Origin of the sequence: Salipiger bermudensis, from assembly GCF_017309175.1 — a bacterium.
In the GTDB taxonomy this organism is placed as follows: domain Bacteria; phylum Pseudomonadota; class Alphaproteobacteria; order Rhodobacterales; family Rhodobacteraceae; genus Salipiger; species Salipiger bermudensis.
Window position 1 is genome coordinate 1 of the sequence record NZ_JAEKJV010000013.1, and the last position, 55,249, is coordinate 55,249.

Annotated in this window: 54 protein-coding genes; 25 read left to right on the forward strand and 29 right to left on the reverse strand. The window is 66.8% G+C overall.

What is annotated here, in order from left to right:
• Positions 1-194: 194 nt before the first annotated feature.
• The gene (locus tag JF542_RS16710) at positions 195-536 is read right to left on the reverse strand and encodes a DUF2853 family protein (RefSeq protein ID WP_007795823.1); all 342 of its coding nucleotides are present in this window, start codon (positions 534-536) and stop codon (positions 195-197) included.
• A gap of 277 nt (positions 537-813) precedes the next feature.
• On the opposite strand from JF542_RS16710, the gene JF542_RS16715 reads away from it, so the two are divergent.
• The gene (locus JF542_RS16715; RefSeq protein ID WP_207076674.1) at positions 814-1,251 is read left to right on the forward strand and encodes a universal stress protein; all 438 of its coding nucleotides are present in this window, start codon (positions 814-816) and stop codon (positions 1,249-1,251) included.
• An 18-nt stretch (positions 1,252-1,269) separates the two neighbouring features.
• Positions 1,270-2,811: an alanine/glycine:cation symporter family protein gene (locus tag JF542_RS16720; protein WP_207076675.1), complete on the forward strand. Its 1,542-nt coding sequence runs from the start codon at positions 1,270-1,272 to the stop codon at positions 2,809-2,811.
• 172 nt (positions 2,812-2,983) lie between these two features.
• On the opposite strand, the gene JF542_RS16725 is transcribed toward JF542_RS16720, so the two are convergent.
• The 4 genes from JF542_RS16725 to ahcY form a co-directional block, all read right to left on the reverse strand.
• Positions 2,984-4,984 carry a TonB-dependent receptor domain-containing protein gene (locus tag JF542_RS16725; protein ID WP_207076676.1) on the reverse strand — a complete coding sequence of 667 codons (2,001 nt, stop codon included), beginning with the start codon at positions 4,982-4,984 and terminating at the stop codon, positions 2,984-2,986.
• A 354-nt stretch (positions 4,985-5,338) separates the two neighbouring features.
• Positions 5,339-6,688 carry an esterase-like activity of phytase family protein gene (locus JF542_RS16730; protein ID WP_207076677.1) on the reverse strand — a complete coding sequence of 450 codons (1,350 nt, stop codon included), beginning with the start codon at positions 6,686-6,688 and terminating at the stop codon, positions 5,339-5,341.
• A gap of 159 nt (positions 6,689-6,847) precedes the next feature.
• Positions 6,848-7,816 (reverse strand): ketopantoate reductase family protein, encoded by a 969-nt coding sequence (locus JF542_RS16735; protein ID WP_207076678.1) that lies wholly within the window; start codon positions 7,814-7,816, stop codon positions 6,848-6,850.
• A 150-nt stretch (positions 7,817-7,966) separates the two neighbouring features.
• Positions 7,967-9,352, reverse strand: a complete 1,386-nt coding sequence (gene ahcY / locus JF542_RS16740; RefSeq protein ID WP_207076679.1) for an adenosylhomocysteinase — start codon at positions 9,350-9,352, stop codon at positions 7,967-7,969.
• 142 nt (positions 9,353-9,494) lie between these two features.
• Here ahcY and JF542_RS16745 point away from each other — a divergent pair, with 142 nt between their 5' ends.
• The 3 genes from JF542_RS16745 to JF542_RS16755 are packed head-to-tail and all read left to right on the forward strand — an operon-like array spanning position 9,495 to position 11,266.
• Positions 9,495-10,184 (forward strand): FkbM family methyltransferase, encoded by a 690-nt coding sequence (locus JF542_RS16745; RefSeq protein ID WP_207076680.1) that lies wholly within the window; start codon positions 9,495-9,497, stop codon positions 10,182-10,184.
• Between the two features lie 3 nt (positions 10,185-10,187).
• A complete protein-coding gene (locus JF542_RS16750) occupies positions 10,188-10,784 on the forward strand; it encodes an HD domain-containing protein (protein WP_207076681.1) in 597 nt (198 codons plus the stop codon).
• Positions 10,781-11,266 (forward strand): GNAT family N-acetyltransferase, encoded by a 486-nt coding sequence (locus tag JF542_RS16755; RefSeq protein WP_207076682.1) that lies wholly within the window; start codon positions 10,781-10,783, stop codon positions 11,264-11,266. Before JF542_RS16750 ends, JF542_RS16755 begins: the two co-directional genes overlap by 4 nt.
• A gap of 42 nt (positions 11,267-11,308) precedes the next feature.
• Here the strand turns inward: JF542_RS16755 and JF542_RS16760 are convergent, their stop codons facing one another.
• Positions 11,309-11,863 (reverse strand): ActR/PrrA/RegA family redox response regulator transcription factor, encoded by a 555-nt coding sequence (locus tag JF542_RS16760; RefSeq protein WP_007795793.1) that lies wholly within the window; start codon positions 11,861-11,863, stop codon positions 11,309-11,311.
• 81 nt (positions 11,864-11,944) lie between these two features.
• Positions 11,945-12,565 carry an SCO family protein gene (locus tag JF542_RS16765; protein ID WP_207076683.1) on the reverse strand — a complete coding sequence of 207 codons (621 nt, stop codon included), beginning with the start codon at positions 12,563-12,565 and terminating at the stop codon, positions 11,945-11,947.
• Positions 12,566-12,649: 84 nt separating this feature from the next.
• Between JF542_RS16765 and regB the strand changes: the two genes are divergently transcribed.
• The 8 genes from regB to trxA all read left to right on the forward strand — a co-directional run bounded on the left by regB (position 12,650) and on the right by trxA (position 24,484).
• A complete protein-coding gene (gene regB / locus JF542_RS16770) occupies positions 12,650-14,041 on the forward strand; it encodes a sensor histidine kinase RegB (protein WP_207076684.1) in 1,392 nt (463 codons plus the stop codon).
• A gap of 96 nt (positions 14,042-14,137) precedes the next feature.
• Positions 14,138-15,631: a PAS-domain containing protein gene (locus JF542_RS16775; RefSeq protein ID WP_207076685.1), complete on the forward strand. Its 1,494-nt coding sequence runs from the start codon at positions 14,138-14,140 to the stop codon at positions 15,629-15,631.
• Between the two features lie 56 nt (positions 15,632-15,687).
• Positions 15,688-16,161: a tRNA (adenosine(37)-N6)-threonylcarbamoyltransferase complex ATPase subunit type 1 TsaE gene (gene tsaE / locus JF542_RS16780; protein ID WP_207076686.1), complete on the forward strand. Its 474-nt coding sequence runs from the start codon at positions 15,688-15,690 to the stop codon at positions 16,159-16,161.
• A complete protein-coding gene (locus tag JF542_RS16785; protein WP_207076687.1) occupies positions 16,158-17,132 on the forward strand; it encodes an aminoglycoside phosphotransferase family protein in 975 nt (324 codons plus the stop codon). The genes tsaE and JF542_RS16785 overlap by 4 nt, the downstream gene beginning before the upstream one ends.
• Entirely contained in the window at positions 17,117-17,797 is a 681-nt protein-coding gene (locus JF542_RS16790) for a nucleotidyltransferase family protein (RefSeq protein WP_207076688.1), read from the forward strand. Before JF542_RS16785 ends, JF542_RS16790 begins: the two co-directional genes overlap by 16 nt.
• Positions 17,790-20,720, forward strand: coding sequence for a double-strand break repair protein AddB (gene addB, locus JF542_RS16795; RefSeq protein WP_207076689.1), 2,931 nt, complete (start codon positions 17,790-17,792; stop codon positions 20,718-20,720). The genes JF542_RS16790 and addB overlap by 8 nt, the downstream gene beginning before the upstream one ends.
• Positions 20,717-24,094 carry a double-strand break repair helicase AddA gene (addA, locus tag JF542_RS16800; protein ID WP_207076690.1) on the forward strand — a complete coding sequence of 1,126 codons (3,378 nt, stop codon included), beginning with the start codon at positions 20,717-20,719 and terminating at the stop codon, positions 24,092-24,094. The genes addB and addA overlap by 4 nt, the downstream gene beginning before the upstream one ends.
• Positions 24,095-24,163: 69 nt before the next feature.
• On the forward strand, positions 24,164-24,484 hold the full coding sequence (trxA, locus tag JF542_RS16805) for a thioredoxin (protein WP_007795770.1): 321 nt from the start codon (positions 24,164-24,166) through the stop codon (positions 24,482-24,484).
• 95 nt (positions 24,485-24,579) lie between these two features.
• Here trxA and JF542_RS16810 read toward each other — a convergent pair whose 3' ends face one another.
• A complete protein-coding gene (locus tag JF542_RS16810; protein ID WP_207076691.1) occupies positions 24,580-25,551 on the reverse strand; it encodes a phosphotransferase in 972 nt (323 codons plus the stop codon).
• A 96-nt stretch (positions 25,552-25,647) separates the two neighbouring features.
• On the opposite strand from JF542_RS16810, the gene hslV reads away from it, so the two are divergent.
• The 3 genes from hslV (at position 25,648) to JF542_RS16825 (ending at position 28,556) form a co-directional block, all read left to right on the forward strand.
• Complete coding sequence (hslV, locus tag JF542_RS16815; RefSeq protein WP_007795765.1) at positions 25,648-26,205, forward strand: ATP-dependent protease subunit HslV; 558 nt, start codon at positions 25,648-25,650, stop codon at positions 26,203-26,205.
• 20 nt (positions 26,206-26,225) lie between these two features.
• Positions 26,226-27,536, forward strand: a complete 1,311-nt coding sequence (gene hslU / locus JF542_RS16820) for an ATP-dependent protease ATPase subunit HslU (protein ID WP_007795762.1) — start codon at positions 26,226-26,228, stop codon at positions 27,534-27,536.
• 342 nt (positions 27,537-27,878) lie between these two features.
• A complete protein-coding gene (locus tag JF542_RS16825; RefSeq protein WP_207076692.1) occupies positions 27,879-28,556 on the forward strand; it encodes a D-lyxose/D-mannose family sugar isomerase in 678 nt (225 codons plus the stop codon).
• 16 nt (positions 28,557-28,572) lie between these two features.
• Here JF542_RS16825 and JF542_RS16830 read toward each other — a convergent pair whose 3' ends face one another.
• Positions 28,573-30,120 carry an ABC transporter substrate-binding protein gene (locus tag JF542_RS16830; RefSeq protein ID WP_207076693.1) on the reverse strand — a complete coding sequence of 516 codons (1,548 nt, stop codon included), beginning with the start codon at positions 30,118-30,120 and terminating at the stop codon, positions 28,573-28,575.
• A gap of 66 nt (positions 30,121-30,186) precedes the next feature.
• Entirely contained in the window at positions 30,187-31,185 is a 999-nt protein-coding gene (pip, locus tag JF542_RS16835; RefSeq protein WP_207076694.1) for a prolyl aminopeptidase, read from the reverse strand.
• A gap of 52 nt (positions 31,186-31,237) precedes the next feature.
• Between pip and ubiG the strand changes: the two genes are divergently transcribed.
• Together ubiG and JF542_RS16845 are read left to right on the forward strand one after the other, a co-directional pair.
• On the forward strand, positions 31,238-31,990 hold the full coding sequence (ubiG, locus tag JF542_RS16840; RefSeq protein WP_007795751.1) for a bifunctional 2-polyprenyl-6-hydroxyphenol methylase/3-demethylubiquinol 3-O-methyltransferase UbiG: 753 nt from the start codon (positions 31,238-31,240) through the stop codon (positions 31,988-31,990).
• A complete protein-coding gene (locus JF542_RS16845; RefSeq protein ID WP_007795748.1) occupies positions 31,981-32,283 on the forward strand; it encodes a YciI family protein in 303 nt (100 codons plus the stop codon). Before ubiG ends, JF542_RS16845 begins: the two co-directional genes overlap by 10 nt.
• 12 nt (positions 32,284-32,295) lie before the next feature.
• Here the strand turns inward: JF542_RS16845 and JF542_RS16850 are convergent, their stop codons facing one another.
• The 3 genes from JF542_RS16850 to JF542_RS16860 form a co-directional block, all read right to left on the reverse strand.
• A complete protein-coding gene (locus JF542_RS16850) occupies positions 32,296-32,736 on the reverse strand; it encodes a MarR family winged helix-turn-helix transcriptional regulator (protein ID WP_007795745.1) in 441 nt (146 codons plus the stop codon).
• Between the two features lie 104 nt (positions 32,737-32,840).
• Positions 32,841-33,098, reverse strand: coding sequence for a glutaredoxin 3 (gene grxC, locus JF542_RS16855; RefSeq protein ID WP_207076695.1), 258 nt, complete (start codon positions 33,096-33,098; stop codon positions 32,841-32,843).
• A 38-nt stretch (positions 33,099-33,136) separates the two neighbouring features.
• Positions 33,137-33,850, reverse strand: coding sequence for a ComF family protein (locus tag JF542_RS16860; protein WP_242533805.1), 714 nt, complete (start codon positions 33,848-33,850; stop codon positions 33,137-33,139).
• Positions 33,851-33,880: 30 nt separating this feature from the next.
• Here JF542_RS16860 and JF542_RS16865 point away from each other — a divergent pair, with 30 nt between their 5' ends.
• Both JF542_RS16865 and hemH read left to right on the forward strand, forming a co-directional pair.
• The gene (locus JF542_RS16865; protein WP_207076697.1) at positions 33,881-34,702 is read left to right on the forward strand and encodes a methyltransferase domain-containing protein; all 822 of its coding nucleotides are present in this window, start codon (positions 33,881-33,883) and stop codon (positions 34,700-34,702) included.
• Positions 34,703-34,761: 59 nt separating this feature from the next.
• Complete coding sequence (hemH, locus tag JF542_RS16870) at positions 34,762-35,823, forward strand: ferrochelatase (RefSeq protein ID WP_207076698.1); 1,062 nt, start codon at positions 34,762-34,764, stop codon at positions 35,821-35,823.
• Between the two features lie 91 nt (positions 35,824-35,914).
• On the opposite strand, the gene JF542_RS16875 is transcribed toward hemH, so the two are convergent.
• Together JF542_RS16875 and JF542_RS16880 are read right to left on the reverse strand one after the other, a co-directional pair.
• Positions 35,915-36,109 carry a hypothetical protein gene (locus JF542_RS16875; protein WP_040545198.1) on the reverse strand — a complete coding sequence of 65 codons (195 nt, stop codon included), beginning with the start codon at positions 36,107-36,109 and terminating at the stop codon, positions 35,915-35,917.
• 143 nt (positions 36,110-36,252) lie between these two features.
• Positions 36,253-36,840, reverse strand: a complete 588-nt coding sequence (locus JF542_RS16880; protein ID WP_007795726.1) for a L,D-transpeptidase — start codon at positions 36,838-36,840, stop codon at positions 36,253-36,255.
• A 204-nt stretch (positions 36,841-37,044) separates the two neighbouring features.
• On the opposite strand from JF542_RS16880, the gene dalA reads away from it, so the two are divergent.
• Positions 37,045-37,611: a divisome-associated lipoprotein DalA gene (dalA, locus tag JF542_RS16885; protein WP_040544463.1), complete on the forward strand. Its 567-nt coding sequence runs from the start codon at positions 37,045-37,047 to the stop codon at positions 37,609-37,611.
• Positions 37,612-37,632: 21 nt separating this feature from the next.
• Here the strand turns inward: dalA and JF542_RS16890 are convergent, their stop codons facing one another.
• The 8 genes from JF542_RS16890 to hslO all read right to left on the reverse strand — a co-directional run bounded on the left by JF542_RS16890 (position 37,633) and on the right by hslO (position 46,597).
• Positions 37,633-38,163, reverse strand: coding sequence for a L,D-transpeptidase family protein (locus JF542_RS16890; protein ID WP_040544460.1), 531 nt, complete (start codon positions 38,161-38,163; stop codon positions 37,633-37,635).
• 113 nt (positions 38,164-38,276) lie between these two features.
• Positions 38,277-39,500: a class I SAM-dependent RNA methyltransferase gene (locus tag JF542_RS16895; RefSeq protein WP_207076699.1), complete on the reverse strand. Its 1,224-nt coding sequence runs from the start codon at positions 39,498-39,500 to the stop codon at positions 38,277-38,279.
• Positions 39,501-39,540: 40 nt separating this feature from the next.
• Complete coding sequence (locus JF542_RS16900; protein WP_207076700.1) at positions 39,541-41,388, reverse strand: ABC transporter ATP-binding protein; 1,848 nt, start codon at positions 41,386-41,388, stop codon at positions 39,541-39,543.
• Positions 41,385-43,229: an ABC transporter ATP-binding protein gene (locus JF542_RS16905; protein ID WP_207076701.1), complete on the reverse strand. Its 1,845-nt coding sequence runs from the start codon at positions 43,227-43,229 to the stop codon at positions 41,385-41,387. The genes JF542_RS16900 and JF542_RS16905 overlap by 4 nt, the downstream gene beginning before the upstream one ends.
• Before the next feature lie 42 nt (positions 43,230-43,271).
• Positions 43,272-43,856: a LysE family translocator gene (locus JF542_RS16910; RefSeq protein WP_207076702.1), complete on the reverse strand. Its 585-nt coding sequence runs from the start codon at positions 43,854-43,856 to the stop codon at positions 43,272-43,274.
• Positions 43,857-43,866: 10 nt separating this feature from the next.
• Positions 43,867-44,958 (reverse strand): CCA tRNA nucleotidyltransferase, encoded by a 1,092-nt coding sequence (locus tag JF542_RS16915; protein ID WP_207076703.1) that lies wholly within the window; start codon positions 44,956-44,958, stop codon positions 43,867-43,869.
• Positions 44,959-45,011: 53 nt separating this feature from the next.
• Positions 45,012-45,617, reverse strand: a complete 606-nt coding sequence (locus JF542_RS16920; protein WP_050768408.1) for a CoA pyrophosphatase — start codon at positions 45,615-45,617, stop codon at positions 45,012-45,014.
• Positions 45,614-46,597 carry an Hsp33 family molecular chaperone HslO gene (gene hslO / locus JF542_RS16925; RefSeq protein WP_007795698.1) on the reverse strand — a complete coding sequence of 328 codons (984 nt, stop codon included), beginning with the start codon at positions 46,595-46,597 and terminating at the stop codon, positions 45,614-45,616. Before hslO ends, JF542_RS16920 begins: the two co-directional genes overlap by 4 nt.
• Before the next feature lie 77 nt (positions 46,598-46,674).
• Here hslO and JF542_RS16930 point away from each other — a divergent pair, with 77 nt between their 5' ends.
• On the forward strand, positions 46,675-47,112 hold the full coding sequence (locus JF542_RS16930; RefSeq protein ID WP_207076704.1) for an NUDIX domain-containing protein: 438 nt from the start codon (positions 46,675-46,677) through the stop codon (positions 47,110-47,112).
• 6 nt (positions 47,113-47,118) lie between these two features.
• On the opposite strand, the gene JF542_RS16935 is transcribed toward JF542_RS16930, so the two are convergent.
• Complete coding sequence (locus JF542_RS16935) at positions 47,119-48,366, reverse strand: PP2C family protein-serine/threonine phosphatase (RefSeq protein WP_207076705.1); 1,248 nt, start codon at positions 48,364-48,366, stop codon at positions 47,119-47,121.
• A gap of 140 nt (positions 48,367-48,506) precedes the next feature.
• Between JF542_RS16935 and JF542_RS16940 the strand changes: the two genes are divergently transcribed.
• Positions 48,507-48,842, forward strand: coding sequence for an Hpt domain-containing protein (locus tag JF542_RS16940; protein WP_207076706.1), 336 nt, complete (start codon positions 48,507-48,509; stop codon positions 48,840-48,842).
• 71 nt (positions 48,843-48,913) lie between these two features.
• On the opposite strand, the gene ilvA is transcribed toward JF542_RS16940, so the two are convergent.
• Both ilvA and JF542_RS16950 read right to left on the reverse strand, forming a co-directional pair.
• Positions 48,914-50,140, reverse strand: a complete 1,227-nt coding sequence (ilvA, locus tag JF542_RS16945) for a threonine ammonia-lyase IlvA (protein ID WP_207076707.1) — start codon at positions 50,138-50,140, stop codon at positions 48,914-48,916.
• 37 nt (positions 50,141-50,177) lie between these two features.
• A complete protein-coding gene (locus JF542_RS16950) occupies positions 50,178-50,918 on the reverse strand; it encodes a hypothetical protein (protein ID WP_207076708.1) in 741 nt (246 codons plus the stop codon).
• 131 nt (positions 50,919-51,049) lie between these two features.
• Here JF542_RS16950 and JF542_RS16955 point away from each other — a divergent pair, with 131 nt between their 5' ends.
• Positions 51,050-52,270, forward strand: a complete 1,221-nt coding sequence (locus tag JF542_RS16955; RefSeq protein ID WP_207076709.1) for an argininosuccinate synthase — start codon at positions 51,050-51,052, stop codon at positions 52,268-52,270.
• A gap of 175 nt (positions 52,271-52,445) precedes the next feature.
• Positions 52,446-52,859 (forward strand): DUF1810 domain-containing protein, encoded by a 414-nt coding sequence (locus tag JF542_RS16960; protein WP_207076710.1) that lies wholly within the window; start codon positions 52,446-52,448, stop codon positions 52,857-52,859.
• Positions 52,860-53,020: 161 nt separating this feature from the next.
• On the opposite strand, the gene JF542_RS16965 is transcribed toward JF542_RS16960, so the two are convergent.
• The 3 genes from JF542_RS16965 to JF542_RS16975 form a co-directional block, all read right to left on the reverse strand.
• Entirely contained in the window at positions 53,021-53,431 is a 411-nt protein-coding gene (locus tag JF542_RS16965; RefSeq protein WP_207076711.1) for a DUF7282 domain-containing protein, read from the reverse strand.
• Positions 53,432-53,542: 111 nt separating this feature from the next.
• The gene (locus JF542_RS16970; protein WP_207076712.1) at positions 53,543-54,259 is read right to left on the reverse strand and encodes a sulfotransferase-like domain-containing protein; all 717 of its coding nucleotides are present in this window, start codon (positions 54,257-54,259) and stop codon (positions 53,543-53,545) included.
• The gene (locus JF542_RS16975; RefSeq protein WP_207076713.1) at positions 54,256-55,152 is read right to left on the reverse strand and encodes a D-amino acid aminotransferase; all 897 of its coding nucleotides are present in this window, start codon (positions 55,150-55,152) and stop codon (positions 54,256-54,258) included. Before JF542_RS16975 ends, JF542_RS16970 begins: the two co-directional genes overlap by 4 nt.
• Positions 55,153-55,249: the final 97 nt, after the last annotated feature.

The window sequence follows — 55,249 nt, forward strand, 5'->3', positions numbered from 1 at the left end:
TTGAAACCTTGGCCCGCGTCACCGACAATCCAACCGTCAGGCTGCCCGCAGTGGCATCCTGATCAGGCCCGGACCTCTCCGAAGGTCGACGCTCCTACACCATGCCGTGGGGCACTATCGGCACCGGCTCTCGCGGCGGCCAAGCGCAAGGCGGGCCGCCCTCCCGAGAGGTCGGCCCCTGCCCCGCGCGGCGGTCAGCCGTAGACCGCTTCCTTGCCGAAATGCTTGGTCAGCATGTAGTAGACCACGGCGCGGTACTTGTTGCGCTCCGAACGGCCATAGGTCTCGACCACCGCGTTGATCGCGTCCATCAGCTCGGGGCCATCCGACAGGCCAAGCTTCTTGATCAGGAAATTGTCCTTCACGGTCTCGAGCTCGCCCGGCTGGCTCGATGCCACGGTCGAGGCGTCGTCGTTGTAGATCGCCGGACCGCAGCCGATGGTCACCTTGGTCAGCAGCGCCATGTCGGGCTCCATGCCGCACTTGCTGCGCAGGTCCTCGGCGTATTTCTCGATCAGCTCGTCTCTCTTGCCCATGGTCGTTCTCCCAGTTTTCGCGGACACGGCCGCCCCCTTTTCGCCGCAGACATCCCTGCCGCGGCCAAGGTCAGCTTAGCCCTACATGTGGTGATAGAAAGGGTTTTCCGTCGCGGCGCCGCCCTTTGTCCGGCATGAAACCGCTTGAAGACGTACAATTTTGGGTTGTTTTGCAAAAAATTCGTGACACCGACCCGTTTCGTCACCGAGCATTGATTCATTCGCGGCGCAACAAAATCGGGCCGCAACAATCATAACAACAACGGGGATATTCAAGATGAGTTCGGAGACTTTCGTGGTCGCCTACGAGGGACATCCCGCTGATCCGGCGGTTCTCGACTACGCGATCATCCGCGCCAAGGCAGAGGGCGCGAAGCTGCTGCTGGTGCATGTTCTGGAATGGTCGGCCTATTCCTTCCTGACACCGCAGGAGGTCGAGGAGCGCCATGGCCGACGCAAGCAGGAGCTGTCGCGCGCCAACGAGGTGGTGATGGCCCCGGCGCTGCAGAAATGCGAGGCAGAGGGCGTCGCCGCCGATGGCGTGATCCGCTACGGTCAGGTCGTCGAGCTGATCCTCGAGGAAACCAAGAAGGCCAGTGCGTCGGTGATCTATGTCGGACGCTCCGGCTCCCAGTCGATGGCCGCGCGGGTCTTCGGCTCGGTGACGCTGGGGCTTGCCCAACTCGCACCGGTTCCTACCGTCATCGTTCCCTGAGCCCGAGGAGACAGTCCCTTGTTCAATCGTATCGCTTCGCTCTTCGCGCTCGTTGCCGCGCTGCTGCCCGTCCAGGCCGCGGCGCAGGGCATCGACGAAACCATCAACACCATCTTCGCCGACTATACCGGCTGGTACGTGGCGCTCATCTTTGCGGATCTGCCCGGCACCAACTTCTCTTGGATCGCGCTCTGGCTGGTGGTCGCCGCCCTGGTCTTCACGATCTACTTCGGCGCCATACAGCTGCGCGGCTTCGCCCATTCGATCTCGCTGGTGAAAGGCGACTACTCCGACCCGGATGACGCCGGCGAGGTCAGCCACTTCCAAGCTCTCGCCACGGCGCTCTCGGGCACGGTCGGCCTCGGCAACATCGCCGGCGTGGCGGTCGCCGTCGGCATCGGCGGCCCGGGCGCGACCTTCTGGATGATCATGGCGGGCCTGTTCGGCATGGCCACCAAGTTCACCGAGTGCACCCTCGGCGTGAAATATCGCAACGAGTACCCTGACGGGCGCGTCTCGGGTGGCCCGATGTACTACATGACCAAGGGCTTCAAGGAGCGCGGCCTGCCGGGCGGCAAGATCTTCGCGCTGCTGTTCTGCATCTTCACCATCCTCGGTGCGCTTGGCGGCGGCAACATGTTCCAGGCCAACCAGGCGCATGCGCAGCTCTCTGGCGTGCTCGGTGACTACCCGGGCTGGATCACCGGCCTGATCCTCGCCGCGGTGACCTTCCTCGTCATCGTCGGCGGCATCAAGTCGATCGCCCAGGTGACCGAGAAGGTGGTGCCGTTCATGGGCATCTTCTACGTCGTCGTCTCGGTGATCATCCTGCTGATGAATTTCGACCAGATCGGCTGGGCCTTCGGGCGCATCTTCGAAGGTGCCTTTACCGGGCTTGGCGTGCTGGGCGGCTTCACCGGGGCGCTGATCCAGGGTTTCCGCCGCGCCGCCTTCTCCAACGAGGCGGGCATCGGCTCGGCCGCCATCGCCCACTCGGCGGTGCGCACCAAGGAGCCTGTGACCGAAGGCTATGTCGCCCTGCTCGAGCCGTTCATCGACACGGTCGTGATCTGCACCATGACCGCGCTGGTGATCGTCATCACCGGGGTGCTCAACGTCGATCCCGAGACCGGGCTCTATGTCTGGAATGCCGAGGCCGGGCGGATTTCGACCGCCGGAGAGGTCGCGGGCGTCGAGCTGACTTCGGCGGCCTACGCGCAGGCCTTCTCGTGGTTCCCGGCGCTGCTGGCCATCGCGGTGGTGCTCTTCGCCTTCTCGACGATGATCTCGTGGAGCTATTACGGGCTCAAGGCCTGGACCTACATGTTCGGTGAGGGCGCGGCCAAGGAGGTCGTCTTCAAGGTGATCTTCTGCCTGTTCATCGTGATCGGCGCCTCGGCCAATCTCGGCCCGGTGATCGACTTCTCGGACGCCATGCTGTTCTCGATGGCGGTGGTCAACGTGATCGCGCTCTACCTGCTGATGCCGATCGTGAAGCGCGAGCTCTCGAGCTATGTCGGCCGTCTCAAATCCGGCGAGATCAAGCGCTTCAAGGGCTGATCCCGACACCCCCATGCAACGACAAGAGGGGCGCCTTCCGGCGCCCCTCTCCGTTTCCTGCCTGTAACCTGCAAGCCCGCACCGGCCCCGAGGGAAGAGGGGTGGTGTGAGACTGCCTCGATGCGCTCCCGGCGTGCCGTCCGGAAGGCGATCCAGTGTCTTCCGCGGGAGATCAGAAGGTCAGTTCGAGACCCACGTAGTAGGTCCGGCCGGGCCCGTTCCCGGACGAAGCCCAAGGGGCGTATTCCTCGTCTGTGAGGTTCGAGACCTTGGCCGAGACGAAGAGGTTGTCCATCGCTTCGTAGCTGGCGAACACGTCCCAGAGCCCGTAGTCATCACTGTCGGACTCGCTGTCGAGCGACTCGCCGGCGGCGGTGTAGCTGTAGGTCGCACCGGTCGTCAGATCGCCGCTCAGGAAACGCCGCGCCACGGTGGCCGAGAAGGTCTCGGGCGGCTGCAGCTCGTAGTCGTCGTAGCCCGAGGGCGGGGTCGAGTCGGAATTGGTGTAGGACATCGCCGCGGACCACAGCTCGGTGTCGTAGGCCGCCTCGATCTCGATGCCCTGCGTGACCGTGGTCCCGGGAATGTTGTCGTAGAAGGCCAGCGTGGTCGGCCCGACCGAGGTAAAGCCATCCTCCTGGACATAGGCCACGTAGTTGTCGACGTTCATCTTGTAATAGGCGATCCGCGCGGTGAGGTTGTCGCCCGCGGTGAAGAGGTTCTGCTTGGCGATGTTCACACCGATCTCGCCCCCTTCCGAGGTCTCGGTCTCGAGGTCCGGGTTCGGCCCGAGATAGAGGTTGAAGAAGCCGTAGCCGTGAAAGCTCTCCTGCAGGGTCTCCTGCAGCGACGGCGACCGGGTGCTGCGCGAGTACGAGACATAGGGCTGCAGCCAGTCATTGACCTGATAGGCGATGCTGATCTTGGGGTCGATCGAGCTGTCGTCGATATCCACGTCGCCCGATTGCAGCTCGTTGTCGAGCCGGCCGTGCAGGCTGTAATCGCTGTAGCGCAGCCCGGCCATGATCTCCCACGGGCCGTTGCTGAACACGTTCTCGGTGAAGATGCCGAGCTTTTTCGACTCGCCATAGGTCGGGTTGGCGCCGCCCTCGGCGCCGCCGAGCACATCCTCGATATACTCGAACCCGTTGGTCGAGGTCACGCTCCAGCCGCCGAGCATGAAGTCACTCACATTGGTGACGTCGATGCCGGTGGTGATGGTCTCCATCTGGCGCCCGACATAGGAGCCGGTGCCCGTGATCGAGCCGGTATACTCGTTGTCAGTGACCGCCCGGTAGAGATTGGCGGTCAGGTTGATCGCGGGGCTGTGGTCGAGATGATAGCTCAGCTTGTAGATGTCCGAGGTCATCTCCTGGTAATAGGAGTTCGACGCGTAATCGGCGTTCATCCGGGTTGCCAGAAACTCGAGGCTCTGGGTCTCGGTAAGCTGGTAGCCGCCGCGCAGCAGGTAGCTGTCGAGATCGCGGTCGGTGTTGTCGACGGTGTTCCCGGCGCCATCCTCGAAGGCATCGGCGGTGGTGCGGGCATAGGCGCCAAGCAGCGAGACGCGCTCATCCACGTAGCCTGCTGCCGCCATGCGGCCGAAATTGTCGCCATTGTCGCCATAGGTGAGCCTGACGCGGCCGCCGGCGCCGTAGCCGTCGACGATGTCCTCGGCGTCGATCAGCCGGAAATCCACCGCGCCCGCCGAGCCGCTGCCGCCGGCGGTCAGCACTGCGCCCCGGGTGACATCGATGCCCTGCAGGAAGAGCGGATCGAAATTGGCGTAGCCTTCCGAGGCGTGGCCGTTGAAGCGGAAGTTCTGCGGCACGCCCTCGACGGTCATCGCCACGCGGCCCTGCCCCTGCTGACCGCGGATCGAGACCGCGACGCCGGGCTGGCCCGGGTTGAGGCGGGTCTGCACGCCGGGCACCTGCCGCAGCACGTCGTCGATGGTGGCGGTGCCGCCCTGCGCGGTGACCGCGCTGCCTTCGAGCCGCGAGATGTTCTCGCCTGCGTAGACCGGGGTTCCGTCCTCGGAATAGCCCAGCACGATGCGGCCGAGGTAATGGGTGTCGCTTACGGCGGCGTCCTGTGCCGCCGCGCCAGTCGTCATCGCCGCGAGCGCCAGCGAGATGGCGGTGGCATTCCGGTAGAATGCTCGAGGTTTCATTGTGTCCGTCCTTGTCCCTGCCCCGGACCGGCGCAACTGCCTTGGCAGTCGAACCGACCGGACGGCCCTACGCAAAACGACCGCCTGTAGCTGGTCGAAGCGCGGATGACCGATGTGGTTTTCGAAATAGGAAAACTGGCTGGCGAAACGGCGGACAGAGGGACGTCCGATTTGTTTCAGCTGGCGCCTGCGCTTGCCCTAGCGGCTCCGCGTGGCAATTGTCAAGTAATTTACTCGGGAACAAGGCCTTGTCGATCCCGAGGCGTGCAACCCGCGCGCGTCCGGGGGCGTGACGGCCTGAAACGCGAAGCGGGCGCCCACAGGCGCCCGCTCGTCGATCGGGTGGCGGACCGCTTACTCGGCGCCCAGAAGCTCCGGCACCGACAGCAGGATGAACTCGTTATGGGCGGCTTCACCGGGCACACGGCCGCCCGAGAAGGGCAGGTTGTTGTCGTTGGCGACCATGATGTGGGTCTCGTCGACGCGAGCGACATCCTCGATGGTGAAGAACGGGAAGGTAAAGCTGCCCTCCGCCGGCGACAGCCCTTCGATCGCGACGCCATCGGGATCGGCGATGTCGAGCAGATCGATATGGCCGATGCGGCGGATGTAGCCATCCTCGTCGGTGTCGGACATGTCGACCAGCACCACGTTCTTGACCTGCGCCGGGTTCGGGTAGCAGTCGGAGGTGTCGGTCGCGCCCTCGGCGCAGGCATTGGCGGCGTCGCCCTCGCCATTGTCGCGCTCGATGACCAGCGCGCGGGTCTCGTCGATGAAGTTGAAGTCGCCGATCGCGGTGGCTCCCTCGGCCAGCGCGAACTTCACGCTCTCGCCGGTCCATTCGCCCGCTTTCGGGTCGAACTGGATGACGCGCAGGAACGGGCCCTCGGTCTCGCCGCCTTCAAGCAGGATCGGCTTCTCGAGCATCGCCCAGAGCATGTCGGTGCCGGGCTGCAGCGCCATGCCCTCGTAACCGCCCGAGCGCTGCACCTGGTAGTCGGTGCCAGCGGTGGCGGGAACGTAGACGCTGTAGGTGTCGGGGCCAGTCAGGGTCTTTCCGTCAAGCTCGGTAGCGTAGACCTCCTTGACCACGCCGTCGAGCGTGGCGCGGATGATGTAGGGGCCGAATTCGTCGCCGATGAACACCTCGTCGCCCAGAATCTGGATCGACTCGAGGTCGAAATCGGCGCCGGTCAGGTAGCGGCTCTCGGTGCCCTCATAGGCGATGCGGAACGGGACCTTGCCGTCGGGGTCGCTGAGGAACACGGTCTCGCGACGCTCGACGGTGCCGTTGTCGAAATCCGGTGCCATCTTGTGGAAGAACAGCATCGCGTCAGGCGAGTTGCGCTTCGAGCCGAAGCCGTTGTCGGTGAGCGTGTACCAGCTGCCATCCTCGGCGCGGATCATGGCAAAGCCCGACATGCCCTGCACCGGCTGGCCGATGAACGGCAGCGAGATGCCGGTGTCATGCGCGCCGTAATTTCCGCCCGTGTTGCCCATGACGGTCATCGGCTGATCGTTGCGGGCGCCCGAGGTGTACTTGCCCGAGATCCACAGGTCGCGCGGCGCATCCGCCGGCGGCTCGACCAGCGACAGGGCCGGCAGGTAGGCGTGGCCCGCGAGGGTCGCGGGGAAGCTCTCTTCGGCGATGACGGGGGCGGCCAGCACACCGGCCAGCGCGAGAACGGAAAGCGAAAGGCGCATTCTTCACATCCTTATGAGTGTATGAATGCGCCCGAGCTATCGACCTCTGGTAACGCGAGCATGGCCGTCCGGTGTCAGTTTGGTAACGACGCCAAGGTCCTCATATTACGCCATTAATTTCCACCAAGGCTCTCCTCTGGCGAGAGTTTGACGCGCTCCTCAGGCCGAAAAGACCTGCTCCATCTCGTCTTCCGACATCTCGCCGGCCCCCTTACCGCCGGCGATCATGCGCGCGGCCAGTTCGGTCATCCGAGCGTTCAGCGGGGCATCCTGCCCGTGCAGTCGGCCCAGCAGCGCCACCTCGCCGTTGAGGTAATCGGTCTCGACGCTGCCGGCCCCGCGCGCGATGCTCTGACGGGTCGAGCTGCCCGAGCGCGGCGTGCCGTCGATCTCGGTGATCTGCATGAATTCCTTGCGGCGCGGATCGTCGAGCCCGGTGTCGCGCCACGCGATCCCCGACGCTTCGAACACCGCCCTTGCCTCGTCCTTCAGCCGGTCGGTGAAGCGCGGCTTGTCGGCGTCGAGCGGCAGCATGGCGTCAACGATGTTGCCGAGGTTCATCAACAGCTTGCCGTATTTCGCCTCCATCACCGCCTCGGAGACGAAGGTGGCGATATTGGCCTTGTCCAGTGCCTCTTTCAGCGCCGCATCGTCCGCGTCGGAGCCTTGCGGATAGCGGCCGATCTCGAACAGGCCGTAACAGGGCGCGCCGTGGGTGATGACCTCGCCGGGCTCGAGATAGGTCGCCGGCATCATCACGGTGACACCATGCACATTGGGGAAATAGCGCAGCGAGGTGCGCTCGTTGGCGGTGCCGTTCTGCAGGCAGAACAGCGGCTGATCAGTCATGCCGGCGGCGCGCAGATCGGCCAGCGCCGACTCGGTGTCCTGTCCCTTCACGCAGAGCAGCACGACATCATCGGGGCGGAACGTGATCTCGGAAGGCGTCGCCACGCAAGGAAGTTCGACCGTCACGCGCCCCTTGGGCGAGATCATCGTCAGGCCACGCGCGCGGATCGCCTCGAGCATCCGGCCCCGCGCGATTCCCAGCACCTCTTGGCCCGCTTCGACCAGCGCCGCGCCGACGACGCCCCCGATGGCGCCGACACCGTGAATGATGATCCGCATGATCCCCGTCCTTTCCGTCTCTGTTCCTGCCGCAATGCGACACGTCCCTGATCTATCACGCAAATAAGCAAGGGCCAGAACAGAAGACGCCCCGCACGGGTGGCGGGGCGACTGAGGCTTACGGGCCGGGCAAACCTGCCCGCTGGGTGATCAGTAGCGGTAATGTTCCGGCTTGAACGGGCCTTCCGGTGTCACGCCGATATAGGCGGCCTGCTCGGCCGAAAGCGTGGTCAGCTTCACGCCAATGCGATCGAGATGCAGGCGCGCGACCTTCTCGTCGAGATGCTTGGGCAGGATGTAGACCTTGTTCTCGTACTGGGCGCCGTTCTTGTAGAGCTCGATCTGCGCCAGCACCTGGTTGGTGAACGACGCCGACATCACGAAGCTCGGGTGGCCGGTGGCGTTGCCGAGGTTCAGCAGGCGGCCTTCGGAGAGCAGGATGATGCGGGCGCCCGAGGGCATCTCGATCATGTCCACCTGGTCCTTGATGTTGGTCCACTTGTGGTTCTTGAGCGAGGCGACCTGGATCTCGTTGTCGAAGTGGCCGATATTGCCGACGATGGCCATGTCCTTCATCTCGCGCATGTGCTCGATGCGGATCACGTCCTTGTTGCCGGTGGTGGTGATGAAGATGTCGGCGCTCGAGACGACGTCTTCCAGCAGGACCACCTCGAAGCCGTCCATCGCCGCCTGAAGCGCGCAGATCGGGTCGGCCTCGGTGACCTTGACGCGGGCGCCTGCACCGCGCAGCGACGCGGCCGAGCCCTTGCCCACATCGCCATAGCCGCAGACCACGGCGACCTTGCCGGCCATCATGGTGTCGGTGGCGCGACGGATGCCGTCGACGAGGGACTCCTTGCAGCCGTACTTGTTGTCGAATTTCGACTTGGTGACGCTGTCGTTCACGTTGATCGCCGGGAACGGCAGCAGGCCCTTCTTCTGCAGGTCATAAAGACGGTGCACGCCGGTGGTGGTCTCTTCCGAGACGCCCATGATCGCCTCGCGGGTCTTGGTGAACCAGCCCGGGCTTTGTTCCATGCGCGTCTTGATCTGCGCGTGGATGACCTCTTCCTCTTCCGAGGTCGGCACGCCCAGGTCCTCGCCCGCCTCGGCGCGCGCGCCCAGCAGGATGTAGAGCGTGGCGTCGCCGCCATCGTCGAGGATCATGTTGGCGCCGTCGGGGAACTGGAACGAGCGGTCGAGGTAATCCCAGTGCTCCGTCAGGGTCTGGCCCTTGACGGCAAAGACCGGCGTGCCGCCCGCGGCGATCGCCGCGGCGGCGTGGTCCTGCGTCGAGAAGATGTTGCACGACGCCCAGCGCACATCGGCGCCCAGCGCGGTAAGGGTCTCGATCAGCACGGCGGTCTGGATCGTCATGTGCAGCGAGCCGACGATCCGGGCGCCCTTGAGCGGCTGCTCTTCGCCGAACTCGGCGCGGCAGGCCATCAGGCCCGGCATCTCGGTCTCGGCGATATCCAGTTCCTTGCGGCCGAACTCGGCCAGCGCGATGTCCTTGACGATATAGTCTTCAGCCATGTTCCGGCGCTCCAATCCTGCAATACGGGTTTGGAGGGGAGGTAGCATCCCTTGAAATGCCCGGCAACGTGGATCAGAAATTGGCACCAACAGAACCATAACGATGCCGCGACGAAAGCGGACAGCAGGCGGAGCGCAGCACATGGACGAGGCCGGTGGGGTCTATCCCTCGAACGAGTACGGGCGCTACTGCGTGCCCGAGGGGCTCGAGGACCGGCCCGCCGCCCGCGCGGTGATCGCCGGGCGCGCCTACGAGCCGGACACGCTGCGCTTCATGCGGCAGCACGCGGGCGACGGCGACATCATCCACGCGGGAACCTTTTTCGGGGATTTCCTGCCGGCGCTGTCGACCGGACTGGCCGAGGGGCGCAAGCTCTGGGCCTTCGAGCCGAACCCGGGCAATTTCGCCGCCGCGCGCAAGACCATCGCGCTCAACGGGCTCGCCAATGTCGAGCTGACCAATGCCGCGCTGTCGAACCGCGATGGCGCGGTGCTGTTCCGTACCCGCGACGCCGAGGGCCGCTCGCTCGGCGGGCTGTCGCATTTCGTCGAAGAGCCGGGTGACGGGATCGAGTCTGTTTCGGCGGTGATGCTCGACTATACGGTGCCGCTGACGCGCAAGGTTTCGATCCTGCAACTCGATGTCGAGGGCCATGAGAAGCAGGCGCTGCGCGGGGCCTGGCATATCGTGCACCGCTCGAAGCCGATCCTCGTGCTGGAGTATTTCCGGCAGGAGGCCTGGATTCGCCGCACCTTCCGCGGGTTGGGCTATGCCCATCGCGGCAAGCTGCACAGCAACCACGTCTATAGCTGCGACCCTCTGGAGGTCTGACTCATGCCGAAACAGAGCCGCGCATGGCAACGGATGCTCTCGGGCCGCAGGCTCGACCTGCTCGACCCGACGCCGGTGGATATCGAGATCGAGGACATCGCCCACGGGCTCGCCTTCGTGGCGCGCTGGAACGGGCAGACCGAGGGGGACTTTCCCTACTCGGTGGCCGAGCACTCGCTGCTGGTCGAGGCGCTGTTCTCGCGCATGTATCCCAACGCCACGCCCGCCCAGCAGCTCACAGCTCTGCTGCATGACGCGCCGGAATACGTCATCGGCGACATGATCTCGCCGGTGAAGGCGGCGGTGGGGCCGGAGTACAAGGAGCTCGACAAGCGGCTCGAAGCGGCGATCCACATCCGCTTCGGCCTGCCCGCGCTCTGCCCGGTGACGCTCAAGAAACGCATCAAGAAGGCCGACATGGTCTCGGCCTACATGGAGGCGACGCAGATCGCGGGCTTCACCGAGGCCGAGGCAAAAAAGTTCTTCGGCCGGCCCGACGATACGCTGATGCAAGGGCTCGACATTCACCTGCGCCCGCCGGTCGAGGCCCGCCACGCCTTCACCGCGCGCCACGCCGAACTTCTGGAGCAGCTGCCATGACCATCACCACCCGCCGCGCCGCCCCGCTCGATGCCCGCCAGATGGCCGAGATGCTCAACGAGATCATCGAGGCCGGCGGCACCACCGCGATCACCGACCCGGTCAGCCGCGAAGATCTGCTGAGCCGGATGGAGGCCGATCCGCGCTCGATCTGGCACGTGGCCGAGGATGCGGCGGGCACGCTGATGGGGTTCCAGTGGATCGAGCCGCATCTCGAGCATGGCGAGACCGTGGGCCAGATCGCCACCTTCTCCCGCATCGGCAAGACCGGGCTCGGCATCGGCTCGAAGCTCTTCGAGGCCACCACGCGGGCGGCCCGGGCCGCAGGCTATACATGGATCAATGCCGAGATCCGCGCCGACAACGAGGGCGGGCTGATCTACTACCAGAGCCGCGGCTTCGAGGATTACGGCGCCATTCGCGGCTATGTGATGGCCAACGGGCAGGTCGTCGACAAGGTGCTCAAGCGCTACGACCTCTGAGCGCGGCGCCGGCCGCGATACAGCTCAGCGCAGGCAGATCGCTCAGCGCGGCGAGCGCTTGGCGAGGATGCGCTGCAGGGTGCGGCGGTGCATGTTGAGCCGGCGCGCGGTTTCCGAGACGTTGCGGTCGCAAAGCTCGTAGACCCGCTGGATGTGCTCCCAGCGCACCCGGTCGGCGCTCATCGGGTTTTCCGGCGGCGGCGGCAGGTCGTCGCCCTTGGACAGCAGCGCATTGGTGATGTCGGTGGCGTCGGCGGGCTTCGACAGGTAGTCGGTCGCGCCGATCTTGACCGCGGCGACCGCGGTGGCGATGGCGCCATAGCCTGTCAGCACCACGATGCGGCTGTCGGGGCGGCGTTCGCGCAGCACCTCGACCACGTCGAGCCCGTTGCCATCCTCGAGCCGCAGGTCAACCACCGCGTAGGCCGGCGGGCGGGCGGTGGCGATGGCGCGGCCGCCGGCGACGGAGTCGGCGGTCTCGACCTCGAAGCCGCGCTTTTCCATCGCCTTGGCGAGGCGCCTCAGGAAGGGCTCGTCATCGTCGACAAGGAGCAGCGAGCGATCGTCGCCAAGGTCTTCGATCTTGTGTTCCGACACGTGCGTTCCCTCAACCCTACTTATCCCACTGATTTAAATATCCCGCGGGGTGGGAAGGGTCAAACCGACTTGTCGCAGTTGTTACATCCGGTCGATGAAGCAGGCCGCCGCCGTCGCAACGTCCTCCGGCGACTTGTCGCGGTGGAAGTACTCGACGAAGCCGTGTTCCGGGAGCACGAGGTAGGTGAAGGTCGAGTGATCGACGAGGTAGAACTCGTCCTCGGCATCCTGCTTCTTGTAGTAGGTCCGGTAGGCCTGGCTCGCGGCCTGGATCTGCTCGGGCGACCCGGTGAGACCGATCATCCGCTCGTGCACATTGTGTGCGAAATCGCCCACCGCTTCGGGGGTGTCGCGCTCGGGGTCGATGGTGATGAAGACCGGCGTCACCATCTTGCCCTGCGCCTCGAGCAGGTCGACCGCCTCGGCGTTGCGCACGGTGTCAAGCGGGCAGACATCAGGGCAGAAGGTGTAGCCGAAATAAAGCAGCGTCGGCTCGGTGATCACGTCCTCGTCGGTCACTGTCTCGCCCTGCGCGTTCACCAGCTCGAACGGGCCGCCGATCTGGCCGGCACCGCCGGCGATGGCACCGGAGCGGCAGGGCTCGAACGGGTCGGCCGCGGCGCTCTGGCGCGTGTAGAGCCACGTTCCCCCGATCAGCAGGACGAGAACGAGGGTGGCGGCAACGGCGGCGATCCAGCGCATGAGACGATTCCGGAGTTGTTTGCGTATCTGCTGGGGCAGACCTAACAATTGCCGCGACAGGATCAAAGAGACGAAAGCGCGCAGATGAGCGAAGAGGATCTGGGACTTCTGGACGAGGACCAGCGCGGCAATTTCATTCGCCTGCGCACCATGATCGTCCTGCGCTGGGTCGCCATCGGCGGCCAGCTCATCGCCATCTCGGTGGCGCGGCAGCTCTACGGCCTGCAGCTCGAACTGGGCCTGTGCTATCTCGCCGTGGGCGTGTCGGTGGCCGGCAACCTCGTGGCGATGTTCGTCTTTCCCGAGAACAAGCGCCTGTCGGAAACCGAGAACACGCTGATGGTCATGTTCGACCTCTTGCAGCTTTCGTTCCTGCTGTTCCTCACCGGCGGGCTCAACAACCCGTTCTCGATGCTGGTGCTGGCCCCCGTGACGGTCTCGGCCACGGTGCTGTCGCTGCGCTCGACCATCCTGCTCAACGCCACCGCCTTCGTGCTGGTGACGCTCATGGCCTTCATGCACATCCCGCTGCGCCCGGCCGACGGCCCGGTGCTGGAGCTGCCGCAGATCTTCATCTTCGGCGAATGGGTGGCGATCTCGATCGCGCTGGTGTTCATCTCGGTCTATGCCCGCCGGGTCACCACCGAGATGAACGCCATGTCGGACGCGCTCATCGCCACGCAGATGGCGCTGGGGCGGGCGCAGAAGCTCAACGATCTCGGAGGCGTGGTGGCCGCCGCTGCGCATGAGCTGGGCACGCCGCTGGCCACCATCAAGCTCACTTCCGCCGAGCTGATCGAGGATCTCGACGACCGCCCCGACAGCCAGGAGGACGCGCGCCTGATCCGCGATCAGGCCGATCGCTGCCGCGACATCCTGCGCAGCATGGGCCGCGCCGGCAAGGATGACCTGCACATGCGGCAGGCGCCCCTCACCGAGGTGATCCGGGAGGCCGCGGAGCCGCACGAGGATCGCGGTAAGACCATCGGGATCGAGACCCGGCCCGACCCGCAGGATCCCGCGGTGCCGCAGATCCTGCGCCGGCCCGAGATCATTCATGGGCTGCGCAACCTGATCCAGAACGCGGTGGACTTCGCCAGCAGCGAAGTCTGGGTCGAGGCGCTCTGGGACGGCGACAACGTCACCGTGCGGATCCTGGATGACGGGGCAGGCTTTCCCTCGCACCTGATCGGACGGCTCGGCGATCCGCTGATGCGCCGCCGCCGCAGCGATGCCGACCGCCGTGCCCGACCGGAATACGAGGGCATGGGGCTGGGCCTGTTCATCGCCAAGACCCTGCTCGAGCGCAGCGGCGCGGAGCTCAGTTTTGCCAACGGGTCGGCATCGGTCTCCGAGGGCAGGAGTGGCGCACGCACCGGCGCCATCGTCGAGGTCGTCTGGCCCCGCGACAGCATCGTGCCGCCGGCGTCTCCGATCGGGATCGGAATCGGCGAGAACCGCCCCTTCGACGCCTGATCCATCTTCCCGAGACGCTGCTTAACCCCGGATTAACCTTTCCTGCCGTACCCATTGGGAGGGACAATTTCCGGGATCTGCGCCTTGGTAGAACCAATGCTCGCTCTTTTGACCGGCCTGATAGCCGGCGGCGCCGCCTTTCTGGCGGGATGGCTGCTCAATCGCGCCAGCCGGCGACTCCCGAGCGCAGCGCTTGCCGAGCCACCGGAACCACCGGTCACGCTGATGCTGTGCGACGGCGCCGTGGTCGACAGCTCCTCGCAGGCCGACCGGCTCTTCGGCCGCGCGACCGGTGAACCGCTCGGCTGGGCCGAGATCGTCACGACATTGCAACCGCTCTTCGGCCCCCTGCCCGACGCACCACCCCGTTCACCGGGCAGCTACACCGCCCTGCACGATCCGCAGACCCGGCTCACCCTCACCCCGGATGGCGACAGCCTGCGTCTCGAGATCAGGACCCCGCCCCTACCCATCGGGGAGGCGCTGAGACTGCGCTGCAACGAACCCGAGTCGAAACGCCTGCACCGGGCCGTGGCCCGCGCGCCGCTGGCCATCTGGATGACCAACAGCGCCCATGTCGTGACCTGGAGCAACACGTTCTTCGACGATCTGCGCGCGCAGGCAGGCGCCGCACCGGGCAGCGCGCCCTTCTCCCTGCATCCAGACCCGGCGCAACCGCTGCGGGTGACCCGCACAAGGCTTGGTGGGGACGGTTGCGCCCCGGCTTCGTGGTACGAGGTTCAGTCGTGCCGTGTCTCGGACGGATGGCTTCATTACGCCCAGAACATCGACCCGGTGATCGCGGCCGAGACGACACAGCGCACCTTCCTGCAAACGCTGACCCGCATCTTCGCGCATCTGCCGATTGCGCTCGCGGTGTTCGACAAGGAGCGGCGGCTGGTGCTGTTCAACCCGGCGCTGCTCGACCTGACGCAGTTGCCGGCGGATTTCCTGACCGGCCGGCCAAACCTGCTCAGCTTCTTCGACATGCTCCGCGATCGGCAGGTCCTGCCCGAGCCGCGCGACTATCGAAGCTGGCGCGACAAGCTGGGCGAGGTCATCGCCGCCGCCAGCAGCGACCACTACGTCGAGACATGGTCACTGCCCTCGGGGGCGACCTACCGGATGACGGGCCGGCCGCATCCCGATGGCGGCATCGCCTTCCTGTTCGAGGATATCAGCGCAGAGGTTTCGCTGACCCGGCATTTCCGGCAGGAGCTCGAAACCTCGCAATCGGTGCTCGACAGTCTCGAAGAGGCCATCGCCGTGTTCTCCCGCACCGGCAAGCTCGCTTTCTGCAATGCCCCCTATCGCGAGATGTGGGGCTCCGACCCGGAAGAAAGCCCCGCCGATCTCGGCATAAAGGAGGCCACGCGGCACTGGCAGGCCGCCTTTCGGCCCAGCCCGATCTGGGGGGATCTGCGCGAGTTCGTGACACTCGAGCGCGACCGCGCCCCGTGGGATGCCGAGCTTCACGACCACGACGGCCAGCCGCTGCGCTGCCTTGCCGAACCGCTGCCCGGCGGTGCCACGATGGTCCGCTTCTGCCAGCTGCCCGTCCGGCAAACTGAGACGCTCGCGCAGGGCTGAACGCCTGCCGTGGGAACCCGCTTGCGCCGGCGCGGCGGGAGGGTATCTTCGCGGCCATGACCTCGCCGCGCGCCGTTCTCACCCTGACCTCGCCCGAGGCGACCTGTGCCCTCGCCAGCCAACTGGCGACGCGGCTCTCGCCCGGCGACGTGCTGCTGCTCTCGGGCGGAATCGGGGCCGGTAAGACCCATTTCGCCCGCTGCCTGATCCACGCCCTGCAAGACCCGCCAGAGGATGTGCCCTCGCCGACCTTCACGCTGGTACAGGTCTATGACACCGCCGCCGGCGAGCTCTGGCACGCGGATCTCTACCGCCTCTCAGACCCGGATCAATGCGAGGAGCTTGGCCTCGCCGACGCCTTCGAGACCGCGATCTGCCTGATCGAATGGCCAGACCGGCTCGAGGATCTCGCACCCGCAGACGCACTGTCGCTCAGCTTCGACGCAGGCGCGGCCGAGGACAGCCGCGCGCTTGCGCTCGACTGGAGCGATCCGCGTTGGGACGCCATCGTGACGGAGCTGACCGCATGACCGACCTCTTTCTCGCCAAAGCCGGCTGGGCCGGGGCCACGGCCTCGCCGATCGCCGGAGATGCCTCGGCCCGGCGTTACACGCGGCTTTCCAAGGGCGCCGCGCGGGCGATCCTGATGGACGACCCGGACGGCGACACCGCGCTCTTCGCCCGGCTCTCGCGGCACCTGCTGTCTCTCGGCCTGAGCGCACCGGAAATTCTTGCGGAGGCCCCGGGCAAGCTGCTGCTCGAGGATCTGGGCGACGGGCTCATCGCCCGGCTCGCCACCAATCCCGAGACTGAAAAGCGGCTCTATCTCACCGCGACCGACGCTCTAATAGCCCTGCACCAGCACGCGCCGCCCGATCTGCCCAAGGCCGATCCGCAGCACCTCGCGGCGATGACCGATCTCGCCTTCACCTGCTACGCCTCCAACGCGGGCTCTGCCCCGCAGCCTGGCACCATGCAGGCCTGCGCGCAGGCCTTCGAGCGCGCGCTGGCGGCCCATGCGCCCGAGACCGACGTGATGATCCTGCGCGACTACCACGCCGAGAACATCCTCTGGCTCCCAGAGCGCCAAGGCCCCGCCCGCGCCGGGCTGCTCGATTTCCAGGACGCGCTGCAGGGTCACCGCGCCTATGATCTCGTCTCGCTGATCGAGGATGCCCGCCGCGACGTCGCCCCCGAGACCGCCGAGGCCGCGATCCGTCACTATCTCGGGGCAACCGGCCTGCCCGAGACGCCCTTCCGCACCGCGCTGGCGGTGCTGGGCGCCCAGCGCAACCTGCGCATTCTCGGCGTCTTCGCCCGGCTCGCCGCGACCCGGGGCAAGCCCGGCTATATCGACCTGATCCCGCGGGTCTGGGGCCACCTGCAGGCCGACCTGCGCCACCCGGCCCTTGCAGAGGTCGCCGCGATCCTGCATCCGGCGCTTCCCGCGCCCACGCCCGAGATCCTGCAAAGGCTGAAATCTCCATGCCCGACGCCCTGATGCTCTTTGCCGCCGGTTTCGGCACCCGCATGGGCGCCCTGACGGCCGACCGCCCCAAGCCGCTGATCGAGGTTGCGGGCCAGCCGCTGATCGACCACGCGCTGGCACTCGCCGATGGCTTCGGCCCGCTGCGCCGGGTCGCCAACGCGCATTACCGCGCCGACCAGCTCGAGGCGCATCTCGCCCCCCGCGACGTGACCGTCTCGCGCGAGGACCCCGAGATCCTCGACACCGGCGGCGGGCTGCGCCTTGCGCTGCCGCTCTTGGACGCCGACCCGGTCTTCACGCTCAACACCGACGCGGTATGGTCCGGCCCCAACCCGCTGCGCCTGCTGGCCGAGGCCTGGGATCCGGCGCGCATGGATGCACTTCTGCTCTGCGTGCCGCTTGGAAACGCCGTGGGCCGCAAGGGCGGCGGCGATTTCGACATCCTGGGCGATGGCCAGCTCAGCCGTGGCGGAGATCTCGTCTATACCGGCGCGCAGATCGTCAAGACCAAGGCGCTTCACGCCGTCACAGAGCCTGTTTTCTCGCTCAACGTGATCTGGAACCAGATGGCGGAACAAGGCAGGCTCTGCGGCCTGCCCTATCCGGGCCAGTGGTGCGACGTGGGCCACCCCGACGGCATCCGCCTCGCCGAAGAGATGCTGGCCGCCGATGTTTGAGCCCTCCGCCGCCCCCCGCGTCTTTGCCGTTGCGCCCGGCATCGACTTTCCCGAGGCGCTGGTCGCGGGGCTGCGCACGCGCATGGAGGGCCAGCCGCCCGAGGCGATGGCGCGGGTCGAGCTGATCGTGAACACCACCCGCATGGCGCGGCGCATCCGGCAGATCTTTGACCGTGGTCCCGCCACGCTGCTGCCGCGCATCCGGCTCCTGAGCAATGTCGCCGACCCGATCGCGCTCAGCCATCTGCCCGCGCCGGTCTCGCCCCTGCGGCGGCGGCTCGAGCTCACCGGGCTGGTCTCGGGCCTGCTCGACGCGCAGCCCGACCTTGCCCCGCGCACCGCCCTTTTCGACCTCGCCGACAGCCTCGCCACGCTGATGGACGAGATGCAGGACGAGGGCGTCTCGCCCGAGGATATCGCGGCGCTCGATGTCAGCGACGAGTCCGGTCACTGGCAGCGCGCGCTGAGCTTTCTCAACATCGTGCAACGCTATTTCGACAGTGCCGAGGATGCGCCCGACACCACCGCGTTCCGCCGTCTTGCGCTGAAACAGAGACTGTCCGACTGGGAAGAGACCCCGCCGTCGCATCCGGTGATCCTTGCCGGTTCGACCGGCTCGCGCGGGGGCACGAACGAGCTGATGCGCGCGGTGGCGCGGCTGCCGCAGGGCGCGCTGGTGCTGCCGGGCTTTGATTTCGACACGCCCGAGAGCGTCTGGCACGGGCTGACCGATGCGCTGGCCAGCGAGGATCATCCGCAGTTCCGGTTCGCCAAGCTGGTCAACGACCTTGGGATGCAGGCCGGGGAGGTTCTGCGCTGGTCCGGCGCCGAGCCGCCCAGCGCCGCGCGCAACCGGCTGCTTTCTCTGGCCCTGCGCCCTGCCCCGGTCACCGACCAGTGGCGCGACGAGGGGCCGATGCTGCCCGACCTGATCGCCGCCACCGAGGATTTGACACTGGTCGAGGCCGCCTCGCAGCGCGACGAGGCCACCGCCATCGCGCTGCGCCTGCGGCAGGCCGTCGAAGAGGGTGTGACGGCGGCGCTGATCACCCCCGACCGGATGCTGACGCGGCAGGTGACGGCGGCTCTCGACCGCTGGAACATCCTGCCCGATGACAGCGCCGGCACGCCGTTGCAGCTGTCGCCGCCGGGCCGCTTCCTGCGCCATGTTTCGACCCTGTTCCAGCACGATCTGACCGCCGAGGCCCTGCTGACGCTGCTCAAGCATCCGCTTTGCCATTCCGGCCATGACCGGGGCGAGCACCTGCGCGCCACCCGCGAGCTCGAGCTGCATATCCGCAACAAATCCTGGCCCTATCCGCGCCCCGAGCTGATCCGTGCATGGGGCGTCGCAGCCGAGATGGAGAGCTGGGCCAACTGGGTCGCCGACAGTTTCTGCCAGCCACCCCGGCGCGGCAAGCGGGCGCTTTCGGACTGGATCGAGGAACACATCGCCCGCGCCGAGGCCATTGCTGCCGGGCCTGAGGGCGAAGACTCCGAGCTCTGGAAGGAAGCCGCCGGGCGCAAGGCGCGGGCCGTGGTCGAGGGTCTGCGCGACGAGGCGGGCTTTGGCACCGATCTCGACGCGCGCGATTACGGCGATCTCTTCGCCGCGATCCTGCAGCAGCACGAGTTGCGCGACCGCGACGCGCCGCATCCGCGCATCCTGATCTGGGGCACGCTCGAGGCGCGCGTGATGGGCGCCGACCTGCTGATCCTCGGCGGGCTGAACGAGGGCTCGTGGCCGGAACTGCCCGGCGCCGATCCATGGCTGAACCGCCGGATGCGGCACAAGGCGGGCCTTCTGGTGCCCGAGCGGCGCATCGGCCTCGCCGCGCATGACTTCCAGCAGGCGGTGGCCGCGCCGCAGGTCTGGCTGACCCGCGCGCTCAAGTCCGACGATGCCGAGACGGTGCCCTCGCGCTGGCTCAATCGCCTGATGAACCTGATGAACGGCCTGCCTGATCGCAGCGGCCCGCAGGCGCTTGCAGCGATGAAGGCGCGCGGCGGCCACTGGCTGGCGCTGGCCCGGGCGCAGGAGAAGCCGCAGCCAAGCCCGCCCGCGACCCGGCCCTCGCCGGCGCCGCCGGTCGAGGCGCGCCCGCGCAGCCTGTCGGTCACCGAGATCAAGCACCTGATCCGCGACCCGTTTCACATCTACGCCAAGCGGGTGCTGCGGCTCGCGCCGCTCAACCCGCTGCAACGCGCCCCCGACGCGCTGCTGCGCGGCATCCTGATCCACGAGGTGCTCGAGGCGTTCGTGAAGGAGAGCCTCTCGGATCCCACACAGCTTACCACCGAGGCGCTGCTGCGCCGCACGACCGCGCTGATCGGCGATCCCGAACGCGTGCCCTACCCGACGACGCGGCATCTCTGGCAGGCCCGGCTCGGGCGGGTGGCAGAGTGGTTCGCCGAGACCGAGCGCGCCCGGCAGGCCATCGCCCGCCCGGCGCATTTCGAGATCATGGGCCATGCCGAGATCCCGGCGCTGGGGTTCACCCTGCGCGGGAAGGCCGACCGGATCGACATCGACGATCGCGGCGGCGCGCATCTCTACGACTACAAGACCGGCGCCGCCCCGACCGAGAGCCAGCAGCGCCATTTCGACAAGCAGCTTCTGCTCGAGGCGGCGATGGTCGAGCGCGGGGCCTTCAAGGATCTGCAGCCACGGCACACGGAACAGGCCGTGTTCGTCTCTGTCTCGAACACGCCGCGCGAGGTGCCCGCGCCGCTCGAAGAAATGCCGGCGCAGCAGGTCTGGGCCGAGTTCGAGACCCTGATGACCCGCTGGTTCGAGCCCGATCGCGGCTATACTGCCCGCTCCGCTCTGGTGCGGGAGAAGGACCTGTCCGAGTATGACCACCTGTCGCGCTTCGGCGAATGGGACGTGGTCGACGAAGCCGACCGCGAGGTGCTGGAATGAAGCGCGACGAGGCGACAGAGGCGCAGGTCCGCGCCGCGCGGCCGGATCTGTCGACCTGGCTCTCGGCCAATGCCGGCTCGGGCAAGACCCGCGTGCTCACCGACCGGGTGGCGCGGCTGCTGCTCGACGGGGTGCTGCCCGAGCACATCCTGTGCCTGACCTACACCAAGGCCGCCGCCACCGAGATGCAGAACCGCCTGTTCCGCCGTCTCGGGGCCTGGGCGATGCTGGATGACGAGGCGCTCCGCGCCGAGCTGCGCCAGCTCGGGCTCGACGGGCCGCTGCCGCCCGAACGGCTGGCCGGCGCCCGCACGCTCTTTGCCCGCGCCATCGAGACACCGGGCGGGCTGCGCATCCAGACCATCCACTCGTTCTGCGCCTCGCTTTTGCGGCGCTTCCCGCTCGAGGCTGGTGTCTCGCCGCAATTCCGCGAGATGGAGGACCGCGCGGCGCAGCTTTTGCGCGCCGAGGTGCTCGACCGGCTCTCGGAAGGCCCTCAACAGGCTCTGGTGGCCGAGCTCGCGCGCTACCTCACCGACGATCCCGACAAGCTGCTGGCCGAGATGTGCCGCACCAAGGAGGCCTTTCTGCCGGCGCGGTCGCGGGAAGAGATCCTCGCCATGTACGGGCTCTCGCCCGAGGACAGCGAAGAGGCGCTGCTGGCCTCGGTCTTCCTCGGCGGCGAGATCGAGCTGCTGCGCGAGGTGGCGACGGCGCTGGCGGGATCCGGCAAGAACGACCAGAAGGCGGGCCTGCAACTGGCCCGCATCACCTCCCCTGATCTCGACGCGCTGCAGATCCTCGAGGGCGTGCTGCTCACCGGCAAGGCCGCCAAGGAGCCGTTCACCGCCAAGATCGGCAGCTTCCCCACCAAGGGGCTGCGCACCGGCGCGCTCGAGCCGCTGATGAACAGGCTTGAAGACCTCATGCGCAGGGTCGAACAGGCGCGCCAGACCCGGCTTGCGCTAGGGGCCGTCGGGCGCGAGCTGGCGCTGCATCGCTTCGCGCAGGCCTTCCTGCCCGCCTACGAGACCGAGAAACAGCGCCGCGGCTGGCTCGATTTCGACGATCTGGTGATCCGCGCCCGCGATCTGCTCTCGGACGAGCGGGTGGCGGAATGGGTGCTTTACCGGCTCGATGGCGGCATCGACCACATCCTCGTCGACGAGGCGCAGGACACCTCGCCGGTGCAATGGCAGGTGATCGAGCGGCTGGCGCATGAGTTCACCTCCGGCGAGGGCGCGCGGGCGGACGTTCGGCGCACGATCTTCGTGGTTGGCGACAAGAAGCAGTCGATCTACTCCTTCCAGGGCGCCGACCCGCGCGAGTTCGACCGCATGTGCGACGAGTTCGCCGAGCGTCTGCAGCGCACCGAGGCGCCGCTCAGCCGGATGATGCTGGAATACAGCTTCCGGTCCGCCGAGCCGATCCTGCGACTGGTCGACAACACCTTCGATGGGCGCGAGGCGGCGGGGTTCTCGCAAGATCAGAAGCACCGTGCCTTCAAATCCGAGATGCCCGGCCGGGTCGATCTCTGGCCCCATGTGGAGCCCACCAAGGACGACGAGGAAGAGGCCGACTGGTACGAGCCGGTCGACCGCATCGGCCAGCGCCACCACGCGGTGGTGCTGGCCAACCGCATCGCGGGCTTCATCGACCGCACCATCGGCACGCCGCTGCCCGAAGAGATCGGCCATAGCGGCAGCTACAAGACGCGCCCCGCCCATGCCGGCGATTTCCTGATCCTCGTGCGCGGGCGCGGCACCCTGTTCTCCGAGATCATCCGCGCCTGCAAGCAGCACAACCTGCCGATTGCCGGGGCCGACCGTCTCAAGGTGATGTCGGAACTGGCGGTGAAGGACATCGGCGCGCTTTTGGCGTTCCTTGCCACGCCCGAGGATGACCTCTCGCTCGCCACCGCGTTGCGCTCGCCGCTCTTTGGCCTCACGCAGCAGCAGCTTTTCACGCTGGCGCAGGGCCGGAAGGGCTATCTCTGGGCCGAGTTGCGCCGGAACAGAGACGCAGTGCCGCGCGTGATGTCGGTGCTCGACGACCTGCGCAGCGAGACCGATTTCCTGCGCCCCTACGACCTGATCGAGCGTATCCTGACGCGCCATGACGGGCGCAAGCGGCTGCTCGGGCGGCTGGGCGAAGAGGCCGAGGACGGCATCAACGCGCTGCTCGCGCAGGCACTGGCCTACGAGCAGACCGAGGTGCCCTCGCTGACCGGCTTCCTCGAATGGATGCAGACCGACGATCTCGAGATCAAGCGCGCCCCCGACAGCGCCGGCAGCCGCATCCGGGTGATGACGGTGCATGGTGCCAAGGGGCTCGAGGCGCCGATCGTGATCCTGCCCGATTGCGCCGAGCCCAACAGCCAGATCCGCGACAGCCTGCTCGAGGGCGAGACCGGCACGGTCTGGAAAGCCAGCGCCGACGGACAGCCGCAGGTTCAAGCGCTGGCTCTGGCCGAGGCCAAGGAGGCCGACCAGCGCGAGCGTGACCGGCTGCTCTATGTGGCTCTGACCCGGGCCGAGAAGTGGCTGGTGGTCGCCGCCGCCGGCAAGCTCGGCAGCCAGGGCAACGCCTGGTACGATCAGGTGCGGATCGGCATGGAGCGCTCGGGCGCCGAGCCCACCGAGTTCGGCTTCGGCGGCTGGGGCAGCGGCGAGGGGCTGACGCTGGGCCGCGCCGACTGGAGCGACCTGCCGCATGAGACGGTCGAAGAGACGCCCCGCATCGAGGTGGACCTGCCGGACGTGTTCCGCCATCCGGCCGCGGCGCCTGAAGCGGTGGCAGAGGCGGTCTCGCCGTCTGGTCTCGGCGGCCCGAAGGCGCTTGGCGGCGAAGACGGCGACGACACCGAAGAGGCGATGCTCAGAGGCACCGCGCTGCACCTGCTGCTCGAACACCTCTCGGCCCTGCCACCGGCGGCGCGCCCCGACGCGGTGCCGCATGTGCTGGCGATCGTCGAGGAGCTGCCGGAAGAGACCGATCGGCTGGCCGAGGAGGCGATCGCGGTGCTCGAGACCCCGGAACTCGGGCCGTTCTTCGCGCCCGGCACCCTTGCCGAGGTGCCGATTTCGGCGAGTATAGAGCCTGTCGGGCGCATCCACGGCATCATCGACCGGCTGCTCGTCACCCCGGACAAGGTGATCGCGGTGGACTTCAAGTCGAACCGCACAGTGCCCGCGACGCCGGCAGAGGTGCCCGAGGGGCTGTTGCGACAGATGGGGGCCTATGCGGCGGCACTGGCGCAGATCTGGCCCGGGCGCGAGGTGGAAACGGCGCTGATCTGGACAGCGACGCAAAGCTACATGGCACTGCCACACGATCTTGTGTCTGCCGCGCTGGCCCGCGCTACAACGGCTTGACCTCTTGCCGGGCCATACCTACCTTCGCGCCTCAAGTTACCGGCTGCCAAACCCGTTAAGGAGAGAATCATGGCCACCGTTCCCGTCACCGACGCGACCTTCGACGAGGAAGTGAAGAACTCCGACATTCCCGTCGTGGTCGATTTCTGGGCCGAATGGTGCGGCCCGTGCAAGCAGATCGGCCCGGCGCTCGAAGAGCTGTCCGAGCAATACGAAGGCAAGGTCAAGGTTGCCAAGATCAATGTCGACCACGATCAGGCTGTTGCCGCCCAGCTCGGCGTGCGCGGCATCCCCGCGCTGTTCCTGTTCAAGGACGGCGAGGTGATCTCGAACCGCACCGGCGCTGCGCCGAAGGCCTCGCTCGAGAGCTGGATCAAGGAAGCGATGTAATCGCGATCTGACCGTCAGACACAGGAAAATGCGCCTCCCTGCGGGGCGCATTTTTCGTTTCGGGTTCGGTCCGGGACGGAACGGCACGGGCAGCGTCAGCCGAACACCCGGCCGACCAACGCCATCAGCCGCGCGAACCGGCGGGCCTGCGCCCGGCTGCGCTCTGCCTCGCGCGCCGGCAGCCCCCACCACTCCGCCAGCACCCGGTTGCGCAGCAAGAGCTGCACCGACGGATCACCGGGGCCAACCAGACCGTAGCCCTCGAAAAAGGCACTTTGCGCTTCCAGAGGCAGCACCTGCCCCTTGGGGATCGCCTCTTTCGGCGCGTGCAGGATGGCGTAATCGGTCAGCAGCCGCGCGATGTCATGCCCGACCGGCACCACCCTGCCCCCTGCGAAATCCACGCCCCAGCAGCGCGTCTCGTCCAGCACGAGGTTGCGCTGGTGCAGATCGCCATGGGTATGCGCCGTCACCGTCCCCTGCCCCTCGAAGTCTGGCTGCATGGCGCAGAGCGCCTCGGCGCAGTCGAGAAAGCGCTCCGGCTCCGCCACCTGCCGTTCCCCGGCGCGCAGCTCGCCCATCACCGTGCGCAGGAAGCGGATGGTGAATTTCGGCTGGAACACCCGCGCCTCGCCCGGCAAGGCCCGGTGAAACCCGTCCATCCACGCCCCGGCCCGACGCAGCAGCGCCGCCTGAGTCCCGAGCGGGGCGCCCTCCAAAAGCACCGAGAGCGGCCGCGCGGGAAGGTACTCCATTACGCAGGCCTGCCGCTCTAGATCCACCGCCTGCAAGACGGGCAGCCCCTCGGGCCAGACCTCCTGCACCGCCATATGCGCGGCGATGCCGTCCGCGAATTTGTCAGGAACGACCGGTCGCGCCTGATGCTTCAGCACCAGCCGCCGACCCTCCGGCCCGTCGAGCCTGAGCAACACCCTTGCGACCCGCGCATCCTCGCGCCGGGCCAGCGGCGCGGCCCGCCAGAGCCCGGCCTCCTCGCCCATATCGCGCGCCAGATCCGGCCAGAACGCCAGCGCCGCCGCCTCGAGATCCCCGCCCCGCATTTCCATCCGCTCGCCCCTGCTCTATGTCCGATCCGAGGGCATCGCCTTGTCGCGGCAATGTCCAGCCCCCATATGGCGCCCAGCACGAGAAGGAGACGAGACATGGCCGATCAGGAATTCCCCGGCTGGCATGGCACCACGATCATCGGCGTCCGCAAGGGCGGACAGGTAGTGGTTGCGGGCGACGGGCAGGTGAGCCTTGGCCAGACCGTGATCAAGGGCTCGGCCCGCAAGGTGCGGCGCCTGTCGCCGGGCGGCTCGGACGTGGTCTGCGGCTTTGCAGGCTCCACCGCGGATGCGTTTGCCCTGCTTGAGCGGCTCGAGGCCAAGCTCGAGAAGACCCCGGGCCAGCTGCAGCGCGCCTGCGTCGAGCTTGCCAAGGACTGGCGCACCGACAAGTACCTGCAGAAGCTCGAGGCGATGCTGATCGTCACCGACGGGCGCGAGCTTTACGTGATCACCGGCGCCGGCGACGTGCTCGAGCCCGAGCATGACATCGCCGCCATCGGCTCGGGCGGCAATTTCGCCCTCGCCGCGGCGCGCGGCATGATGGACAGCGAGCGCTCGGCTGAAGAGATCGCCCGCCGCGCCATGGCCATCGCCGCCGACATCTGCGTCTACACCAACGGCAATCTCACCGTAGAGACCATTTCGGCCTGAGACGCCGCGAAAGGACCATCATGACCGACCTGACCCCCCGCGAGATCGTCTCGGAACTCGACCGTTTCATCATCGGCCAGCAGGACGCCAAGCGCGCCGTCTCCGTGGCCCTGCGCAACCGCTGGCGCCGCAAGCAGCTCAGCGAGGACCTGCGCGACGAGGTCTACCCGAAGAACATCCTGATGATCGGCCCCACCGGCGTCGGCAAGACCGAGATCTCGCGCCGACTGGCCAAGCTCGCCAAGGCGCCGTTCATCAAGGTCGAGGCGACCAAGTTCACCGAAGTGGGCTATGTCGGTCGCGATGTCGAGCAGATCATCCGCGATCTGGTCGACAGCTCGATCGCGCTGACCCGCGAGCACATGCGCGAGGATGTGAAGGCCGCCGCCCACAAGGCCGCAGAGGAGCGGGTGATCGAGGCCATCGCCGGCACCGATGCGCGCGAGTCCACGCGCGAGATGTTCCGCAAGAAGCTGCGCAACGGTGAGCTCGACGGCACCGAGATCGAGCTCGACGTGGCCGAGACCGCCTCGCCCTTCCCGATGATGGAGATCCCCGGCCAGCCGGGTCAGGGCGGCATGGGCATGATGAACCTCTCCGAGATGTTCGGGAAGGCGTTCGGCGGCCGTACCACCCGCAAGAAGCTGACGGTGGCGGAAAGCTACGAGATCCTGATCCAGGAAGAGGCCGACAAGCTGCTCGACGACGAGGTGGTCAAGAAGGCCGCGCTCGAGGCGGTGGAGCAGAACGGCATCGTCTTCCTCGACGAGATCGACAAGGTTGCGGCGCGGCAGGAAACCCGCGGCGGCGATGTTTCCCGCGAGGGCGTGCAACGCGACCTGCTGCCGCTGATCGAGGGCACGACGGTCTCGACCAAGCACGGCCCGGTGAAGACCGACCACATCCTGTTCATCGCCTCGGGCGCCTTCCACATCGCCAAGCCGTCGGACCTGCTGCCCGAGCTTCAGGGCCGTCTGCCGATCCGGGTCAACCTGCGGGCACTCACCGAGGATGATTTCGTCCGCATCCTGACCGAGACCGACAACGCCCTGACGCGCCAGTACACCGCGCTGATGGCCACCGAGGAGGTCACGGTCGAGTTCACCGAAGACGGCATCCACGCGCTCGCCCGCATCGCGGCGCAGGTCAACGAGAGCGTCGAGAACATCGGCGCCCGCAGGCTCTACACGGTGATGGAGCGGGTCTTCGAGGAGCTGTCCTTCACCGCCCCCGACCGCGCCGGCGACAAGATCACGGTGGATGACGCCTTCGTCGAGACCTATCTCGGCGAGCTGACCCGCTCCGCCGACCTGAGCCGCTACGTGCTCTGACGCCAAGTCATCTCGCACACTCCGAGAAGAGCGGCACCCCCGCTCTTCTCGACGCCCCCAACACTCCCCCCGGAACCATTCCACCCTCTCCACAAACGCCACGCCGGGCTCCCCCCGAGCCCAGCGCCCCAAGCCGCGCCCTCCTTCTCTACGTTCCAAATACTCCCGCCGGAGGCGTCCCACCCCCGCCACGGGCTCGAGGCCGGGCTCCCCCCGGGCCGCGACCCGCCAAACCACCCCTCCCTTCTCTTCGTCAAAAATACTCCCGCCGGAGGCGTGCGGCCCCTACCACCGGCGCGGCGCTCTGGCTATCGTCCCGATGACAGCCCAGGGAGGAGCCGCATGAAACGCTCGCGCATCAACGAGATCATCCGAGAAGGCGATGCCTTCATCCGCAGCCACGGCCTCTGCCTCCCGCCCTTCGCCTATCTCTCGCCCGACGAGCTGCGCACCGCCGAGCATGGCGAGATCAAGCGCCGCGGCATGGGCTGGGACATCACCGATTACGGCGCTGGCGACTTCGACAGGATGGGGCTGTTCCTGTTCACCACACGCAACGGGCTGAACGCCGATCTCGGCAAGCACAGCGCCATGCTCTACGCCGAGAAGATCATGATCTCGCGGCGCGACCAGCTGAGCCCCAACCACCGCCACGACATCAAGGTCGAGGACATCATCAACCGTGGCGGCGGCACGCTGGTGCTCGAGCTGTTCGCGGCGACGCCGGAGGGCGGAATCGACCGCCACGCGCCGGTGACGGTGCTCTGCGACGGCATGGAGAGGACGCTGCCGGCGGGCGGGCATCTGAAGCTCGATCCCGGCGAGTCGGTGACGCTGTTCCCGACCACCTGGCACGCCTTCTGGGGCGAAGGCAGCGACGTGTTGATCGGCGAGGTCTCGACGGTCAATGACGACCTGACCGACAATATCTTCGAAATGGAGATCGGCCGCTTCTCCGAGATCGAGGAAGACGAGCCGCCGTTGCACCTGCTGGTGTCGGATTACGCCGACAGGCTCTGACCCTGTGCCCCGCGGCTCAGGCGCGCCACCAGCGTTCCGCGAAGCGGGCATTGTCCATGGCCCAGAGATTGCCGACGTTGCGCGGCGTGGCCACGCGGTCGCTATGGGCCTGCAGGTGGTTGGCGAAGACCGGCACAAGGAGCCCGCCCTCGTCGCGCAGGATCTGCTGCATCTCGCCATAAAGCGCCCGGCGCCGGGCGCTGTCGAGCTCGGCGCGCGCCTCGAGCAGCAGCGACTGGAAGCGCGGGCTCTGCGCCATGCCCCATTGCGTGTCGTTCCACGGCGCACCGTCGCGCATCTGGGTCGAGAGCATCCAGTCCTCGGTGACCCGGCCCGACCAGGCGCAGGCGGTGAAGGGCCGGTTGCGCCAGATCTCCGACCAGTAGCCCTCGCCCGGCTCGGCCGCCGGCGAGATCTCGATCCCGGCGGAGCGGGCGCTCTCGGCGAAAAGCGCTGCCGCCTCATGGGCCCCTTCAAAGGTCGCGTCCGAGACCGAAAGCGACAGGGTCAGGGTCGAGAGCCCGGCCTGCTTGAGGTGGTGGCGGGCGCGGTCGGGATCATAGGCCGGGGCAGCGAGATCGGCGGTGTACTGGTTGGCGGGCCCCAGCGGGCTATCGGCGCCGATGCGGCCGTGCCCCAGCAGCACCTGGTCGAGGATCGCCTGCCGGTCGATGGCGTGTTTCAGCGCCTGCCGGATTTGCAGCGCGTCGAATGGCGCGGCGCCGGTCTGCATGGCAAAGCCGTAATACTGGTTGCCGGGGATGTCCTGCAGCCGCAGGCTCGGCTCGGCCTGAAGCCGTGCGGCGCGCTGCGGCGCCACCCGGCTGATCGTGTCGACCTGCCCGCTCCTGAGCGCCGCGACCCGCGCGGCACCGTCGTTCATGGCGTGGAACTCGATCTGGTCGAACCAGCCCGCCTGCCCGTCCTTGTAATGCCCCGCGACCCGCCGCCCGATGAAACGCCGGCCAGGCTCGAAGCTCTCGACCCGGTAAAGGCCGGTGCCGATGCCCTGGGCGATGGCCGCATCGATCTGGCCGGCCGGGTAGATCAGCAGGTGGTAATCGGCCAGCAGGTAGGGGAAGTCGGCGTTGCCCTCGGCGAGAGTGAAGCGCAGGCGATGATCCGAGAGCCGCTCCATCCGGGCGATGGTCTCGACCAGTGGGCGGGCGCCCGAGGCGGTGCCGGGCTCGAGATGCAGGTTGAGCGACGCGATCACGTCCCGTGCGGTAAAGGGCGTGCCGTCGTGAAAGCGCACGCCTTCGCGCAACGTCACGGTCCAGACGCGGGCGTCGGCGCTGGCCTCCCAGCCGGTGGCCAGCTCACCGCGTAGCGAGCCATCGGCGGCGACCTCGGTCAGCGTGTCGAACACGGCACCCTGCGCGGCCGCGATCATGAAGAGGTCGGAGTGGGTCCGGGCATCCCAGCTGTCGCCCGGGTGCGCCCCGCCGAGCCCGGCACGCAGCGTGCCACCCGAACGGGCCGGTGCGGCGGCAACACCGGATGCGCCCAGCACCGCGGCGGCGAGGGCTGTCTGGATCAGGCGACGGCGCTTGAAGCCACTCATGGGATGGTCGGTCTTTCCTGCGTTGCACCGGCGAGTCCCTGTCGTCTCGCCTCCGGCTGGCCGAGATTAAAGCCCAGCGCCGCCCTGTAAACCCTCTTGCTCGGCAATCTGGTCCATCGCGCGCACAAGTTCGGCACTGATGCCCGGCTCGGAGAGCGCATGGCCCGCGTTGCGGATCATCCGCAGGTCGGCGTCGGGCCAGGCCTGCGCCAGTTCCCAGGCGCGCTGCGGCGGGCAGATCATGTCGTAGCGCCCCTGCACGATGATCCCGGGGATGCCGTGCAGCCGGTCGACATTGTTCAGGATCCAGCCGTCTTCTTCCAGGAAGCCCTCGTTGACGAAATAGTGGTTCTCGAGCCGCGCGAAGGCGCGGGCGTAATCGCCCGGCGCATCGCCTCCCGAGCCGTTGGAATAGACCGAGGCCAGCGCGTTCTCCCAGCTCGACCAGGCGCGGGCAAAGCGGGTCTCTTCCCGCATGTCACCCGAGAACAGCCGTTTGTGATAGGCGCCGATCAGGTCGCCGCGCTCGTCTTCCGGGATCAGGTCGGTGAAGCGGGCCCAGGGCTCGGGCCAGAACTGGCCGGCGCCGCCGCCGTAAAACCAGTCAAGCTCGGTGCGGGTCATCATGAAGACGCCGCGCAGCACGAGGTTGCGCACCCGCTCGGGGTGGCTGATGCCGTAGATCAGCGCCAGCGTCGCGCCCCAGCTGCCGCCAAAGACGATGAAGCGCTCGATCTCGAGGGTCTCTCGGATGCGCTCGATGTCGGAGACGAGATGCCAGGTGGTGTTGTCGGTGACGCTGGCATGGGGGCGCGAGCGCCCGCAGCCACGCTGGTCGAAGAGCACGACGCGGAACACGCGGGGATCGAAGTAGCGCCGCATCCCCGGCGAGCAGCCGCCGCCCGGGCCGCCATGCAGCACGATCACTGGAATGCCGCGTGGATTTCCGCATTGCTCGACATAGATCTTGTGTCCGTCTCCCATGTCGATCATGCGTTGATCGAAGGGGTCGATGGACGGGTAGAGATACTGCACTGCGCGCTTTTGGCCCGGGTATTTGTCCATGTTCCATCTATATTAACAGCGACACCCAAAAGACCATGGGGAAAAACGACCGATGACCGAAACCGTCGACCCGAGCGAAATCGCAAAATTCGAGGCCATGGCCGCCGAGTGGTGGGACCCGAACGGCAAGTTCAAGCCGCTGCACATGATGAACCCGGTCCGGCTGGACTACATCACCCGGCAGATCGCCGGCGAGTATGACCGTGACCTCACCGCGACGAAGCCCTTCGAGGGGCTGCGCATCGTCGATATCGGCTGCGGCGGCGGGCTGCTCTGCGAGCCGATGGCGCGGCTCGGGGCCGAGGTCGTGGGCGTCGACGCCGCCGAGCGCAACATCCCCGTTGCCCGTCTTCATGCCGAGCAGTCGGAGCTTGAGATCGACTACCGCCACACCACCGCCGAGGCGTTGGCCGCGGAGAACGAGCTTTTCGACGTGGTGATCAACATGGAGGTGGTCGAACACGTGGCCAGCCCGCCGGCCTATCTCAAGGCCTGTCAGGCGCTGCTGAAGCCCGGCGGTCTGCACCTGTGCTCGACCATCAATCGCAATCCCAAGAGCTTCGCCATGGCCATTGTCGGCGCGGAATGGGTGATGCGCTGGCTGCCCAAGGGCACGCATGAATGGTCGAAGTTCATCACGCCCGACGAGCTTTACGACCTGCTGCGGCAGGCGGGGCTCGAGCCGGTGGACCGCAAGGGCTACGTGTTCAACCCGGTCAGCTGGAGCTGGAAGATCTCGGACAGCGACCTGTCGGTGAACTACGTGACGGCGGCGATCAAACCGGAGGCAGCGGCATGGGCGTGATCCCCGAGGGCCACACGCTCTTCGTGGTCGATATCGAGTATGTCGTGCCCTTCGAGCAGATCGAGCCGGTGCTGGAGCCGCACATGGCCTTCGTCAAGCAGGGCTATGCCGACGGGCATTTCCTGTGCTCGGGGCCGAAAAACCCGCGCACCGGCGGCATCGTCATCGCCATCGGCGAAACGCTTGCCGCGATCGAGGCGCTGATGGCCGAGGATCCGTTCGTCAGTGCCGGTGTCGTGAAAGTGCAGATCACCGAGTTCGCCGCCTCGAACCGTCACCCGGTTCTCGTCTGAGCCTGTCCCGGCTCAATCCGCCTCGAGCTTGAGGCGCAGCTCGCGCAGGACCGGCAGCGCGGCGCGGACCTTCTCCGCGCCCAGCTCTCCCACCATCTCGGCGATCACCGGCGCCATCGCTGCAAGCGCCGCCTCGCGGGCGCGCTGGCCCGCAGGGCTGATCGAGACCATCTTGCGCCGCGCATCGTCCCAATCGGGGCGGATGTGGACGTAACCGGCGATCTCAAGCTTGGTCAGCGTGTTGGTCATCGCCCCGCGGGTGACGTGAAAGCTGCGCGCAAGCTGGGCCGGGGTACGCTCTTCCTGCACCCGTGCGAGGTGGTTCAGAACCGAGAAATGCGAGATCTCCATCTTGTTCGGAAGCACCCGCGTCAGCCGGTTGCGAAGCAGCTGATCGGCCATCAGAAGCTCGCTGAACAGCGAGATGGCAAGCGCATTCTGAGGATCGGTCATTCCGGCACGATTGGATCTGAACAGTGGGTCAAAGGCGGGGTCCGGCATTTCTGACCCCCGGGCCCCCGGAGGTCAATAGAGACTGTCGCCGCCGCGACACAGGCTCAGCCCGCCAGAAGCGCGTCGAGCTTACCCGCGCGCTCGAGCGCGTAGAGCTCGTCGCAGCCGCCCACGTGGGTCTCGCCGATGAAGATCTGCGGCACCGTGCGGCCGCCATTGGCGCGCTGTGTCATCTCGGAGCGGCGCTTGGGCTCCTGCATCACGTCGATCTCGGTGAACGCGGCGTTCTTCTGGGTCAGAAGCCGCTTGGCCGCGTGGCAGAAGCCGCAGATGGGGGTGGTGTAGATCTCGATCGCTGGCATGTCTGATCCTTCCGATAGGTCTGGAATTTAGACCTGATCTAGGTGTCCTTGACCACACGCGCCAGTGTGCAGACGCAAACATCGGTTGCGCCGGCCGCCAGACAGGCCTCGGTCGCCGCCGAAAGCGTCGCCCCGGAGGTCATCACGTCGTCGACCAGAAGCACCGGACGATCGCGCAACACCCCTCCGCGTTTCGGGTCTGCGCAGATCGCGTCAGAGAGCGTGCGAAACCGCTCCTCCCGCCCCCGACCGTCGAGCACCGGCGTGTGCCGATGACGTCGCAGCGCGTCGGGGCACCAGTCTAGGTGCAGCGCCTGCGCAATGCCCTGTGCCAACAGCGCCGACTGGTTGAAGCGCCGGCGCAGGTGGCGGCGCAGGTGCAGCGGCACCGGTACGACAAGCGTGCCGGGCCCCGCCAGTGGCTTCGCGCGGGCCGCCATCCAGACCGCCGCCGCGGCGGCGATGTCGTGACGGTCGCCGTGTTTCAGCATCAGAACCAGCGTGCGGCCATTGTCGCGATAGGCCAGCGCCGCCGTTCCCTCCCGCCAAGGTGGCGGCGCGGCGAGGCAGGCATCGCAATGCTCCGCCCGGTCCGACACGCCAGGCAGCGGCACGCCACAAGTGGCGCAGGCAAGGCCGGACAGAAACGGCGTGTCACGCCAGCAGGCGGCGCAAAGGCCGAGATCGCTCTCCACCAGCCCGCCGCAGATAAGGCAGCGCGGCGGATAGAGCATCCGCAGCAGCGTTTGCATGGTGCCCCGCATCGGTCTACCTACTCTGCCATGTCCAGCCCAGCGCCCCTCACCGACCGCACCGCCCTGACCCGCCATCGCGCCCGCGCGGCACGCAATCCGGCCCTGTTCCTGCACGAGGCCGCCCGCGACGAGGTGCAGGATCGCCTGTTCGTGGTTAACAGGGCCTTTACGTCTCCCGCCGTCGTGACGCCCGTCCCGCAGGTCTGGGACGGGATGCTGCCCGGGCTGAAGCTGCTGCCGGACGACGAGGTACTCGATCTCGAGGAAGGCGCGCATGATCTCGTGGTGCACGCCATGGGGCTGCACTGGGCCAACGATCCGGTCGGCCAGCTGGTGCAGGCGCGCCGGGCGCTGAAACCGGACGGGCTGCTGCTGGCGCTGTGCTTTGGTGGTCAGACCCTGCACGAGCTGCGCGCGGTGCTCGGACAGGCCGAGATCGAGGTCGCCGGTGGGCTGTCGCCCCGGGTCGCGCCGATGGGCGAGATCCGCGATCTCGGTGGGCTGCTGCAACGCGCCGGGCTGGCGCTGCCGGTGGCGGACAGCTTCACCCTCACCGCCAGCTACGCCTCGGCCCTGCACCTGATGCGCGACCTGCGCGCCATGGGCGAGACCAACGCGCTTTCCGCCCGTTTGCGCCGGCCCACCCGCCGCGCGGTGATGCTGCGCGCCGCCGCGCTTTATGCCGAGAGCTTCGGCGATGCCGAGGGACGTATCCCCGCGAGCTTCGAGATCGTCACCCTCACCGGCTGGGCCCCGGATGCAAGCCAGCAGAAGCCGCTGCGCCCCGGCTCTGCGGCGCAACGTCTCTCCGACGCACTGAATACGCGGGAAACGCCTCTGGAAGATTGAATCATTCCAAACTTGCGATACCTAAGCGAAGTTATCAGGGACAGACTCAGGACAGGACCATGCTCGACGCCACCGACACAGCCAAGCGCCCGGCGCACGCCCCGGCAGACCATCCCAAGGTCACCGCCCCCAAGGTGGGCATTCTGCTCGCGAATCTCGGCACGCCGGACCACTACTCCTACTGGCCGATGCGGCGTTACCTGAGCGAGTTCCTCTCGGACAAACGGGTGATCGACTACCCGGCATGGAAGTGGCAGCCGCTGCTGCAGACCGTGATCCTCGGCAAGCGGCCGTTCAGCTCGGGCGCGAACTACAAGTCGATCTGGAACGAAGAGCTCAACGAGAGCCCCCTGATGACGATCACCAAGCAGCAGACCGCCGCCATCGCCGCGAAGATGCAGGCGCGCTATGGCGATCAGGTGATGGTCGATTTCTGCATGCGCTACGGCAACCCCTCGACCAAGTCCAAGGTCGAGGCGATGACATCGGCGGGCTGCCGCAAGATCCTGTTCTTTCCTCTTTATCCGCAATATGCCGGGGCCACTTCGGCCACTGCGAACGACCAGTTCTTCCGCGCCCTGATGGAGGAGACCTGGCAGCCCACCGCGCGCGTGGTCGATCCCTATTTCGAGCACCCGCAGTATATCGAGGCACTGGCCCAGTCGGTCGAGCGTGGCTATGCCGCGGTAGAGGACAAGCCCGACATCCTCGTGGTGAGCTATCACGGCATGCCCAAGCGCTACCTGATGCAGGGCGATCCGTACCATTGCCAGTGCCAGAAAACCACGCGCCTGCTGCGCGAGCGGCTGGGCTGGGACGACACCCAGATCACCACCACCTTCCAATCGGTCTTTGGCCCGGAGGAATGGCTGCGCCCCTACACGGTCGAGCACGTGGCCGAGCTTGCCAAGCAGGGCAAGAAGAAGATCGCGGTGATCGCGCCCGCCTTCTCGGCCGACTGCATCGAGACGCTGGAAGAGATCAATGAAGAGATCAAGGAGTCCTTCGAGCACGCCGGCGGCGAGCAGTTCACCTACATCCCCTGCCTCAACGACGACTCGGCGCATGTGGATGCGCTGTCGGCGGTGATCGAGGAAAACCTCGGCGGCTGGCTCTCCTGAGTCGCCGCACCCTTCCCGGCAAAACGGTCAGGCAAAAGAAAAAGGCGGCGCCATCGGCACCGCCTTTTCCTTGTTCGTTCGCTGGAAGCGATCAGTCAGCCGAAACGGCCGCTGCCACCACTGCGATCAGCAGCAGCGGGATCAGGATGCCAGCCGACGACGAGCTTTGCTGAGCTTCTTCAACAACGACGACGGGTTCCATGACCACGTCATCCTTGGCGTAGGAGCCAGCCATTGCGGTCGATGCGGTGGCTGCGAGCACAGCTGCGAGAGCGAGTTTTTTCATGTTATCCTCCAGATAATCGCCTGTCGTGTAAGGAATTTGCACGACAAGCACCCAAGACTTACCTCGTTCTCCTGTCTAAGCAGCAAATCGGAAAAAATGCAATCTTGCACTCTTGACAGGCTCACCCCGCGCAAATCCGGGCGTCAAATAAGCAACACTTGCGTGCCGACCGTCGCCATCTGGTAAAGCGCCTCGATATGCTCGTTATAGAGGCCGATGCAGCCATTCGAGGACCGGCGGCCAATCTTGCGCGTGTCATGGGTGCCGTGAATGCGGTAATAGGTCCAGCTCAGGTGCATGGCGCGCGTGCCGAGCGGGTTGTCCGGGCCGGGTCCGACATAGTCGGGCCATTCCGGGTTGCGCTTCTTCATCGACGGCGTCGGGCGCCAATCGGGCTCGGGATCCTTTAGCGTGACCCGGGTGCGGCCACGGCGTGTCAGGTCCTCGGTCAGCGGCACCGAGCAGGGATACAGATGGTACACGCCGCTTTCCTGCCAGTAGTGCAGCGCCCGCGAGCTGATATCCACGAGGATCGCGCCGTTGTTCAGGTTCGAGAAATACGGCTGCCAGTCCAGCGTCCGAAAGCTCGAGATGTTGCGGCGGGTCGCGGTCGAGATGTTGCGCTCGATCTCGGTCGTGCCGGTGTTCACATCCTGGGCCAGCGCCGGGGAGGCGATCATCGCTGCGGTGCCGGCCAGAAACCCACGGCGGCCAAAAGCATTCTGTGCCATTTTCCCAATGTCCTCGTCTTGCAAAACGAAAAGCCCCTCACGGGGCATTAACTTTGATGATACCTTGTCCGCGCTAGTGCCGTAAAGCCTCAGTCTCCCGGCCAAGACCCTTCGAACAGCGTGTTCACGGGGTTGTGCGTTTGATTAGAGACGCGCCAAAAGGTATTGCGGATGAGATCCAGAACAACAATTTCAGGCAGGAAAATGCAAAGACGCGCGTTTCTCAGTGTTGCCACAGCGTTGCTGGTCGCGTCCTGCGGCCCGACCATCACTCAACCGACGATCGGCCCGGACGGCAAACCCCTCCCGCGCGTGTACCGGATTCCGGCCGGCTCCGATGCCAAGATCGAGTACAGCATGCTCGATTCGGTGAATGCGCTGCGCGAAGCGGCCGGCGCTCCGGCGCTGCAGCTCGATGCCAAGCTCAACGCGGCGGCGGCGACCCATGCGCGCGACATGTCGGTGCAGAACCGGCCCTGGCACTTCGGCTCCGACGGCTCCTCGCCGATCGACCGGGTGCAGCGCGTCGGCTACGCGGGCCGACTTGTGGGCGAGAACATCTCGGAGACCTACGAGACCGAGCTCGAGACACTCGCCGCGTGGATGGAAGAACCGGCGACGCGCAACGTGATCCTTGAGCCGTCCGCCCGCGACATGGGCTTTGCCTGGTACCAGGAAAGCAACGGCAAGATCTGGTGGACCATGGTCACCGGCGCGCCGGGCCTGTCTTCGACCCCGGGCGGGGTCGAAGTGGCCAGCAACGACTTCTGATCGCTCGACGATCCCTGCCGATCACCTGCTGATGGTGATCGGCGTTCCGGTCTTCACCATCGCATAGATATGTTCGATCTGATCGTCGCTTACGGCGATGCAGCCCCATGTCCAGTCGACGCTGTTGCCCTTGGTCATCCAGTCGCCACCACCGAGCCGCTTGCGATCCTTGGGCGGGCCGCCGTGAATGAAGATGTCGCCGCCCGGGCTCTTGCCCGCCGCCGCCGCAAAGGCGCGGTCGTTGGGGTTGGGATAGGAGATCCCCAGACTGAGGTGGAAGCTCGAGTTCGGGTTGCGCCGGTCGATGAAATAGAGCCCCTCCGGGGTCTTGCCGTCGCCCTCGAACTGTTTGTGACCCTGCGGCTGAAAGCCCAGCCCGATGTCGTAGCTCTTCAGCACCTTGTCATGGTGGAGGAGATACATCCTGCGCTGGCTCTTCTTGACCACCACATGTGTCACCTCGGGACCGTTATAGGTCCGGAACTTACTGCTGCTGCACGCAGCGAGCCCGATCGCCATCACGATCAGGAAAACTAGCCTGAATACTCGCATTTGTCCGCTCGCTCATTTGCCTTTGGCATTATTCTTGCGCGGACCTTATAGCGCAAAAACAGCTTTCAAGATAGCGGGCAGATGTTGCGAACACGTGAATTCGAGCGCGCCGTTCACGCCCCCTGAAGCCGGAACGCCGCGACCAGTTCGACGTGAGTCGACCAGCGGAACTGGTCCACCACCTGCAGCCAGTCCATGACATACCCGGCTGCGTCGAGCGCCGCGGCGTCGCGGGCGAAGGTCACCGGGTTGCACGACACGAACGCGATGCGCGGGATGCCGGCGCGGGCCAGTTCGGCCACCTGCGCCTCGGCCCCGGCGCGCGGCGGATCGATCACCGCGGCATCGAATCGCTCGAGGTCCTCGGGCAGAAGCGGGTTGCGGAACAGGTCGCGCGCCTCGTGGGTCACGTGCTTGAGCCCGTCGGCCATGCGCCAGCCCTTGTCGAGCGCCGCGGTCATGCCCCTGTCGCCCTCGACCGCGTGCACCCGCATGTCCTCGGCCAGAGGCAGCGCGAAGGTGCCGCACCCGGCGAACAGGTCGACCACGTGGCGCGCGCCCTTCACCGCCTCGCGCACACCGGCAAGCAGCGCGGCCTCGCCCTCGGGCGTGGCCTGCAGGAAGGCGCCGGGCGGCGGCACGACATCGGCGCGGCCCATGCGCTGGCTCGGCGGACGGCGCGTCAGCGCCACCTCGTCGCCCCAGGCAACGCGGGCCACGTCATGCGCGCGCGCCAGATCGGCGAGGTCGGACTGGAGCTGCGCATCGAGCGGCTTGCCGCCGCTCACCGCCACGTCGAGCCCGTCGAGGCTTTTGGTCACCAGCACCGACAGCTCGCCCTTGCGGCTCGAGCCCAGCACCGCCAGCGCCTCGACCAGCGGCAGCGCGGCGGCGAGCTTGGGATCGACCAGCAGGCAGTCGGGCACCGACACGATCACGTCCGAGCCCTTCATGTGGAACCCGGCCAGCGCGCCCTTCTTGGTGCGCCGGGCCGAAAACGCTGCCCGGCGGCGGCTCTGCGGCGAAGAGGTCGCGATGGGGCGGAACGGGGCCTCGAGCGCGTGGGCGGAGAGCGCGTGGCGCACCACGCCGACCTTCCACTCGGCGACGAAATCGTCATGCGCGTGCTGCAATTGGCAGCCGCCACAGCTCTTGGCGTGGCGACACGGCGCCTTCACCCGCTGATCCGAGGGCGTGAGGATGCGCGGCGCCGCCATGACGCCCTTCTCTATCTCGCCCTCGACAACCTCGCCGGGGAGCGTGCCCGGCACGAAGACGGGGCCGGGCGCAATGCCGTCCCCCTGGTGCCCGAGCCGTTCTATCGTGACCTGTTCCATGCCATGCCTCATGCCCCGATCCGGGGGCCCGAGGCAAGCCTCACTCGGCGGCCTCGCCCGTCTCGTCCTCGGCATTCACGAAGCCACCCGACTGGCGGTTCCAGTAGCGCGCATAGAGCCCGTGCTTCGCCAGCAGCGCCTCGTGAGTGCCCTCTTCGGCAATATGCCCGCGGTCGAGCACGATGATCCGGTCCATCTCGGAGAGAGTCGAGAGCCGGTGCGCGATGGCCAGCACGGTCTTGCCCTCCATCACCCGCTCCAGCGCTTCCTGGATGCTGGCCTCGACCTCGCTGTCGAGCGCCGAAGTGGCCTCGTCGAGCACAAGGATCGGCGCGTTCTTTAGGATCGCGCGGGCCAGCGCGATGCGCTGGCGCTGCCCGCCCGAGAGCTTGACGCCGCGCTCGCCCAGATGCGCCTCATAGCCCTCGCGGCCCATGTGATCGCGCAAGGTCTGGATGAACGCGTGCGCCTCGGCCTTCTCGGCGGCGGCGATGACCTCCTCCATGCTGGCGTCGGGCCGGCCGTAGCGGATGTTGTCGAGCGCCGAGCGATTGAACATCGCGGTTTCCTGCGTGACCATGCCGATCTGCCGGCGCAGGCTCTCCTGCGTGACCTCCGAGATGTTCTGCCCGTCGATATAGATGCCGCCCTGCTCGGCGTCGTAGAGCCGCAAGAGCAGCGCCACCATGGTCGATTTGCCCGCCCCAGAGGCACCGACCACGCCGACCTTCTCGCCGGGGCGGATATCCAGCGCGATATGTTCGATGCCGCCGCCCCCCTCGCGGCCATAGGCAAAGCCCACCTCGCGGAACTCGATGCGGCCCTCGGTGACCGAAAGCGGCTCTGCGCCGGGCGTGTCGAGCAGCGTATGCGCGGGCGTGATGGTGCGGATGCCGTCCTCAATCTCGCCGATATTGGCAAAGATCCCCATCAGGGTGAAGCTGACCCAGCCGGTCATCTGGCTGAGACGGATCGCCACCGCGCCGGTCGCGGCGATGTCGCCGGCGGTGACAAAGCCCTGCGACCAGAACAGCAGCGCGCCGCCGATCAGCAGCACCGGCAGCGTGCCCGCCAGCGCCATGAGGCAGAGCCGGAACGCCGAGGAGACATGCCCGAAGGCGATGAAACGGTCGCGATAGGTCGACATCGCGTCGAGCGCGGCGCGGTCTTCGAACTCGTCATGGGCAAAGAGCTTCACGGTCTTGATGTTGGTCACCGTGTCGACGAGTTGCCCGGTCACCATCGCTCGGGCCGCGGCCCGCGCCTTGGAGCGGGTGCGGATGCGCGGCATGAAGAAGCGCAGCAGGAAGCCATAGGCCACGACCCAGGCCACCAGGACGATGCCGATGCGCCAGTCGATCGAGCCAACCAGCAGGATCGAGCCCGCCACCGAGGCCAGGGCGAAGAGGATCGCCTGCACCACCTCCGAAATCACGTCGTTCAGCGCCCGCGCGGTCTGCATCTCCTTCTGCGAGATGCGCCCCGCGAAGTCGTTGTCGAAGAAGGTGACGGAATGGCCCAGCGTGTAGCGGTGCACCCGGCTCAGGATCAGGTTGAACACGTTGGGCTGCATCACCACCGACTGCACGAAGGCCGACAGCCCCGCGATCACCGGGCGGATGACGATGAAGAACACCGCGCAAAACAGCAGAAAGGGCCAGTGCTCGGCAAAGACCGTGCTGGCCGAGCTGTCGAGCGTGCGGTCGATCACGTCGCCCAGCAGTTTCGCGGTCAGCACCTCGAAGGCGCCGCCGGTGGCCGAGAGCAGCGCCGCCGGGATCAGCACCGGCCACGCACCGCGCAGCGCCCAGCCGATGAACCGCCCGAGGGTCTGCGGCGGCGGCGTCTCGGCGCGGGAGAACGGGTCGATGATGTCGGACAGGCTCATTCAGCCGCCTCCGTGTCTGGATCGAGGAAGCCGCCGGATTGGCGGGCCCAGAACTGCGCATATAGCCCCTGATGCTGCAAAAGCACGTCATGGCTGCCTTCCTCGACGATCCGGCCGCCATCGAGCACGAGGATCCGATCCATGTGGGCGATGGTCGAGAGCCGGTGCGCGATGGCGATCACCGTCTTGCCCTCCATCATGCCGTAGAGCGTGTCCTGGATCGCGGCCTCGACCTCGCTGTCGAGCGCCGAGGTGGCCTCGTCGAGCAGCAGGATCGGCGCGTCCTTGAGGATCACCCGCGCGAGCGCCACCCGTTGCCGCTGCCCGCCGGAAAGCTTCACGCCACGCTCGCCCACATGGGCATCATATCCGGTCCGGCCCTGAGGGTCCTGAAGCGTCAGGATGAAGTCATGCGCCTGCGCCTGCTTGGCGGCGGCAATGACCTGCGCCTCGGTGGCGTCGGGCCGCCCGTAGAGCAGGTTGTCGCGCACCGAGCGGTGCAGCAACGCGCTGTCCTGCTGCACCATGCCGATGGCGCGGCGCAGGCTGTCCTGCTGCACCTCCGAGACGTTCTGGCCGTCGATCAGGATGGCGCCTTTCTCGGCGTCATAAAAACGCAGAAGCAGCTTTACGAGGGTCGATTTCCCGGCGCCCGAGCGCCCCACCAGCCCGATCTTTTCACCGGGCTTGATGGTCAGAGAGATGTCTTCGAGCCCGCCGCTGCCGCGCCCGTAATGGTGGGTCAGGTGATCGAGTCGAATCTCGCCCTTCTCGAGCCGCAGAGGTTTGGCGTCAGGCGCGTCCACGAGGCTGATCGGCTGGGCGATGGTCTCCATCCCCTCGGCCACCACGCCGAGCTGGCGGAACAGGGTGGTCAGCGCCCACATGATCCAGCCGGTCATGGCGTTGAGCCGAAGCGTCAGCGCGGTGGCTGCCGCGACGATGCCGACACTCGCCACGCCCTGCATCCAGAGCAGGAAGCCCCAGCCCACGACGCCGACGATCAGCAGCCCGTTCAGCATCACGAGGGCCAGATCCATGATGGTATAGAGCCGCATTTCCTTCTGAAACGTGGCACGCGCGACGTCGATCGCCTCCTTGGCGTAGTCCAGCTCCTGCCGGTCCTGCGCGAACATCTTGACCGAGTGAATGTTGGTATAGGCATCCACCACCCGCCCGTTGACGAGGCTGCGCGCATCCGAGGCGGCCTTCGAGGCCGGCCCGACCCTGCGGATCGTCCAGCGCATCAGCAGCACGTAGCCGCCGAACCACAGCAGCAGAGGCAGCAGGAGGCGCGGGTCGGCATCGGCCAGCAGCACCGCCGCGCCGAGCACGTAGGCCAGAGAGAAGGTGATCGCGTCGAAAACCTGAAACACCGCCTCGCCGGCGGCGGGCGGGGTCTGCATGATGCGGTTGGCGATGCGCCCGGCGAAATCGTTCTCGAACCAGCCGATCGACTGGCGCAGCACCTGCGCATGGGCCCGCCAGCGGATCAGGATGCCGAAGCTCGGCATGATGGCGTTGTTGAGCACCAGCACATCGAGCGCCTGAATCAGCGGCCGCAGCAGCAGGATGAAAAGCCCGATCAGGATCAGCGTCGTGCCGTGCGCCTCCCAGACCTGCGCCGGATCGCCGGAGAGGATATCCACGACCCAACCCATCGCCCAGATCAGCCCGATCTCGACCGAGGCCACAGCGACAGAGAGGAGCGTGGCCCAGATGAAAAGTTTCCGGAACGGCTTGGCATAGTCCATCAGGAACGGCAGCAGCTTCGTCGGCGGCCGGTCCGTCGGGGTGTAAGTCACGTAAGGATCTACGAGATTCTCGAAGAAGCGGAACATTTGGGGAATCCTGTCGCTTGAGGGCGCAGTCTCCCCGATTCCCTACAGGAAGACCATGACGGAAAAACTGCCTAGAGCGACCGCCATGATGCGGGTAAAGACCCGCCACGCGGTCGGCGTCGTGAGCAGGTAGGTGAGCAGCGCGCCGGCGCTGGTCCAGAACAGGCAACAGACGAGATTGATGCCGGAAAACGCGGTGCCGAGCCGCACCGCCTCCCACCACGGGCCCGCGGTGCCGGGATAGGCCGAGGCCGCCGCCAGCGCCACCGCCCAGACCTTGGGGTTCACCCACTGGAACAGCACCGCCTCGATCAGGGTCATCGGGCGGTCGCGCTCGGCCTTGCCCTTGCGCCGGTCAGAGTGCCACAGCCCCCACGCCATGTAGAGCATCCACGCGCTGGCAGCGATCTTGAGCGCCAGCTCCAGCATCGGCGCCTGCTGCAAGAGCGCCGCGATGCCGAGCCCTGTGAGTCCGGCGGTGATCCCCACACCCAGCACCACGCCGAAGAGATGCGGCAGCGTCCGCCGGATGCCGAAGCGCGCGCCCGAGGCGGTGAGCAGCACCACGTTGGGGCCGGGCGAGAACAGGCCGAAAAAGACGAAGCCGTAGAGCGGGTCGATGGTCATGTGGGGACAGTCACTTCAGAAGGTCGGCCTTGGTCAGGGTGAAACCGGACTCGATCCAGCGCCGCTCGCGCGCGCGCAGCTCATCGCCCAGCGCCGGTCCCTCGAACGCGGGCATCAGGTCGCGCGGGCGGATCGGCAGTGTGGCCCCTGCCCCGGTGGCGATCTGTGCCTCGAGATCTTCCGGCATCGGCTGGCCGAGGCTCGCAGAGCGCAGCGCCGCCACGTCGCGCGCCATCGCCTCGCCGTGGCGATAGGCGATCTCGGCATAGCCGGTGCCGGCGGAGATCAGGCTCTGATATGCCTCGAGATGCCTCTGTCGCGCCTTCGAGAGCCGCAGGCTGCGGGCCTCGAAATAGCCCAGAACCGCGAGCCTGCGCATCGGATCGGGCGGCAGCGCCGCGCTTTCCTCGAGCGCCACCAGCGGCGCCAGCATCCGCGACGTGGCGCCGGGTAAGACCCGCGCCAGAACGCCCACCTGCTCCATCACCGCCACGGACGGCGCGGGATCAGACGCCGAGAGCAACCGGGTGATCTCGTGTCCGACCCGCTCGGCCGAAAGCGCGGCGAGCCCGTCGAGATTGGTGGCGATGCCCGCCAGCGCCTCTTCATCGACGCCGGCGTCAGGATCACCGTACCATGCGTGAAAGCGGAAGAAGCGCAGGATGCGGAGGTAATCCTCGCGTATGCGCTCGCCGGCATCGCGGATGAAGCGCACCCGGCGTGCCTCAAGGTCCGGCAAGCCGTTGAGCGGGTCGAGCACCTCGCCACGTGCATCCGCATAAAGCGCGTTCATGGTGAAATCGCGCCGTGCCGCGTCCTCGGCGATGTCGTCTGAATAGCGCACCACGGCGCGTCGGCCATCGGTCTCGACATCGGCACGGAAGGTGGTGACCTCGTGGCCGATGCCCTCGGCCACCACGGTGACGGTGCCGTGGTCGATCCCCGTCGGCACCGGTTTCAGCCCGGCTGCCACGGCGAGCGCGACAACGGTGTCGGGGCGGGCATCGGTGGCGATATCCACGTCCGCCACCGGTGCCCCGAAGAGCGCGTTGCGAACGCAGCCGCCGACGGCGTAGGCGGCGTGGCCGGCCTGCTCCAGCATCGCAAGGACCTCTTGCGTCGACGCGCAGCTGAGCCACTCCCCCCCGACCCGTGTCACGGCGAGATCCGTCCGGCCAGGGCCCGCAGCATCCGCGCGGTGGCGCCCCAGATGTAATAGGGGCCGAAAGGCGCTGTGTAATAATAGCGCCGTTGCCCGCGCCAGCGCCGCCACTGGATGCTGTAGCGCGCCGGGTCAGTGACATGATCGAAGGGCACGCGAAAGATCTCGGCCACCTCGCCGGGCTCGGCGATTGGGTCGAATGCGTCCCTGACAAGGCCCAGAACCGGGGTCGCGAGGAAGCCGGTCACCGTCTCGTGCGGCGCCATCGTGCCCAGAAGCTCGACCGCCTCGCGCGGCAGGCCGACCTCTTCATGCGCCTCGCGCAGCGCGGCGTCGACCGGGCCGTCATCGACCGGGTCGACCTTGCCGCCGGGAAAGGCAATCTGGCCGGGATGATGCTTGAGCCGCGACGAGCGCTTGGTGAGCAGCAGCTCGAGCCCGTTCTCGCCGGGCAGAAACGCGGCCAGCACACCGGCTGGCCGCAGCTTGCGATTGGGAGGCAGAACAGTTTCGGGGTTCAGATCGAAATCCGATGACGGGGTGTGCTCCCCCGTCACCGCCCGGCGCAATGCCGCGATCTGATCCTCCGTCCGGCTCACTTTTTCGCCTCGAACCCCACGCTTTCGGGATCAAGCTCGTAATGCGCGCCGCAGAACTGGCAATCGGCGGTGACGATCCCGTCCTCGGTGGTCATCTTCTCGATGTCGTTGGCCGAGTAGATCGACAGCGACTGGCGCACCCGGTCTTCCGAGCAGGTGCAGCCGAAGCGGACCGGCTGAGCGTCGAAGACCCTCGGCTGTTCCTCGTGGAACAGGCGCACCAGAAGGTCGGTCGGCGGCAGATCCGGGCCGATCAGCTCCAGCTCGTCGACGGTGTCGACGTGGAAATTCACCCGGCGCCAGTTCTCTTCCTCGTCACCATCGACGAGGTCCTCGGCGCGCAGAAGACCATTCTCGCCCGAGCCGCCCTCGCCGCTCTGGGCAAAGGGCGACGCCTTGGGCATGGTCTGGATCATCATGCCGCCGGCGCGCCACTCGCCCGAGCCATCCGCCTGCAGGGCGCGGCCGTAATTCAGCGCAAACCGCGTCGGCAGCTGCTCGGACTGGGCGAAATAGGCCTCGGCACAGGCCGCCAGAGAGCCCCCGGCGAGCGGCGTGATGCCTTGGTAGGGCGTGGTGCCCTTGCCCTGGTCGATCAGGATCGCGAAATAGCCGTCCTCGAGCTGCTCGAACGCGGGCGCGTCGGACACCTTCTCGGGGTCGTAGCTGGCATAGGCACGAATGCGGGCGGGTTCGCCCTCCTTTTCGGGGGCGAAGTAATCGGTGGCGATCATCCGGAGCGCGCCACGCGTCTGGACCTGGAGCGAGAGCTTCCAGCGCAGCTTCACCGTCTGTCCGATCAGCGCCGTGAGCAGCGCCATCTCGGCCACCAGCGCCTCGACCGGCGCCGGGTAGTCGTGCTGGCTCAGGATGCCGTTGAGCACACCGTCGAGCCGCGCGACACGGCCCCGGATGTCGGAGAGGTCAAGCTGAAACGGAAGGACGGTGTCGTCCCAGGCAAGTTTGCTGCCGATGGTCATGGGGTTTCCTTATTTGCCGGGCGTTGGCATACCGGCACCATATAGGCAGGACAAGGCAGGAACCAAGGGGGCCTCCAATGATCGCACGCTATGGCCCGCCGCCCGAATCCGGGCGGCAATATACACTGCGTCCCGGGGCTTACGCGATCCTGCCCCGCGACGGGGCGCTGCTGCTGACCCACCAGACCGATCCCTGGCCCGAGTTCCAGCTGCCCGGAGGCGGCATCGATCCCGGCGAATCGCCGACCGAGGCGCTGCATCGGGAGGTGATGGAAGAGACCGGCTGGCGCATCGCCTGGCCGCGCCGCCTCGGCGCGTTCCGGCGCTTCACCTACATGCCCGAATACGATCTCTGGGCCGAGAAGCTCTGCATCATCTACATGGCGCATCCGGTGCGCCCGCTCGGCCCCCCGAGCGAGGACGGCCACAGCGCGAATTTCGTAGCGCCGGAGCTGGCCGCCGACATCCTCGGCAATCCCGGCGATTGCGACTTTGTGCGGCGCTTCGCGCTTTAGGCACCGTCATGGCCCGTCATATTCCACCAGCGCCGCCGAAACGTCATCCTCGAGCGGATGGGCTGGCGGCGTGAGCTGGCTCAGCCGCCAATAGAGATCGTCGAGAAACTCGGTCCCCCGCGCGGCGAGACACTCCCGCACAAGCGCGATCAGGCCGTGATCATCGAGCATGCCACCACCACTCAGCCGCGCCTCGGTCATGCCGTCGGAATAGAGCAGGATGCGGTCGCCCGGCGCCAGCGACAGCCGTGTTTCCTCGTAGCGGGCATCCGCCAGCAGCCCGACCGGCAGACTGCCGACGCCGACAAACTCCATGCTGCCATCGCCGCGGATCAGCAGCGGCGGCGGATGACCGGCGCGCACCAGCGTCACCAGCCCCGAGCCCAGCTCAAGCGTGAGATAGGCCATGGTGAGGTATTCAAGAACCCCGGGATCCGCCGAGAGCCGCTGGTTCAGACGCATCGCCACCACCCTCGGAGGACAGAAGCTCATCTGTCTGTCGCGCCGCCGTTCGAGCGCGATGTTCTGATCGGGGAAATCGCCCCCGAGATAGCCCGCCACCCGCGCGGTCATCATCGCCGAGGTGATGCCGTGGCCCGAGACGTCGATGCAATAGACCCCGACGCCCGTGGGATCGGGGCTGAACATGCCGACAAGATCGCCACCCACATGGCCACAGGGTTTCAGAAGCAGGCTGACGCTGGCGGTGCGGAAGCGCTGGAACCGGCGCGGCACCAGCGCCTCCTGAATGGTGCGCGCCTGCCGGAGATCCCGGTCGATGGCGTCATAGGCCCTGCGCAGCTTGGTCAGCGTCTCGGCCAGCTGGCGCTGGGTCGACAGGAGCCGCGCGCCGGCATTGATGCGGGCGCGCAGCTCGTCCGAACTGACAGGTTTGGTCAGGAAGTCATCCGCCCCGGCATCAAGCCCGCGCACGATGGCGCCGCGCTCGTTCTTCGAGGTGAGCAGGATGAAGTAGCCATAGCTGTCGCGCGGCAGCTGCCGGAACTGGCGGCAAAGCTCGAGCCCGTCCATCCCCGGCATCATCCAGTCCGACAGCACTGCGTCAAAGGCGATCTCCTCGCAGAGCGCCAGCGCCTCGGCGCCACTTTCGGCCTGCCAGACCTCGAACCCCCAATGTCGCATCATCGCGGCAAGGATCTTGAGCTGCACGGCGCTGTCATCGACCAGCAGGATGCGCTGCAGCGTGGCGCCCGAGGCGTTCGGGTCGGAAATGTCGGTGCGGTCCGGGTGCAAGCGCGGTCCTCGCTCGGGCAGGTTGCCGCTGTCTAGCCGATCCCCCCTAACGCTTCGTTTCCAACGATCCGACAGGCGGCAGGGCGCTGCGAAAGGATTTCTTCACGCTTTCCCGATACCCCGGATCAAGGAGGTGTCCCATGATCGACTGGCCCCGCGTCGCGGAACTCCGCGATGAAATCGGCGTGACGGAATTCGACGAGGTTGTGCCACTCTTCCTGCAGGAGGTCGAAGCCACCATCGCCGACCTGCCTCTGCTTCTGCACAGCGCGCCCGAGACCGAAGCCGCGCTGCATTCGCTCCGCGGCAGTGCGCTGAATCTTGGGTTTTCAGCCTTTGCGGCGATCTGTGACGACTATGAGAAAACCGCCAGCGCCGGGGACACGGCCGGCATCGACATGACCCTCATCGCCGGCCTGTACGAACAGAGCCGCGAAGCCTTCCTGCGCGACCTGCCGAACCAAATCGCCGCCTGAGCCTGGCGCTCCCGTCGCGTGCTGTCCTCCGCAAGTGGCAGGAGCACGGTCTGGCGCGGCGCAGAGGATGCTCAGATCAGGAACTGTGCCAGCACCTCGTCATCGGTGATGTCGCGATAGGTGTAGCCATGCGCGTCGAGCTTGCGGAACAACTCGTCGAAATGCACCGGGTCCGAGGTCTCGATCCCGATCAGCACCGAGCCGAAATTGCGCGCCGATTTCTTCAGGTACTCGAACCGCGCGATATCATCCTCCGGGCCAAGAAAGCCCAAGAAATCCTTCAGTGCGCCCGGCCGCTGCGGCAGACGCAGGATGAAGTACTTCTTCACCCCCGAATAGCGCTGCGCCCGCTCCTTGACCTCTGGAAGACGCTCAAAATCGAAATTGCCGCCCGAGGTCACGCAGACCACGGTGCGCCCGCGGATCGACTGGCCCAGATCCTTGAGCGCATCCACCGCCAGCGCGCCGGCGGGTTCGAGCACCACGCCCTCGACATTGAGCATCTCGAGCATGGTCGTGCAGACCCGGTCCTCGCTGATGGTCAGCGTGTTGGCCAGCCCCACGCCCTTGAGCCGCGCAAAGGTCTTCTCGCCGATCTTCGCCACGGCGGCGCCATCGGCAAAGTTGTCGACCCGCTCGAGCGGCACCGGGTGCCCCGCCCGCAGCGCCGCCTGCAGGCAGGCGCCGCCCCGCGGCTCGACAAAGGTGTACTGGCAGTCATTGCCGAAATAGCTCAGCACCCCCGACCCGAGCCCGCCGCCGCCCACCGGGATCACCACGTGATCCGGCACCCGGCCAAGCTGGCCCTCGGTCTCGACCGCGACGCTAGCCTGCCCCTCGATCACGTCCTCGTCGTCGAAGGGCGACAGGAAATGCCCGCCCTTCTCGACGCAGAAGGCCTGCGCGGCGGCGAGCGTGTCGTCGAAGTAATCGCCGGTCATCACCAGCTCGACCGCATCCCCGCCGAACATCCGGGTCTTCTGGATCTTCTGGTCCGGCGTCGTCACCGGCATGAAGATCACGCCCTTCTTGCCGAACTGGCGGCACATGAAGGCCACGCCCTGCGCGTGGTTGCCGGCGCTTGCCGCAACGAAAAGCTCGGCCTCGGGCCGCTTGCGCATGGCGTTGAAGGCGCCGCGCAGCTTGTAGCTGCGCACCGGGCTCAGGTCCTCGCGCTTGAGCCAGACATCGGCGCCGAAACGCTCGCTGAGATGGGCGTTGCGCAGAAGCGGTGTCTCGGGGAAGACCTCGCGCATCGCCACCGCGGCAGCGCGAGCCTTGTCTTGAAAGCTGTCCATGGCCGAGAGTTGGCGCATCACCCCCGACAAGGCAAGCCTAGTCGAGCGCACGTCCCTCGACAAAACACCCATAAAGCGTGGTCAGCACGGAAATGCCGATCATCGTCGCGAACCAGTTGACGACGATGGAATAGATCAGGCTGATCACCGAGCTGCTGTCGCCGTCGATCATCGCCGGCACGCTGATCAGGAACTGCCCCGCCATGACGATCAGCGCCAGCACCAGGATCGCCTTGTCGTCCTTGGCCGTCGCCTTCCACGATTCGCCAAGGCTCAAGGTCTCGCCAAGCGCCGCCGCCGGCAGGATCAACCCGATGCGGAAGAACACGTAGCTGGCCAGCCCAACCAGACCGAAGGCCACGAGCCCGACCAGCCCGGGTGCCGCCATGGCCACGCCCATCGCCAGCCCGCCGATCACCGCGATGCCAAGCCCGATGAGCAGGCCGATGACGATGGACCGGCCGAGATAGCTCAGCATCTCCGAGCCATGCCACGCCGGCAACCAGCCGCGCGGCGTCTCTCCGGTCAGCACGAACCGGTGCCAGCCGACGGCGATCCACAGGCTCGCCACCAGTGCAAGTATCATCAGGATCAGCAATTCTCCGGCCGCCACCGGCGCCGCAGCGGGATCACCGCCGACCGGATCGGCCTGCGGCATCATGAAGGTCACGATCTGCGACGCTGCCTGCAACAGGTAGAGCACCGCCGACACGCGCAGCGCCGGGCCAAGGTTGTCCAGCACCATCCGCACCGAATGCATGAAGATCTTCCAGCCCATGAACCTGCCCATCTTTTCCGCCGCGTCTCGGCAGGGCTAGCACAGCCCGAGGGGGCGTCAACGCCCGATCCTTGCCCCTGCGTCGAAAAGGCGGTAACCCGCGCTCCAGTTTGCACGTGAGGAAAACCCAGATGTCCGCGCCCAAGAAAGTCGTCCTGGCCTATTCCGGTGGCCTCGACACCTCGATCATCCTGAAATGGCTCCAGACGGAGTATGGCTGTGAGGTCGTCACCTTCACCGCCGATCTCGGCCAGGGAGAAGAGCTCGAACCCGCCCGCAAGAAGGCAGAGATGCTGGGCGTGTCCGAGGTCTATATCGAGGACCTCCGAGAGGAGTTCGTGCGCGATTTCGTGTTCCCGATGTTCCGGGCCAACGCGCTCTACGAAGGGCTCTACCTGCTGGGCACCTCGATCGCGCGGCCGCTGATCTCCAAGCGGCTGGTCGAGATCGCCGCCGCCGAGGGCGCCGACGCGGTCGCCCATGGTGCCACCGGCAAGGGCAACGACCAGGTGCGCTTCGAGCTGGCCTGCTACGCGCTCAACCCCGACATCAAGGTGATCGCGCCGTGGCGCCTGTGGGACCTCACCTCGCGGACCCGCCTGATCGACTTCGCCGAGAAGAACCAGATCCCGATCGCCAAGGACAAGCGCGGCGAGGCGCCGTTCTCGGTCGACGCAAACCTGCTGCACACGTCCTCCGAGGGCAAGGTGCTCGAGAACCCGGCCGACGAGGCGCCCGATTACGTGCTTCAGCGCACCGTTCCGGTCGAACAGGCGCCCGATGAGCCCGAATTCATCGAAATCGGTTTCGAGAAGGGCGACGCGGTGTCGATCAACGGCGAGGCGATGTCGCCGGCCACGATCCTGACCCGGCTCAACGAGCTTGGCGGCAAGCACGGCATCGGCGTGCTGGATCTCGTGGAGAACCGCTTCGTCGGCATGAAGTCGCGCGGCATCTACGAGACGCCGGGCGGCACCGTTCTGCTCGAGGCGCATCGCGGCATCGAGCAGATCACCCTCGATTCCGGCTCCGGTCACCTCAAGGACTCGATCATGCCGCGCTATGCCGAGCTGATCTACAACGGCTTCTGGTTCTCGCCCGAGCGCGAGATGCTGCAGGCGCTGATCGACAAGAGCCAGGAGCACGTGAGCGGCACCGTCCGCCTCAAGCTCTACAAGGGCGTTGCCCGCACCGTGGCGCGCTGGTCCGAGCACTCGCTCTATTCCGAGGCCCACGTGACCTTCGAGGACGACGCCGGCGCCTACAACCAGGAAGACGCCAAGGGCTTCATCCAGCTCAACGCGCTGCGCCTGAAACTGCTGGCCGCGCGCGACCGCCGCTTCAAAGGCTGAGCCAAGCCTCGGACGTCTGCAAGGATTGCCCCCGCCGGACATGCCTCCGGCGGGGATATTTTTTGGCCAGAAGAAGACAGGGGCGCTTCCCTCATGGCCTCTTCTGGCCAAAAATATCCCGGGGAGTCCGCGCCTCGCGCGGGCGGGGCAGCGCCCCAATGGCCCGGAGGGCATCATGGCAGAGCTTCAGGAGTTCGTTCAGGCGCAGGATCGCCACTGGCCGCAGATCCTTGCCGAGCTGCGCGACGGGCGGAAGGCCACGCACTGGATCTGGTACGTGTTTCCGCAGCTCGACAGTCTGGGCCGGTCGCAGATGGCCCGGCATTTCGGCCTGACAGGGCGCGACGAGGCGGCAGACTATCTCGCACACCCGGTGCTCGGCCCACGGCTCCGGGACGCGACCGAGCTTTTGCTGCGGCACGAGGACACGGCACCGGAGGACATTCTAGGCTCCGTCGACGCGCTCAAGGTGCGGTCCTGCATGACGCTTTTCGAGGCGGTGCCGGGCGCGCCGGGCTGTTTCCGAGAGGTGCTGAACAGGCTCTATGCGCGGCAAAGATGCCCTGTCACACGTGAAGCACTGACCTGAGGCGGAAAGGAAAGCCTGAGGCGGAAAAGAAAACGCCGCCCCCGCGGCCAGTGCGGGGACGGCACCGAAGACCGTCGTTGAGCCAGGAAGGGCGGCCTTCGGTTACTTGTTACGGGTACCGGTCACTCGTTACGAAAACCGTCTACTCGTGAACACAAAACTCATTCGACGGTGATCGTGGTCATCACCAGATCGCCATCGACACGGATCGGGCCATCTTCCTTGGCACCGAGCGTGTATTCGAAAACGCCGGTTTCCATGCCGCCTGCTTCCGCGTGCACCATCAGCATCAGCATGTCGCCCGACGCCACCTCTTCGGTAAGGATCGCGGCCACGTCCATGGTCTCGCCGGCGCGCAGCGGCGCGTGGCCGACCACGGGACCCGGCTTCATCTCGGCATCGGTGCGATGCACCACCAGCCAGCCATTCTCGCTCGCGGCGACCTTATCGGCGCTGACGATGCCGTTCGACACGCTCTGATCCATCGCCTCGACCATCGGGGCCATGTGGTCATCCGCGAAGGCGGCACTGGCGGTCAGGGTCAGGGCGGCGGCAATTGCGAAACTCTTCATCATACTCTCCTGTCGTGTCTTGGGCAGGCAACCGAATGTTGCCCGATCTGCCCTAAGCCACGGCGGCCGGGAGGTCGGAGTTTCAGCAAGATCGAAAAAATCTGAAAAAAATCAGATCAGCGTCGCGGAGCGCATCTTCTCGTAGGGCTCCATGGCCTCGTCGGCGAGCGCCCTGGCCCGCCCCTCGAGCACCGGCAAAGGTCCTTCCGGCCCGGCAAACCCGGTCGAGCGATGCACCGAGGCGTACCAATGCGGTGCCCAGACGCCGTCCTGCGCGTGGCCGCCAGCGGGCCAGTTCAGCATCGCCGGGTCGAACGCCAGCCCGATCGCTTCGCAAAGCGCCCCCAGCTTGCCCTCGGGATCACGGCGGATGTCGGCGCTGTCGATGACGTAAGGGGTGAGCCCGAGGGACGCGACATGCTCGTAGAGTTCGGCCTGCAGGGCGAAACCGATATCGGCGGCGGTGGGGTTCTCGTAGCCCTTGGAGAAACTCGCCACCACCCGCGCCGGGTGGCGCAGCAGGAAGACGTTGACGCAATCCGCCATGAAGTCGCGCGGCATGCCGGGGATCATGTGCTGGCACATGTGCTTGTGATAGGCGTGCGGCTTGCCCCCCGGGATCGGCCCCGAAAGCTGCGCCGCGACTGCCTCGCCGCTCTCCGGGCGGCTGGCCATGATCTCGTCGCCCATCGGATGCGCCAGCCCGGTCATGCGCAGGTAAGGCCCGTAGAACGGCTCGTCGATGACATGAAAATCGGCGCGGTTGCCGAAGGCGTACATCATCGCGGTCGACAGGTTCCGCGGTCCCGACCACATGGCGATCCTCATGACGTCACAAGCTCCTTGTAGAGCGCCCGGAGGCGTTTCGTCACCGGGCCCATCTCGCCCGTGCCGATGCGGCGGCCGTCGATCTCGCCCACCGGGGTCTGCGCCCCGAAGGTGCCGGTGAGGAACGCCTCGTCGGCACCGTAGGTGTCGACCAGCGAGTAGTTACGCTCGTAGACCGGGATGTCGTTGGCGCGGCAGAGGTCGATCACCTTCTGCCGCGTGATGCCGTTCATGCAGTAATCGCCCGTCGAGGTCCAAACCGCGCCCTTGCGCACGATGAAGAAGTTGCAGGCGTTGGTGGTGTTCACGAAGCCATGCACGTCGAGCATCAGCGCCTCGTCGGCGCCGGCCTTCTCGGCGGCGATACAGGCGAGGATGCAGTTGAGCTTGGAATGCGAGTTGAGCTTGGGGTCCTGCGTCATCGGCAGGCCGCGCTGGTGCGGCACGGTGGCAAGCCGGATCGGACGCGGGATCGAAGGCTGCGAGTGCTCCATCAGGATCACCACCGTCGGCCCCTGCACCGACAGGCCCGGATGCTGGAAGGGCCGTGTCTTGATGCCCCGCGTCACCATCAGGCGGCAATGCGCGTCGGTGACCATGCCGTTGGCCGCGCGCGTTTCCTCGATCGCATCCAGCAGCTCGGCCCGCGTCAGGCCGATCTCGAGGTCGATGGCCAGCGCCGCCTCGAACAGCCGGTCGAGGTGTTCGTCGATGAAGCTCCAGCGCCCGTCATAGAGCCGCAGCCCCTCCCAGATGCCGTCGCCCAGCATGAAGCCGGAATCGTAGACCGAGACCAGCGCCTCCGCCTTGGGTTTGAGCGCGCCATTGACCCAGATGAGGATCTCTTCGTTGCGGGCGTCGTCCTGCGCCTGATGTGTCGTGACCTTGTCCATGTGCGCCACGCTAGGAGCGTTTCGGCCCGGGCGGAAGGGGTCACGCGCGCTCACCATGCGGTGAAATCGCGTTGCAGCGATTGATTGCGCAGCGTGC

What these genes read in the sequence shown, in the direction of transcription:
- JF542_RS16710 (WP_007795823.1), bottom strand. Translation starts at nt 536, where the DNA reads ATGGGCAAGAGAGACGAGCTGATCGAGAAATACGCCGAGGACCTGCGC.
- JF542_RS16715 (WP_207076674.1), top strand. Translation starts at nt 814, where the DNA reads ATGAGTTCGGAGACTTTCGTGGTCGCCTACGAGGGACATCCCGCTGAT.
- JF542_RS16725 (WP_207076676.1), bottom strand. Translation starts at nt 4,984, where the DNA reads ATGAAACCTCGAGCATTCTACCGGAATGCCACCGCCATCTCGCTGGCG.
- JF542_RS16730 (WP_207076677.1), bottom strand. Translation starts at nt 6,688, where the DNA reads ATGCGCCTTTCGCTTTCCGTTCTCGCGCTGGCCGGTGTGCTGGCCGCC.
- JF542_RS16735 (WP_207076678.1), bottom strand. Translation starts at nt 7,816, where the DNA reads ATGCGGATCATCATTCACGGTGTCGGCGCCATCGGGGGCGTCGTCGGC.
- ahcY (WP_207076679.1), bottom strand. Translation starts at nt 9,352, where the DNA reads ATGGCTGAAGACTATATCGTCAAGGACATCGCGCTGGCCGAGTTCGGC.
- JF542_RS16745 (WP_207076680.1), top strand. Translation starts at nt 9,495, where the DNA reads ATGGACGAGGCCGGTGGGGTCTATCCCTCGAACGAGTACGGGCGCTAC.
- JF542_RS16750 (WP_207076681.1), top strand. Translation starts at nt 10,188, where the DNA reads ATGCCGAAACAGAGCCGCGCATGGCAACGGATGCTCTCGGGCCGCAGG.
- JF542_RS16755 (WP_207076682.1), top strand. Translation starts at nt 10,781, where the DNA reads ATGACCATCACCACCCGCCGCGCCGCCCCGCTCGATGCCCGCCAGATG.
- JF542_RS16765 (WP_207076683.1), bottom strand. Translation starts at nt 12,565, where the DNA reads ATGCGCTGGATCGCCGCCGTTGCCGCCACCCTCGTTCTCGTCCTGCTG.
- regB (WP_207076684.1), top strand. Translation starts at nt 12,650, where the DNA reads ATGAGCGAAGAGGATCTGGGACTTCTGGACGAGGACCAGCGCGGCAAT.
- JF542_RS16775 (WP_207076685.1), top strand. Translation starts at nt 14,138, where the DNA reads ATGCTCGCTCTTTTGACCGGCCTGATAGCCGGCGGCGCCGCCTTTCTG.
- tsaE (WP_207076686.1), top strand. Translation starts at nt 15,688, where the DNA reads ATGACCTCGCCGCGCGCCGTTCTCACCCTGACCTCGCCCGAGGCGACC.
- JF542_RS16785 (WP_207076687.1), top strand. Translation starts at nt 16,158, where the DNA reads ATGACCGACCTCTTTCTCGCCAAAGCCGGCTGGGCCGGGGCCACGGCC.
- JF542_RS16790 (WP_207076688.1), top strand. Translation starts at nt 17,117, where the DNA reads ATGCCCGACGCCCTGATGCTCTTTGCCGCCGGTTTCGGCACCCGCATG.
- addB (WP_207076689.1), top strand. Translation starts at nt 17,790, where the DNA reads ATGTTTGAGCCCTCCGCCGCCCCCCGCGTCTTTGCCGTTGCGCCCGGC.
- addA (WP_207076690.1), top strand. Translation starts at nt 20,717, where the DNA reads ATGAAGCGCGACGAGGCGACAGAGGCGCAGGTCCGCGCCGCGCGGCCG.
- trxA (WP_007795770.1), top strand. Translation starts at nt 24,164, where the DNA reads ATGGCCACCGTTCCCGTCACCGACGCGACCTTCGACGAGGAAGTGAAG.
- JF542_RS16810 (WP_207076691.1), bottom strand. Translation starts at nt 25,551, where the DNA reads ATGGAAATGCGGGGCGGGGATCTCGAGGCGGCGGCGCTGGCGTTCTGG.
- hslV (WP_007795765.1), top strand. Translation starts at nt 25,648, where the DNA reads ATGGCCGATCAGGAATTCCCCGGCTGGCATGGCACCACGATCATCGGC.
- hslU (WP_007795762.1), top strand. Translation starts at nt 26,226, where the DNA reads ATGACCGACCTGACCCCCCGCGAGATCGTCTCGGAACTCGACCGTTTC.
- JF542_RS16825 (WP_207076692.1), top strand. Translation starts at nt 27,879, where the DNA reads ATGAAACGCTCGCGCATCAACGAGATCATCCGAGAAGGCGATGCCTTC.
- JF542_RS16830 (WP_207076693.1), bottom strand. Translation starts at nt 30,120, where the DNA reads ATGAGTGGCTTCAAGCGCCGTCGCCTGATCCAGACAGCCCTCGCCGCC.
- pip (WP_207076694.1), bottom strand. Translation starts at nt 31,185, where the DNA reads ATGGACAAATACCCGGGCCAAAAGCGCGCAGTGCAGTATCTCTACCCG.
- ubiG (WP_007795751.1), top strand. Translation starts at nt 31,238, where the DNA reads ATGACCGAAACCGTCGACCCGAGCGAAATCGCAAAATTCGAGGCCATG.
- JF542_RS16845 (WP_007795748.1), top strand. Translation starts at nt 31,981, where the DNA reads ATGGGCGTGATCCCCGAGGGCCACACGCTCTTCGTGGTCGATATCGAG.
- JF542_RS16850 (WP_007795745.1), bottom strand. Translation starts at nt 32,736, where the DNA reads ATGACCGATCCTCAGAATGCGCTTGCCATCTCGCTGTTCAGCGAGCTT.
- grxC (WP_207076695.1), bottom strand. Translation starts at nt 33,098, where the DNA reads ATGCCAGCGATCGAGATCTACACCACCCCCATCTGCGGCTTCTGCCAC.
- JF542_RS16860 (WP_242533805.1), bottom strand. Translation starts at nt 33,850, where the DNA reads ATGCAAACGCTGCTGCGGATGCTCTATCCGCCGCGCTGCCTTATCTGC.
- JF542_RS16865 (WP_207076697.1), top strand. Translation starts at nt 33,881, where the DNA reads ATGTCCAGCCCAGCGCCCCTCACCGACCGCACCGCCCTGACCCGCCAT.
- hemH (WP_207076698.1), top strand. Translation starts at nt 34,762, where the DNA reads ATGCTCGACGCCACCGACACAGCCAAGCGCCCGGCGCACGCCCCGGCA.
- JF542_RS16875 (WP_040545198.1), bottom strand. Translation starts at nt 36,109, where the DNA reads ATGAAAAAACTCGCTCTCGCAGCTGTGCTCGCAGCCACCGCATCGACC.
- JF542_RS16880 (WP_007795726.1), bottom strand. Translation starts at nt 36,840, where the DNA reads ATGGCACAGAATGCTTTTGGCCGCCGTGGGTTTCTGGCCGGCACCGCA.
- dalA (WP_040544463.1), top strand. Translation starts at nt 37,045, where the DNA reads ATGCAAAGACGCGCGTTTCTCAGTGTTGCCACAGCGTTGCTGGTCGCG.
- JF542_RS16890 (WP_040544460.1), bottom strand. Translation starts at nt 38,163, where the DNA reads ATGCGAGTATTCAGGCTAGTTTTCCTGATCGTGATGGCGATCGGGCTC.
- JF542_RS16895 (WP_207076699.1), bottom strand. Translation starts at nt 39,500, where the DNA reads ATGGAACAGGTCACGATAGAACGGCTCGGGCACCAGGGGGACGGCATT.
- JF542_RS16900 (WP_207076700.1), bottom strand. Translation starts at nt 41,388, where the DNA reads ATGAGCCTGTCCGACATCATCGACCCGTTCTCCCGCGCCGAGACGCCG.
- JF542_RS16905 (WP_207076701.1), bottom strand. Translation starts at nt 43,229, where the DNA reads ATGTTCCGCTTCTTCGAGAATCTCGTAGATCCTTACGTGACTTACACC.
- JF542_RS16910 (WP_207076702.1), bottom strand. Translation starts at nt 43,856, where the DNA reads ATGACCATCGACCCGCTCTACGGCTTCGTCTTTTTCGGCCTGTTCTCG.
- JF542_RS16915 (WP_207076703.1), bottom strand. Translation starts at nt 44,958, where the DNA reads ATGCTGGAGCAGGCCGGCCACGCCGCCTACGCCGTCGGCGGCTGCGTT.
- hslO (WP_007795698.1), bottom strand. Translation starts at nt 46,597, where the DNA reads ATGACCATCGGCAGCAAACTTGCCTGGGACGACACCGTCCTTCCGTTT.
- JF542_RS16930 (WP_207076704.1), top strand. Translation starts at nt 46,675, where the DNA reads ATGATCGCACGCTATGGCCCGCCGCCCGAATCCGGGCGGCAATATACA.
- JF542_RS16940 (WP_207076706.1), top strand. Translation starts at nt 48,507, where the DNA reads ATGATCGACTGGCCCCGCGTCGCGGAACTCCGCGATGAAATCGGCGTG.
- ilvA (WP_207076707.1), bottom strand. Translation starts at nt 50,140, where the DNA reads ATGGACAGCTTTCAAGACAAGGCTCGCGCTGCCGCGGTGGCGATGCGC.
- JF542_RS16950 (WP_207076708.1), bottom strand. Translation starts at nt 50,918, where the DNA reads ATGGGCTGGAAGATCTTCATGCATTCGGTGCGGATGGTGCTGGACAAC.
- JF542_RS16955 (WP_207076709.1), top strand. Translation starts at nt 51,050, where the DNA reads ATGTCCGCGCCCAAGAAAGTCGTCCTGGCCTATTCCGGTGGCCTCGAC.
- JF542_RS16960 (WP_207076710.1), top strand. Translation starts at nt 52,446, where the DNA reads ATGGCAGAGCTTCAGGAGTTCGTTCAGGCGCAGGATCGCCACTGGCCG.
- JF542_RS16965 (WP_207076711.1), bottom strand. Translation starts at nt 53,431, where the DNA reads ATGAAGAGTTTCGCAATTGCCGCCGCCCTGACCCTGACCGCCAGTGCC.
- JF542_RS16970 (WP_207076712.1), bottom strand. Translation starts at nt 54,259, where the DNA reads ATGAGGATCGCCATGTGGTCGGGACCGCGGAACCTGTCGACCGCGATG.
- JF542_RS16975 (WP_207076713.1), bottom strand. Translation starts at nt 55,152, where the DNA reads ATGGACAAGGTCACGACACATCAGGCGCAGGACGACGCCCGCAACGAA.